Origin of the sequence: Actinacidiphila oryziradicis, assembly GCF_005047355.1 — a bacterium.
Taxonomy (GTDB): domain Bacteria; phylum Actinomycetota; class Actinomycetes; order Streptomycetales; family Streptomycetaceae; genus Actinacidiphila; species Actinacidiphila oryziradicis.
The window spans coordinates 115,344-166,377 of the sequence record NZ_SUMC01000015.1 but is presented as its reverse complement, the minus strand read 5'-3'; the positions used below and the strand labels follow the sequence as shown (position 1 = coordinate 166,377).

The window sequence follows — 51,034 nt, the reverse complement described above, 5'->3', positions numbered from 1 at the left end:
TTCGACCGCAGGGACTTCGACCACGACCGCTTCGACCGCAGGGACTTCGACCACGACCGTTTCGACCGCAGGGACTTCGACGACATCCGCATTGGTCTCATCGTGCTCTGACGTAGCGGTCACGCGGCTACGGGCATCACCCGGCGAGGGTGGTGCCCGCAGCTTTCGTGTTCCATGCCGTAGGGGCCGGGCCGTCGCCGATGATGACCCGGCCCCTACGCCCGTTCTCGCTGTTTCCGTGGGCCGGTGCTACTTCGCATCAGGACGGTGTCGACGATGTAGACGGTCGCGTTTGACGTCTGGACGTTACCGCAGACCACGTTGGAGGAGTCGTTGACCTTGCAGGACTCGCCGGAGTCAGTGGTGGTGAGTTTGCCCTTCTGCGGGGTGTCGAAGGAGCCGCCCTCCAGTTGCTTCGGCGTCACCTTCTCCAGGTCGGTCCGCTACGGCCTGGGACTGGGTCGATGCCGGCCTGGTTGAGGATGTCCCACACAGTGGAGGCGGCTATCTGGTGGCCGAGACAGGTGAGTTCACCTGGGATGCGCCGGTGGCCCCATCCCAGGTTCTCGCCAGCCATGCGCAGGACCAGGGCCTTGACTGCGGCGGCCGTGGGCGGGCGTCGCATTGGCGATGCTGGCTGTGGTCCCACTTGTTCGCCACGAGGGTACGGTGCCAGCCAGCAGCGTGGCCGGGGGCATCGGGAAGACCTGGCCCCAGCGGTGGCGCGGTGTCAGGTGCGAGAGGGCGGCGAACCACAGGCGGTCCGCTGGTTCGTAGACGGGACGTGTCGGCGCAGGACCGCGTTCTCGTGCCGCAGCACCAGCAACTCAGCGTCCTTGGAGACCTCACGCCGCAGCAGCAACGCGGGCAGCGACAGCAAGCGTCGGGCATTGCCCCACTCGGTGGCTCCGGACACGGCGGCCGGTGCCAGAGCCGCCTCCGCCGCAACCGGCCACCGCCGGGCGGACATCCGCAGGCCCATCAGCGGTGCCCGGCTCACGGCCTACTGCGCCGCCGTCCTGCACGGTAAACACCACCCGGCCAAGGGCACCAAGACCCCAGGCCACGCCGGAGATTCCGCGAAGGCCAGCAAAGCCGCCAAACCGACCCACGGCTCCGCGAAGGCTCACCCGAGCCATTCCCCGAAGGCCACCAAGACCCCGAAAGCCACGAAGACCACCGGCGCCCACCCGAGCGGTACCGGGTGACCACCCCGATCCCGGACGGGCGGTGGCCCACTCCCCCGGGCCGCCGCCCGTCCGGTCCCATCCACGCCGAACCGCCGACCGGCCTCGGCCCCGTACAAACTCCGGACCGGCAGAAGCCATCCCCCCAGGGCTTTCTCTCCTCCGGCCTTCCGCACCGATCACCATGACAGCCCGCCCCCTTCCTCACCCGATCCGACCCGCCGCAGCACCTCCCCACACGCTCGCGCCCCAGTCGGCAGACTCCGTCGCCCCTGAAGGTCAGTGGCCGCGCTGTACGGGGACAGCGCGATCGAGTTCCGCCGCTTCCCGGTCGCACGGTGTGACGCGGTGGGCGACCAGGGCTGCGAGGTCGTCGTCACGGGTGCCGTGGACGTAGGCGCGCAGGTCCTGGCGGAGGTGGTCCAGGAACCATCGGGGGGAGGCGGAGGCCCATCGGCGGACGCGCTGGGTGAGGGGGTAGAAGGTCCCGGAACCGTCGCGGGTCTCGCTGACGCCGTCGGTGTAGAGCAGCAGGCGGTCGCCGGTGGTGAAGGGGATGGTGTCGACCTGGTAATGATCGCCGAGGAGGGCGGCCATGTTGATGGGTGGTGACGGTGCGCTGGGTTCCACCTCGCGTACCTCGGCGCCGTGCAGCAGCAGTGGCGCGGGGTGCCCGCAGTTGAGCAGGCGCGCGATGGGCTCCCCGTCGGGGATCTCGACGAGCACGATGGTGACGAAACACTCCAGCGCGTCAACGTCTGGGACGCGCCCGCAGTGGTAGTTCATGCCGGTCTCCAGCTGGCCTGCCAGGGACGGCAGGTCGGGCGCGCCATGCACGTGCACCCGGAACGCGCCGAGGATGACCGAGGCGGCCTCGACGGCCGGAAGTCCCTTGCCGCGCACGTCACCGATGATCAGCCGCACCCCGTGCGGGGTCTGCATCGCCTCGTAGAAGTCGCCGCCGATGCGGGCCTGCGCGGCGGCAGCCTGGTAGAGCACCTCGACGTCGACCTGCCCGAGGTGCCGCGGGAGCGGGCGCAGCAGCACCCTCTGCACGGTCTCCGCCACGGCGCGGACCTCGGCGAGGGTGTGCTCCCGGTGCTGCCGTACCCGGCTGGCGTAGGCGGCGGCCAGGGTGATGACCGTGATCGCCAGCAGGGTGAAATTGCCCGGTGTCCGGCCCAGGTCGTGGTCGGCGGCGGACAGGGCGAAGCCGGTCATCAGGGCCAGCAGCCCGATGCCCAGCGTGCCGGCCACGGAGAACATCGCGGCGGCCAGTGCCGGCGCCGCCCCGAGCAACCGGTAGAACTGCAGGTGGGGCGTGAGGAGGGCCGCCATGGTGGTCAGCACGATCACCAGTAGCGGAGTGAGGAGCGCTGACTCGAACGGCCAACCCGCTTCCCACATCCGCCGGGAGAGCCGCTTTGGGGAGATCACCTGTCTGAGCGACCGAACGGTGGTGCTGCGGGTTGCGATGGGCTCCTTGACCTGCACGCCCATATTTTTGTCCTTAGGTGGAGACGGTTCGTAGACGCCCGTTTGCAGACGGAACTAGCTGGACTATGTCTAACATTTGAATGAGGTCAATGAGATCCAAGTCTTAAGTGATGGTCTTCACATTCGACTGGCCTCCGGATCACGGTGGTCCGCCACTTGGATACCCGAAGGCTGCTGCGCTTACTGCGGTGCCGGCGTCTGCCTCGATCACGTCGAACGCGTCGGTGTCCGCCGGCAACCCATCGGGGTCACTTGCTACGCGGTGATCAACCCCGGTGAGGCAGCACCGATCTCCATCAGGGTCGCCGACGATGCAGGTGAGCATTCCAGGCAATTCATGGACTGTTCCTCGGGATGCGGTTCTACCGGTCCATCCGGTGGTATCTCCAGGTTCCGCATCCGCCAGGTTGGATGCCATGGCCGTGAAGACATAAACCATGCAGATCCGGACACGACCATCAGCCGCACTCGCCATCGCGGACCATCCCTGACGCCAGCGCGGCCAGCTCCCGCTGCTGAGACCGTTCTGCGATACCGGCATCGACTTCACGTCGGCACCCTCGACGGCATCTCCGACATGGCAAGCGAGGCACCACCCGGGCTGGGAGTCGTTCCATCACCGTGCACTGTCCCGGCACGAGAGAAGAGGTGTGTCCGGCCCCGCTGTGGCGGGGCCGGACGGCGCTGTCAACGAATACCGGTACGCCGCTTGACCTGCGGCGACGACTATTCGAGCCCCACACCCGGCCGGGCGACCCGGGAAAACGAACGGACTGTTTCGAGGAGGCTATGCGATCAGTCTTGACAACGTTGTCTGACAGGAACAGGCTATCCGCGATCTCCAGCCGGGTGCGCCCTTCCGCGAGCCCACCGTCCCCTCGTGGAGCTTCCGCATGGTCCAAGGCCTACCGTCCCTACTCACAGCAGCGGTCCCGGCGGTTCTCGCCGCCTTACTGCACCCCTCCCGGCGCCGCCTGCACCAACCCACCGTCGGAGCCGAACCGCTTGAGCGCCAATCCAGGGCCGGCATACGGCAAGCCCGGCCCGAGTTCCGGTAGGCGCACTCGCGGTCGATTGACCGCAGCCGCCAGGGTTTTCAACCCCGACGTTCGACGCTCTCGACCCCTATCGAGCCGAAAGGCACACGTTGTGTCACATTCATCATTTGCTCGCCTTTTGTCCATAAGACCGTGGGTTAGCGCGGCTACAGCACTATTGCTGCCGGTGTGGGTGCTCGCCGCCGCACCCGCGGCGAGCGCCGCGGCGCCGCCCGGCAACTTCAGCTCCTCGTTCGAGTCGCTCGACCCGCAACCTGCAACGAGCACTGCCGAGGTCGACGCGAACGGCAAGCCGGTCCAGGCGAACCTGAGCGGATCGAGCCCCACCGGACTGCCCGGCAGCCTGCTCGACCAGGTCAGCGCGGTGACCGCGAGCGCCGAGAACCCGCCGGGCGAAACCGCTGCGAACCTCAAGGACGGCAATCCGTCGACCAAGTGGCTGGCGTTCAACCCGACCGGCTGGGTGACCTACCAACTGGCCAAGCCCGCGGTGGTGGTGCGGTACTCGCTGACCTCCGCGAATGACGCGCCGAGCCGCGACCCCAAGGACTTCACCGTGCAGGGGTCGAACGACGGCAGCACGTGGACCGACCTCGACAGACGGACGGGAGAGAGCTTCAGCGGGCGGTTCGCCACCAACACCTACAATTTCACCAACACGACCGCCTACGGCTACTACCGGCTGGACATCACCGCGAACTCCGGTGACTCGCTCGTACAGCTCGCCGACTGGAACATCAGCGACGGCTCGAACGTCAGGCCGCCGGCCACCCCGATGGTCAGTGTCCTCGGTCCTGGTCCGGTCAGTGGCTACAACATGAAGCCGGGGGCCGGATTCACCGGAGTGGCTTCGCTGCGGTACTCCGGCGGCGCCGAAGCCGACGGTCGCTCGTACGCGACCAACAAGCTGTTCGACGTCAACATCCCGGTCGGGCCGAAGACCCGGCTGTCCTACAAGATCTTCCCTGAGTTCACCGGCAAGGACGCTCAGTACCCGTCCACCTACGCTGCCGTCGACCTGCACTTCACCGACGGCAGCTACCTGACCGGCCTTTCGCCCGTCGACCAGCACGGCTACCCGCTCACGGCCGCCGGGCAGGGTGCGTCGAAGGTGCTCTACGCCGACCAGTGGAACGCGGTGCAGTCCGAGATCGGGACGGTCGCGAACGGCAAGACGATCGACCGCATCCTGCTCGCCTACGACGATCCCCAGGCAACCGCCTCGACCCGTTTCCAGGGCTGGCTCGACGACATCACTCTGACGGCCACGCCGACGCCGGTCGACGGCTCCAGCCTGACCAACTACGTCGACACCCGGCGCGGGACCAACGCATCGGGCTCGTTCTCGCGCGGCAACAACCTGCCGATCTCGGCAATGCCGAACGGCTTCAACTTCTTCACGCCGGTCACCAACGCCACGTCCAACTCGTGGGAGTACGACTACCAGCAGGGCAACAACGCGGCCAATCTGCCTACGCTGCAGGGACTTGCGATCTCACACGAGCCCAGCCCGTGGATGGGTGATCGTAACCAGATGTCGGTCATGCCGGTGCCGGCCGGCGGATCGCTCACCGGAGCGCCCAGCGGTCGGGCACTCGCCTTCAGCCACAACGACGAGATCGCGCGGCCGGACTTCTACCAGGTCACGCTGCAGAACGGCCTGATCGCGCAGATGTCGCCCACCGACCACGGTGGGATCATGCAGTTCACCTTCCCGTCCGGGCAGGCCACCGGAAGCCTGGTCTTCTACAACGGCACGTTCACCATCGGTACGGACGGCACGCTCACCGGCTGGGTCGACAACGGAAGCGGCCTGTCAGCCGGTCGCAGCCGGATGTTCGTATCCGGCACCTTCGACCGGGCGCCGACGGCGTCCTCCGCCACGTCCGCCACCTTCGACACCTCCGCGAACCGGCAAGTGACGCTGCGCATCGCGACGTCGTTCATCTCGGTTGACCAGGCACACAGGAATCTCGATCTGGAGGTCACCGGTAAGAGCTTCGACCAGATCCACACCGCCGCCACCGCGGCATGGAACGATCGGCTCGGCCGGATCGAGGTGGGGGGCGCGACCGAGACGCAGATGGTGACGTTGTACTCGAACCTGTACCGGCTGAACCTGTACCCGAACTCGCAGTCGGAGAACACCGGCACCGCCGCCGCGCCGCACTGGCAGTACGCGAGCCCGGTGTCGGCGCCGACCGGCACGTCAACCGCCACACAGACCAGCGCGAAGGTCGTCGACGGGCAGATCTACGTCAACAACGGGTTCTGGGACACCTACCGCACCGTGTGGCCCGCGTACTCGCTGTTGTACCCGGACATCGCGGCCAAGATCGCCGACGGGTTCGTCCAGCAGTACCGCGACGGCGGGTGGATCGCCCGCTGGTCGTCACCCGGCTACGCCGACCTGATGACCGGCACCAGCGCGAACGTCGCGCTGGCCGAGGCCTACCTCAACGGCGTCAAGCTGCCCGACCCGCTCGCCGCGTACGACGCGGCGGTCAAGGACGCGACCGTTGCCTCCGGGCGCAGCGAGGTCGGCCGCAAGGGCATCGAGAACTCGCTGTTCCTCGGCTACACGCCGACCTCCACCGGCGAGTCGGTGTCGTGGGCGCTGGAAGGCTTCATCAACGACTACGGCATAGGCAACATGGGCGCGGCCCTGGCCAAGGACCCGGCCACACCGAAGTCGCAGCGCAAGCGGCTCAAGGAGGAGTCGCAGTACTTCCTGCAGCGTGCCCGCAACTACGTCAACCTCTTCGACACGAACACGAAGTTCTTCGAGGGACGCGACGCCAACGGCAAGTCCCTCGCCGGCAACCCGCTGGACTGGGGCGGCGCCTACACCGAGACCGACGGGTGGAACTTCGCGTTCACCGCGCAGCAGGACGGCCAGGGACTGGCCAACCTGTACGGCGGGCAGAAGGCGCTGGAGCAGAAGCTCGACCAGTTCTTCGCCACCCCGGAGAACGCAGACCATCCCGGCGGGTACGGCGGCACGATCCACGAGATGCTCGAGGCGCAAGCGGTGCGCATGGGCCAACTCGGCATGAGCAACCAGCCGTCGCACCACATCCCGTACATGTACGACGATGCCGGCGCGCCGTCCAAGACGCAGGCGACCGTGCGGGAGATCCTGCAGCGTCTCTACGTCGGCGACGAGATCGGCCAGGGCTACCCGGGTGACGAGGACAACGGCGAGATGTCGTCGTGGTACATCCTCAGTTCGCTGGGTATCTACCCGCTGCAGGCCGGCTCGTCCAACTGGGTCATCGGTTCGCCGCAGTTCACTCGGATGACCGTCCACCGGCCAAGCGGCGACATCGTCGTCAACGCGCCGAACAACAGCACCAAGAACGTCTACGTGCAGAGCGTCACGGTCAACGGAAAGTCGCAGCGCGGGGTGTCCATCGACTCGTCCGTGCTCGCCCATGGCGGCACGATCGACTTCCGGATGGGCTCCAACCCGTCGTCCTGGGGCACCGGCAAGAACGACGCGCCGCCGTCACTGACCAAGGGCAACGCGGTGCCCAAGCCGTTGCAGGACACCACAGGCCCCGGTCTCGGCACCGCGACCGCGAGCGGCGGGCAGGACGCGTCGAAGCTGTTCGACGACTCGTCGACCACGCAGATGACCTTCACCACCGGCACGCCGCAGATAAGCTGGGTTTTCCGCGGCGGCAAGCAGACACCGACCTACTACACCCTCACCTCCGGGGCGAGCGCGGGCGACCCAACGGATTGGCAGCTGCAGGGCTCCATCGACGGGATCACCTGGAGCACCGTCGACTCCCGCAGCGGCGAGGTGTTCCCGTCGCGCAACCAGACCCGGCCGTTCAAGATCAGCAAACCGGGCCAGTTCGCGCAGTTCCGCCTGGTCGTGACGAAGACAGTCGGCGCCGCGCAGACGAACCTCGCCGAGATCGAGTTGCTCGCCGGCGGCGACGTCCAGCTCGGTGGCGGCGCCATCACGGTCACCGCCGCGAGCAGCGTGTTGCACGCGACATCCGGCGCCGCGGTGTCGGTGCCGCTGGCCACCGTCACCGGGGGCACCGCGAGCGGCTACCAGGCCACAATCGACTGGGGTGACGGCTCACCGGTCACCGCAGGCCCCCTGACCCTGAGCTCGCGGGGCGTGTACAGCGTCAGCGGCTCGCACACCTACGCCAAGCCGGGTTACTACCAGGCCGGCGTGACAGTGACCGACGGCACGGGCCAGGGCTCGGGAACGGTCGGCGTCGACGTGGGCTACGCGCCGAGTTCCAGCCTCACCGCGGCATTCGACACCGTCTGCATCGGCGACGACGGCGTCCTCGCGGCGAACTGCGACACCAAGTCGTGGGCGTACTCACGTGCCGCTCTCGCGGCGGCCGGCGTGACTCAGGGCCAGCAGCACGAGGTACCCGGAACGGCGCTGCACTTCACGCTGCCGGCGATCCCGGCGGGGCAGCCGGACGACGCGACCGGCAACGGCCAGACGATCGCGCTCAACCTGCCGGCCGACGCGAAGACCATCTCGTTCATCGGCGTCGGCACGCAGGGCGACCAGAGCACCACCGGCACGGCGACGTTCAGCGACGGCAGCACCGCCGGCATCCCGATCCAGATGAGCGACTGGACGCTGGGCGGCAACGCCAACGGCACGCCGTCCTACGGCAACATCGTCGTCGCCAAGGCCTCGTACCGACTGCTCGGCACGAGCCGGGACAGCGCACAGCCGTTCCTGTTCGCCACCACGCCGTACCAGATCCCGGCGGGCAAGACGCTCGTCTCGGTGACCCTGCCGACGCAGACCGGGGACCCGGGCTCGGCGGGCAGGATCCACGTGTTCGCCATCGCCGACGACGGCACGCCGGCGGCTGCGGTGGCGACCACCGCCCCCAAGGACCAGACGGCCACCCCCGGGCAGGTCTTCTCGGCGGACCTCGGTTCGGTGACCGGTGGCGTCACCGGCTCGACGGGCTACCACGCCCGCGTCCAGTGGGGTGACGGCACGGTTCCCGACGACGCCACGGTGGACTCGTCCGGTGCGATAAGCGGACAACACACGTACGTACAGGAGGGCACGTACACGGTGCACGTCACCGCATGGGACACGCTGTCGAGCAGTACCGAGACGTTCACCGTGACCGTGGCGCGGGCCGGGTCGCAGCCGTCGATTTCGGTGTCGACATCCGCCACCGCTGCCGCCGGTGACCCGATCACCATCAACGGCAGCGGGTTCGCCGCCGGCGAGCGGGTGACCGTCAAGCTCGGCACCAGCCCGGCGCGCAGCTTGACGGTGGCGGCCTCGGCGACGGGAGCGGTACATGCGTCGATAGCGGCGTCCCGTCAGGCGCAGCCCGGCCGGTACTCCGTCACCGCCGCCGGCGCGTCCTCGCGGACGCCGGCGACGGCAACCGTCCAGGTGGCGGAGCAGCCGGCAGTGCCGGCGTACCAACCGCAGGTGATGCTGTCGGCCACCTCGGGGCCGCGCGGTACGGCGATTACCGTCAATGCTTCCGGGTTCGCACTGAACGAAGCGGTCACGATCAGATTCGGTGACGGCCTCGCCTCCACCACCGTGCACGCGAATGGTGACGGCGTCATCTCTGGCGCGACCATCAGCGTTCCAGGGACGGCGAAGCCGGGTTCGACCAGCGTCACACTGGCCGGCGTTGATTCGGTGACCCGCGTCCGGCTGCCCTTCAGGGTCACCGGCGCTCCCCTACCGGTACGACGCGGCCGGCACGTCGGCGTTGGCCGGTCCTACGGACGATCACGGTCCAGCAGCACTCACCTCGGCCTGTCTGCACCCACCTCTCCATGATCGAGTTCATGCACGGCATCCGGACCCCGCCGAGCACGACCTCGATCCCCGCGTCCTTCAAGATCGCGTCGAACAGCTCGGGGAACTTGCCGTCCCTGTCCCGGATCATGAAGTGCGCTGGGCAGCCCGCGTGCTCCAGGTCCATGACGAGATTCCTCGCGGCCTGGACCACCCAGGACGCGGACGGGTGAGCAGTCGCGCCAGGAAGCGCACCCGGCGATCGGCGTGCTCGATGACGGCCAACACGTACAGCCTCGCTCGGGTCAGGGGATGGGCGCGGGGGTGCTGCGTCCGATCGGGTGCGTCTGCTCGCCGTGATACCGATCCTGCTCTCCCTCGGGGCAAGCATCACCGGTGCCGGGGGCCGCGCGCTCGGCACGTCCGTATCTGGTCCACCCATCTGATCCCGGGAGATGTCTTGGCCTCCTCACGCCCTTCCTCGCCTCCGTTGCTGTCCTCGTCGTTCACCTCGTCGGCAGTGAAAGCCCTGGTCGTCGCGGCGATAACAACCGGTACGCTGACTGGATTCACCGCCAATGCCGCAGACCGGACGCGGCTCGACACGTCCCAAGCGATCCACGCCTGTTACATACCGAATCTTGTCTCGGTTCGTATCGTGCCCGCCGACGGGCGCTGCTTCCCTTGGGAGGTCTCCGTCACCTGGTACCGGACGGGCCCGCAGGGGCCGGCCGGTCCCGCTGGTCCCAGCGGGCCCACTGGTCCTGCTGGCCCCACCGGAGCCATCGGCCCTGCCGGGCTCACCGGGAATACCGGCCCTGCCGGACCCATCGGACCCACCGGGCTCAACGGGCTCAACGGGCCTGCCGGCCCGATGGGTCCCATGGGCCCCACCGGAGGTCCCGGCGCTGCCGGACCCATAGGCCCACAGGGACCGGCTGGCGTGAACAACGGTGTCCTGGCCGGCTTGGTGACCTTCGTCGACCCCTTGCAACCGGACGGCTTCGCCGGGTCTGCCGGACAGGCCGGGCTCGCCCTCACATCGGACGAGGTCTCGATGCCGATGCCATTGTCCGCGACGGCGGCCTCGCTTCAAGTCCGAGTAGCGTCCGGAGCTTCCGGAGTCACCGTGAGGCTGCTCAAGAACGACCTGGGGACAGCGCTCACCTGCACCACCAGCGCGGCCGGGACCTGCTCCGCGACGGCCACTCCGGCTGTGGCGTTTGCTCCCGGCGACCGAGTCAGCGTTGAGGTGCAGCACACCGGCGGTCTGCTGCGCGGAGTGCGCTGGTCGATCGCCCTGGAGGCGTGACATGGCGCTGACCCGACGACAGATCTGCCGCAGCATCGGGGTCGGGGCCGCACTGCTGTCCGGCTCCACCGTCATCGGCGCGGCTTCCGCAGCGACCCGGCGTGATGGCGATCCACCGGTGTCGGCCGCCCGCAGCCCGCACCCCTACAGCCTCGATTACTGGCGTGGCGTGGTCGGATCGACCCTGGCCACGATGGACAATCCGCACCTGAACCTCAAGGTCGTCAGTGTGCGGGACCTGCGGCATATCGCGAACAAGAGCAGACTGCGGGGAAGCGGCGACGTGTTCACCCTTCTGCTCCGTGATACGGACGGCCACCGTATCGCCGAGGGGATCGTGGCCTTCCATCCCTCGGGGGTCAACCGCTTTGACCTGCACATACGTCCGACTGAACCAGGTTCTGACTACCAAGCGGTCATCAACGGCTGGCTGCCAACCCGCTGAATTGAGTGAGAAAGGAGTCCAAGCATGTCAGAACCGTTCATCGGGGAGATCCGCCTGGTCGGCTTCAATTTCCCGCCTCGCGGCTGGGCATTCTGCGATGGGCAGATCCTGCCCATCGCGCAGAACACCGCCCTATTCTCCCTCCTGGGTACGACCTACGGCGGTAATGGGACCACCACGTTCGCCCTGCCCAACCTCCAAGGCCGCGTCGCGATGGGGACTGGCAATGGCCACGTGCCAGGCGAGTCGGATGGTACTGAAAGGGAGACGCTCACCGTCGCCCAGGTCCCTGCGCACAACCACAGCCTGGCGGCCTCCGATCTGCCACAGTCGACGAACAAGCCATCCGGGGCTTTGCTGACCGCCGGTGGGTACTACGCGTCCGGCATTCCTGATGTCACCATGAGCCCCCAGGCCATCGGCGGGACAGGAGGCGACCAGTCGCACAACAACCTCCAGCCCTACCTGGTGCTCTACTACGCCATTGCGTTGCAGGGCATCTTTCCGGCGAGGGACTGAATGAACTCCGAGGTCCGACGCCGCCCGGTGACGCCCGCTGACGAGACCTTTCTGCAGAGGCTCTTCGCTGAATCGCGCGCCGGGTTGGGGGATGCTGCCGCGCTGACCGAGCGCGAGGCCGCGTTCTTGATCGAGTGGCAGTACACCGCTCGCCGACGCGACTGGATAACCCGGTTCCCGTACGGTTCCGATCTGATCATCACCGTGGACGAGGAGCGTGCCGGTCGCATCTGGCTGGCCCGCGAGCTCAACGCGATCCGGATCGTGGATCTCGTCGTGGCATCGGCTTACCGGCGGCGCGGCGTCGCGACCGCCGTGCTCCGCGATCTGCAGACCGGCTCGGCCAGGCCGCTGGCACTGAGTGTGGCCTGCGACAACATCGCGGCTCTGAGCGTCTACGATCGGTGCGGTTTCGTCGAGTCATCCCGTGACGTGATGGACATCGCCATGCGCTGGGAGCCTTCGCCCGCCGTGCAGCCGTCACAGTTTCACCCCACGCCGGGAACCCCGCTCTGCTGGACGCCTCTGAGTAGGGCCGGGGACTGGCGCTTGACCGTTTCGGCTGCGTCTTACCGAGCTGCACGGCACCTGTTGGACTCCGAATGACAGCAACGGCATGAAAGAGCCCAGCCGCCAAGAGTTGCCGCTGGGGGTCAAGGGGTCGCAGGTTCAAACCCTGTCGTCCCGACCAGCGTTCTCGCAGGTCGGTGGCCATTCCGAGAGATCGGATATGGCCTTCTCGTTTGCTGAGGGCACCCGGCGGTCGCATAGTGGTCGCATCCGGCTGGCCCTCGATCACTGACCGCGCTGCGAGGTTCATCAGGAGGCTCTTGATCATCTGGGTGTCCCGGGCCGCGGTGGGGTGGGCGGTCGTGCCCAGGATGCGGATCCGCCGGGGGGAGTGCTCGATGGCGGCCAGAACGTACTGGCGCTGTCCGGTCAGAGTAACCGTCTCGAGGGACGGGTTCTCCTTGACCAGGCGCAGGATGAGGGTGCGGACGGAGCGGACGGCGGGCGTCCGGGGCGTCCTGGTCGGCAGGTGCGTGCGTGGCGCCGTTTCATGAGGTCGCGGTGCCGGCGCAGGGTGGTGTCCGGTCGGACGAGCAGTCGCAGTTGGCGTAGTACCTCGCGAGGCAGCGGGGTCAGCAGTGCGGCGAGGAAGGCCCGGTCCCCGGGAGTGAACTTCGCCTTGTCCGTGCCGAGCCCCCGTTCAAGGACGATGATCTGGTGACGCAGGGCAAGGATCTCGATGTCCTTGTCCCGAACGCTCACCGGCAGCAGCCGCAGCGCGGCGAAGGCGTTGGTGACGGCGAGGCAGGCAAGACGCAGCAGCACCGGTGACCATCACGCCTGGAGCCGGGCAGCTCCTGGCATGCGGGAGCCGGCCGAGCGATCACACCCACTCAGTGACAGGCAGACGGCTGCGACAGGGCCGGCCAGGCGCGCTGAAAGACGGGGAACGAGGTCGTGGGACGACCCGCTCGCCCGCCGCGCAACGCGTTCTTCTACACTGTTGTAGAAGATCTAAGTCCGTGACCGGGAGGTACGATGCCGCGCGTTCCAGACTCGGCGATCCCGATGTGCGTCGTGTTGCCGGTGTTTCCGGCCCAGGAGTACCTGCCCGCGTATCTGGACGCGGGCACGCAGCAGTCCTTCACCGACTTCGAGATGATCGCGGTCGACGACTCCTCGCCGGACGATGGCGGCCGGATCCTCGACGACTACGCTCGTCGTGACTCCCGGCTGCGGGTGGTGCACCGGGAACGCAACCGCGGCCTGGGCCAGGCCCGCAACGTAGTCGAGCGGGAGGTCTGGCACCACACGATCATCGAGGATGATGCCAGGGTGCCTACCGCCTCGCGGCGACGCATCTTCCACCACATGTCGGAGCAGTTCCGGCGCTACCAGCCGGGCCCGTACCGCCATCCGCTGGGCGCCCGCGGGAGCAAGTTCCGGCTGGTGGAGCGTGACGCCTACCGGCTCTTTCTCGCGCTGCGGCCGGCGGACCTGGCGCGGCTGAGGCTCCGCGCGGGACGACGCCTGATTGGCGGCGGCCGGTGAGTGGGCGCAGGCGGCTTTCTCGCTGCCTGCCGGCCGAGGTGGCCGTGTTCGTGCTCGCGTTCATCGCACGGATTTCCGTTGTGTTGACGAGCAACGGTCTGCGCGGCAATTTCGGCTATGACGCCAGCGTGTACTACTCGGCCGCCGATGCGTTGACGTTCGGCCGCCTGCCGTATCGCAACTTCGTCTTGTTGCACCCGCCCGGGCTGATGCTGGCGCTGACACCGTTCGCCGTGCTCGGACGGATGAGCACCGATCTCACCGGTTTCGTCGCCGGGAATCTCGCGTTCACCGCGCTGGGTGCGGCGAACGCCGTACTTGTCATGCGCGTTGCCCGGGCAATGAACCTCGACCGGCGAGCCGCGATCGTCGGCGGAGTCTTCTACGCGGTCTGGTTGGGATCGGTGCATTCGGAATACTTGAGCCGTCTCGAGCCGCTGGGCAATTTCGCTCTCCTGTGTGGATTGCTCACCTACTTCGGCGGCCGCCGGTCCACGAGCCGCTATCTACCGCTGGTGTGCGGACTGGCGTTCGGAGCGGCGGCGAGCGTCAAGATCTGGTGGGCCATCCCGCTGCTCATCGTGTTGGCCTGGCACGTCCCGGCCGACCGGCGACGCGATCTACCCAAGGTCGCGGCGGGCGCAGCCGTCGCGCTCATCGCCATCGACGGGCCGTTCTTCATGGCCGCACCGAGCCAGATGTGGCACATGGTCGTCACCGAACAGCTCGGCCGTAACCGAAGCAGCGTTACTCCAGGAGCCCGTCTGAGTCAACTGACCGGGGTGCAGGGGGTCGTGTCTCACCTGAGTCATCCTGCCGCCGTGGCGATCTCGGTCCTGCTCATCGTCGTGGTCTTGTGCATAATGGCGCTCGCGTGGCGGATGAGAGCCGCCAGAGTCGTGGTCGTCCTCGGGGCCATGATGGGCACCCTGCTCATGACGGCCCCGTCATGGTTTTTCTTCTACTCCGACTACCTCGCGCCAACGGCGGCGCTGGTCACCGCCACGGCCGTCAGCCGGACGGCGGTGCCAACGACGGCCCGGCCCGGCCCGATCCTGCGAACGCGCGTGATCAGCTGGGTGTCCGTCCTCGCTGCGGCGGCGACTACCTACACGTATCTGACCGGACCCCACCAACCGGTCAGCACTTTTCCCAGCACCCGGCTGGCCAGCGCCGTGCGCCACACCCGGTGCGTGATGTCCGATTCACCGATGGGGTTGATCCTGCTGGACACGCTGAGCAAAGACCTCGGCGACGGCTGCCCCAACTGGATCGACGTCACCGGCCGCACCTACGGCGTGGATGCGGCAACCTATCCCGGCGGAAAGCCCCGCCCCCGCGTCGCCAACCCAACGTGGCAACGCGACCTGCTCAACTACCTACGCAGCGGCGATGCGGTGATGCTCATCCGGACATCGGGGACCGGCGTCAGCCGCCAAACCCTTACCGCGCTACGCCGCGGCGGAATACTAGCCACCGCCGGCGGCCACACCATCTACCGCACCCCACACTGACCCGCCCCGGTCAGCGCAGCGGGTCTGGTGAAACGGTGTCTCCCTCAGGGGCGGGATGCCCGTAGCGCCACCAGATCGCACCGCGCGGGCCGGGCTGGGCCAGGGCGGGCAGGATGGTGGCCAGGATCGGTATCGCCGCGCCGTAGCCGATGTGGTGGTCGAAGCCACCGCCGATCGGTGCGCGTGGGCGTGCGCTGGCGCACCGGCGCCACCGACACCGTCACCCGCAGGCGGCCCCACGCCCCCCGCACACCGCCCGAAGCCGTCCAGCTGATCCGCGAACTCGCGCCGACCACCCACTCCGCAACCCTCGCGCAGATCCTCAACGAGTCCGGCCACCGCACCGCCCACCAGCAACTGTTCACCGCCCACATCGTCAGCAATCTGCGCCACGACAACAAGATTCCTGCCGCGTCCCCACCGCCAGGATCGATCACTGTCAAGGAAGCAACCGCGCGGCTGGGCATCAGCACCGGCACCGTCTACGACTGGACACATCGCCGGAAGCAGCCGGATCAAGCACCGCAAACCCAGCACTCCAGCCAGGAGAGCCGTATGAAACCAACACCCTCGTCATGGACCTCGATGACGCCCGCTCCCGCGTGCGATTCCTCATCCGGGACCGGGACGGGAAGTTCCCCGCCCTGTTCGGCGCCATCCTCGCCGCAGTTCTACAACGGCCACCGCCCGCATCAGGGCATCGCGAACGCCTCGGCGGCGGGGTTCGCTCTGGACCCGGCAGCTCCCATTAGGTCAGGAGCCGGAAGTGTCATGCATTGGACAGTCCCGGACAGGGTGGCGGGGACGGTCAGGCGTCAGGCGCCGAAGACCTGGAACTCCGAGACCTGCCCGGCCGGCCAGCCGGTGTTGGCGGTGAAGGTGAGCCGTACGTAGCGGGTGGTGACGGTGGACGGGAGGGTGAGGGTCGCGGTGTTGCCGGTCGCCGGGTCGAAGGTGTGGCCCGCCGAGGCGAGGAGCTGGGTGAAGGTGCCGCCGTCTGTGCTGCCCTGGACGGAGATGGTCTGGGTACGGGTGGCCCAGGCGGTCGCCGGGGGAAGGTAGAGGACGATCCGTTTGACGCCGGTGGCGGCGCCCAGGTCGACCTGGACCCACTGCGGGAAGGCATTGTTGGCGGACTCCCAGTAGGTGTTGGTGTCGCCGTCGGTCGTGTTGCCCGAGACGTATGTCTGGGTGTGGCTGCTCTCCGAGGTGGAGCGGTGGAGGGCGAGGTTGATGGTGCTGGAAGGGGGGTCGGTGGTGACGGTGACCTGGTTGGAGGGCTGCGACACGTTTCCGGCCGCGTCGAGGGCGGCGACATCGAAGGTGTACGCGGTGGACGCGCCGAGTCCGGTCACGGTGAACGAGGTGGCGCTGGTGGTGCCCACCTGTGTGCTGGTCGAGCCGGAGACCTGCAGGACGCGGTAGCCTGTTACGCCAACGTTGTCGGTCGAGGCGCTCCAGGCCAGTGAGACGGAACTGCTGGTGTGCCCGGTGACGTTCAGGGCACCCGGCGCGGTGGGCGGTATGGTGTCGCCGCCGGTGGGGACGATCGGCTGGGTGGGGCGGGTGGAGGTCAGCGCTATCTGGCCCTTGAGCATGCGGCCGCCGTCGCCGGTCAGGCGGAGGTAGTAGTCGGAGGAGCAAGCGGTGCCGTCTTCGTCGAGGGCGAGGAAGCCGGAGTTGGTGGGCACCCATGCCTGTGTCTCGGCGGTCTTGGCGATCTGGTTGCCCTCGTTGTACTCGTCGAACATCGAGATGTAGATGCCCTGCACCCCGGCCCGGACCATGTTGTAGAACTGCCGCCACATGAAGTCGCCGTGCACGCGCTGCCGGGCGGAGACGTCGCCGGGCAGGACGCAGGGCTGGTAGTCGATGCCGTTGGCGTTGCAGTCGGCCTGATCGCCGACGGTGTAGGTGTTGTAGGCGTTGTCGGCATCGGTCACATTGCCGATGGCGCCGACCATCCACGGCGAAATCATGTTGAAGGCGTGGTAGACGCCGAGATAGCCGGCCCGTGAGCCCCCGGTGCCCGTCCGCCATTCGCGCGGGACGCCGCCGATGACGTAACAGCCCTGTCCCTTGAACCAGTTGATGACGTCGAGGCAGGCGTCGCTGGTGAAGGGGTGGTTGCTGTCGTTGAAGCCGAAGCCCCAGATGCAGACGACCGGCTTGCCGTTCTGCTTCGCGTACGCCGAGGAGGCGGTGTGCGCGGACATCTTGTTCGTCCAGTCCGTCTTGATCTCGGACTGCATGTTCGTCCAGTTGGTGACGTCGTACATGATGTAGAACTTCCGCCCGTACGACTCGGCGGCGCTGCGCACCTTGGTCGCCATGGCGTCGCGGGTGGGGCCCTCGCCGCCGGTGGGGTTGAAGCGCTGCAGGCCGGCGGTGTCGATGCTGTTCTGCTGCATCCACAGGAAGTGCGTGTTCACCGTCTGCTGGTCGTACGAGGAGAACAGCGTGGCGGGCTGGCCGTTGCCGAGGTTGGCGTACGAGGTCTGGTACGTCTTGGTGTAGTCGCGCACGTCGGGCCAACAATTGATGGCGGTGTTGGACGGGGACGGCGACTGGCCCCAGTTCTGGGTCCAGTGCCACCAGCCGTTGATGGGCGCGCCGTCGCCGGTGCAGGCGAACCAGCCCTGGTAGCCGACACTGATCTTGCCGACCACGTCGCCCGGCGGGCTGGCCGCTGACGCGGTTTCGGCGAGTACGGTCTCGGTGGCTCCAACGGTCCCCACCGCGGTGGCCGCGATCGCGGCCTGCAGGAAGACCCTGCGTGTGACACCCATCTGGACTCCTCCGGTCAGCTGTCAACTTCCGTCGACTACGAGCCGAGTGCACTTCGGTGGCCGGCCGCCCCGGCCGAGCCTTTGGGATAGAGACGGTGCCGCCGAGTGCGTGTGCGCTCGGCGGCACCGTCGGGGGTGGATCAGGTGTTCCAGACCTGGAACTCCGATATCTGTCCGGCCGGCCAGCCGGTGTTCGCCGTGATGTTCACCCGGAGATACCGCTGGGTGGTCGCGGGGAATGTGAGGGTGACCGTGTTGTTGGTGGTGGGGTCGAAGGTGTAGGTGGCCGATGCCTTGATGGTGGTGAAGGTCGTGCCGTCGGTGCTGCCCGACAGGGACAGGGTCTGGTTGCGGGCACCCCAGGTGGCGGGGAGCTGGAGGACGACGCGGCCGGCGCTCTGCGCGGAGGCGAGGTCCACCTGTACCCATTGGGGAAGGGCGTTGTTGGCGCTCTCCCAGTAGGTGCCCTGGTTGCCGTCCGTCACGTTCGACGACGCGTACACGTCGGCGTGGCTGGACTCGCTGGTGGCCTTGCCGGCGGCCAGGTTGGTGCTCACCGTGCCGGCGCCGGTGCCGGTCAGCGCGACCGTGGTCGTGCCGTTCGAGGCGTTGCTGGCGATGCTGAGGTTGCCGGTGCGGTTTCCGGACGCGGTGGGCGTGAACTTGACGCTGACCGTGCAGGAGGCGCTCGCCGCGATCGACGTTCCGCAGGTGTTGGTCTGCGAGAAGTCGCCGGTGGTGGTGATACCGGAGACTGTCGCGGCCGCGGTGCCGGTATTGGTCACCGTGACCGTCTGCGCGCTGCTGGTGGTGTTGAGTGCCTGGCTGGGATACGTCAGCGAGGCCGGGCTGGTCGACAGGGTCGCCGCTGTGGAGCCGCCGCCGCCGCTGCTGCTGGGGAACACTTGGAAGTCCGACAGCTGGCCGGCGCTCCAGCCCGTGTTGGCGGTGATGTTCACCCGTACGTACCTTGCTGTGGCGGCGTTGAAGGTGATGGTCACCGTGTTGTTGTTGGTGTTCGGGTCGAAGGTGTATCCGGCCGAGCTCACGATCGTGGAGAAGTTAGAGCCGTCCGTGGATCCCAGCAGCGACAGGGTCTGGGTGCGGGCACCCCATGCCGTCGACGGCGGGAGCTTGAGGACGACCTTGCCGACGCTGTAGCTCTGGCCGAGGTCGGCCTGGGCCCATTGCGGGAAGGAGCCGTTCGCGCTCTCCCAGTATGTCGAGGCGTCCGGGTCGGTGAGGTTCGAGGCGACGTACGCACCGCTGCTGGAACTCGCCGACGCCGGCCGGCCGGCCGCGATGTTGGTGGTGCTGTCGATGCCGCTGCCGGCCAGGGAGACGGTGGTCGGGCTGTTGTTGGCGTTGCTGGTCACGGTCAGGTTGCCGGTGCGCGATCCGCCCGTGGTGGGCTTGAAAGCGACGCTCACCGAGCAGGACGCACCGACGGCGAGGGTGGAGCAGTTGTTGGTCTGGCTGAAGTCGCCGGTCACCGCGACGCCCGAGACGCTCGCCGAGGTGGTGCCGGAGTTGGTGACCGTCACCGTCTGTGCGGAGGCTGAGGAGCCGACCACCGTACCGGCGAAGGACAGGGTCGCCGGGTCGGTGTTCAGCACCGGGCCCGGCGCGGTGCCGGTGCCGGAGAGGCTGACGGTGTTGGTGGTCCCGCCCGCGTTGACGGTCAGGGATCCGGTGCGGGTGCCGGCCGCGGTGGGCGTGAACTTCACGGTGACGGTGCACGAGCCGTTCGCCGCGATCGAGGAGCCGCAGGTGTTGGTCTGGGCGAAATCGCCGCTGGCGGAGATCGAGGAGAGCGGCGCGGCCGAGCCGGTCGGGTTGGAGACCGTCACGGTCTGCGCGGCGCTGGTCGAACCGGTCGCGACCGAGCCGAAGTTCAGCGCGCTCGGGGTGGCGGTCACACCCTCGTCCGGGTAGGGCGGGTAGACCGGAGCGGGCCATGGGCCGCAGTACGGCGTGCCGCTGATGCCGGTGTTGCCGCCGCCGTCGGTCACCGCGAAGTTCCCGCCCTCGCAGCTGTATACCGGGGAGGAGTAGCCGACGCCGGTCGCCGTGACATTGGTGAACGTCGCCGCGCCGCCGGTCTGCTCCTGCAGGGCGAAGGTGCCGGTACCAGCGATGGTCACGTTGTTGAGGTTGACCCCGCTGATGGTGCCCTCGACCCATTGGACCGCTTCGTAGGGACTCTGCTGGATCAGAGCGTTGGTCACGTTGACCGGGCCGGTGATAGCGCCCTGGCTGCCGTCGAACCACAGCGCGCCGACGCCGAACTGCCAGTTCGGGTCGAGGCTGCCGTCCCGGATCATGGTGTTGCCGGAAATCGTGGTGGTGCCGACCGGCGTCGAGGAGAAGCGCTGCCCCACGTGGATGCCGCCGCCCTGGGCCAGGCCGGTGTCCACCACCCGGTTGCCGCTGACGGTGTTGTCGTGGCCGCCGTAGATCGCGATGCCGTTGGCGAGGATCTGCAACTGCACGGTGTTGTTGGAGATCGTGTCGAAGGCGTCGGCGCCGAGGCCGGAGTCCGCCCAGGTGGCGATGCCGTCGTCGCCGGTGTTGCGGAGGTCGCTGTTGGTGACCTTGGAGTTGGTGACGCCGCCGTGGAAGTTGATGCCGTCCGCGGTGGTGTCGCGGATGCGCATGCCGCTGAAGGTCAGACCGTCCATCGGCCCGTCCATCCAGGCACCGACCTTTTCGTGGTCGATCCACAGGTTCGACACGGTCGAGTTGCTCATCGCGCCGCCGATGCCGTTGACCTGGGCGCTGTCGTTGCGTTCCTGGACGTTGCCGAAGATCGCGAAGTTCTGCAGGTGCACGCCTGTGCTCGGCGACGGCGCGGAGTTGCCGTAGAAGCCGGGCGCCGTACCGGTGACGGTGGAGTACCACATTCCGGCACCGGCGATCGTCACGTTGTTGACGCTGATGTGGCCCGGGATGTTGTACGTGCCCGGCGGGATCCACACCGTGCCGCCGGAGCCGGCCGCACTGATCGCGGCGTTGAAGGCGCTGGTCGCGTCGCTCACGCCGGTCGCGTCGGCGCCCTTGCTGGTCACCGACACCGATCCCGAGGGCGCGGTCAGCGCCGCGCCTACCTGCTCGAAGTCCGCGAAGTCGATCGTGTACGAGGACGCGGTGTCCTCGGCGTCGACCTGCAGCTTGAAGGTGGTGCCGGCCGGATAGGAGGTGGAGAACAGACGGTGGGCCTCGTCGAAGAAGTGGTGCGGGTTGCTGCCCGGCGTATTGGTGAACGGGTAGCTGCCGTAGTACCAGCTGTATGCGTTGGTCAGGGTGAAGTTGGGCTGCTTGGTGCCGTTGATGTACAGCGACAGCGGCGCGGTGTAGACCGAGCCGCCCGCGGTGTCGGGGATGCTGTACCGGAAGTCGATGGAGTTGGTCGCCACCGGCGTGGTGAACGTGACGTACTTGCCGGTGCCCTGCAACGTCGTGGCCTTGCGATACGACGCCTCGTCGGCCAACTGGCCCTGGGTGTAGCTCGGGCCGATGCCCGTGCCGTTGGTGGCGGAGTTCTCCGCCTGCACCTCGACGTACGGCAGGCTCGCGCCGCTGCCACCAGTGGCAGCCACCGCCGCCCACGCCGGTTGAACAGCCAGCGCGAAGACGCCGCCGGCAGCCAGCACCACGGTACTGACGATTAAGACGAGAGCTCGCCTCAGATCTCGGATGGACTGGAACACCTATTGCTCCTTTCAGCACGGAATGCCGGACCTGCGCCGTGAGCACCGCCAGCGAAGGGGAACGGGGGGGGTGAAACGAGCACACAAGAGACTGACGCGGTACAAGGCACAGCAAGGCACCTCGCCGACACTGTGAGCGGTGGGTGGCGAGGTGGATCGAGAGCTGAGTGCGGACGGTGAGAGGCGGGTGACGGTGCAAGGGGACCGTAATACCGTTGACATTCGCGCGCAATATCTGAACGGATTTTTGCATAATCCAGATTTTTGCCTGCAAGATCCAAAGTGACGCCGCGAGGCCGCATCCAACACCGGGCTTCCCAGGTGGTGGGGACACCACCTGCCACTGAACCGTGAGCCCCGAGAGCCCCGTGGGCCCGGGTAGGCACGAGGACGCTCGAACTGAGTGGGCAGGGACCAGGCCCCCACAATCGACCGCCGCAGACGGGCCCGGGCTGAGCCCCTCGACGAGGAGGCCAACCGCTCGGCGAACGGCCCGAGCCCCTTGGCTCTGTGGCGCTTGTCCAGATGCTCGGGGTCCCCGACCGGGTGCAGAACGAGACCGTCGGCTTCGACCACCGGATCGGAGGGGACGCCTGACCGCCGGGGCGGCGGGCTGAGCGGGGGCCCGGGCGGCCCCCGGCGGCCCCCGGGAACTGGGCAAGCTGGGCGGCCTGGGCGACTTCTGCGGCCCCGCCGGCCCGGACGCCTGCGGCCTCAGCAGTCCCGGCACTACCCGCACCGGTAACCCCGGCGACCCCGGCATGACAGCCGGGGCAGGCCGGGGAGGGTGCGTTCCGACTGGTCGGGTGCTCCTCAGCAGGTGGATCCGAGTCCCGGCCGCGCCGCGTACGGAGGCGCCCGCAGCGGTCGCAGAGCCGGTCGCTGCCGACCGGCGGCTCACGCGACCGGCTCTGCGACCGGGACCCGCCAGAGCCACCCGCCGAAGGGGGGACGTTCTTGGCCTGCGCGCCGCGGCTTGTCGGGGCCTAGGTGGGCGGGGCGGCGAGCTGGGCTGCGCGGATGGTGAGGTAGCGCCGTTCCGGCAGGCTGGTCGTACGGTTCGCGGCTGCGCGGTAGCTCTCGATCGCGGCCTGAAGGTCGCCGCCCATCTCCAGGAGATGGGCCCTGACGGCGTACAAATGATGGTGCCCCGCCAGGCGTCCGTCGGACTCCAGGACCCTCACAATGTCGAGGCCGGCGGCCGGGCCGTGCACCATCGCGGCAGCGACGGCGCGGTTGAGCGAGACCAGGGGATTGGGCGACATGTGTTCCAGCACTCCGTACAGTGCGAGGATCTGGGGCCAATCGGTCTCCTCGACCGTCGCCGCCTCGTCGTGAACGGCGGCTACTGCCGCTTGAACCTGGTAGGGGCCGACGGGGCCCGTGGGCAGGGCTTCGGTGATAAGCGCGACTCCCTCGGCGATGGCCTTGCCGTCCCACAGGCTGCGGTCCTGTTCGGCCAGCGGGATTAGCTCGCCGCCCGGCCCTGTGCGCGCCGGGCTCCGGGCGTCGGTGAGCAGCATCAGCGCGAGCAGCCCGGTGACCTCGCTGTCGTCGGGGAGCATCTGGTGCACCGCCCTGGCCAGCCGGATCGCTTCCCGTGAGAGCTCGACGCGCAGCAGGTCGGGGCCGCTACTAGTGGTGGAGCCCTCGGTGAAGATCAGGTACAGGACGTGCAACGCCGCGTCGAGTCGAGGTGCCCAGTCGTCGCGGTCCGGCATGCCGAAGGGGATTCCGGAGGCCTTGATGCGCTGCTTGGCCCGGCTGATCCGCTGTGCCATGGTCGTCTCGGGCACCAGGAAGGCGCGGGCGATCTCGGCTGTGGTCAGACCTCCCACCGAGCGCAGGGTCAATGCGATCGCCGCCGCCGGCGACAACGCGGGGTGGCAGCACATGAGCAGCACGATGAGGGTGTCGTCCCGCCCGGCGGGGTCCTCTGTGTCCGCCGGGCGGGACGACTGCCGGTCGGCCGACATCCGCCTGGCTGCGAGATCTTCGCGGCGGCGCCTCGCCTGCTCGCTGCGCACCTGCTCGGTCATGCGGCGGCTCGCGACCTGGATCAGCCATCCTCGCGGATTGTGGGGCATCCCCTCGTTCGGCCATTGGGTCGCCGCGGCCAGCAGCGCCTCCTGGACCGCGTCCTCAGCGGCGTCGAAGTCTCGGAAACGCCGGGTGAGCACGCCGACGACCTGCGGCGCCAGCTCGCGCAGCAGGTCGTTGGCGTTCACGTCCGCGTCAGCCAGTGCTCACATCTCCCCGGGCGGTGCCGACATCACCTGGCGCACCTCGATCGGCATATTCAGCGGAGTCCCGCCGGGGCCGGGGGCGGCCGAGACAGACGCGGCGATCTCCACCGCCCGCTCGGGCTTGTCGCAGTCGACGATCCAGTAGCCCGCCAGGAACTCCTTGGTCTCAGGGTAAGGGCCCCCGGTGACCACGGGCACGCCGCCGGCGTGGGAGCGGACGATCCTGGCCGTCTCCGGCATCGCCAGGCCCTGGGCGTCGACCAGTTCCCCGGCTTCGGCGAGTTTCCTGTTGGTGTCCTTCATGAACGCAATGTGCGCCTTGAGCTCCTCCGCGGTCCAGGTCCCGATCCCTGGGAAGTCCGCTGTCTGCTCGCTGAACTGCATCAGCAGCATGTACTTCACGGCCTGCTCCTCACATTCGCGCGCTCTTGTCAGGCGCTCTCACTGATAGGTAGAAGCACGCGCGACGATTTCGACATCCCCGAGCAAGGACCTGCGAAATTTTTTGGGAGCAGTGTGGTTCAGGCGCAACGCCGACCAGTGGCTACGGCCGCCTGGTCGACAAGGAAGAACAGATCGAAGCCGAGACAGCCAGGCCGACGACCTCGTGCCCGGCTCCGAGGAGTTCGAGGTCGACTGCGCACCCGACGTGTCCGGTCGCGCCGGTTACGAATACACGCATGGTGCACTCCTTCTATGCAATATGGAGTACTGGCCGGATGCGGCACCCCGACGGTGCCCGGCCAGTGATTCCACCGTGCGGCCACAGAGCGCCGCGGGTCCAATGAATGTTTCGTATGCGGTGATACGGGTCGCGTATCACCACAGTTCATGGCCATCACTCGGGGGTTTGTCAGGGAAGACGAGAGCTACGCTGGACGCATGCCCGACTCGCCACTGCCCCAGGCGGACCTCGACCTGCGGTTGGTGCAGTGTTTCACGGTCGTCGCCGAGCACCGGCACTTCGGCCGCGCCAGCGGACCGTACGGAGACGTGCTGGGAGCGGGCCGGCAGCATCGGCGTGGACGTGCCGTCCTCCGCGTCGTGGGTCAGCGCACTGTGGCGGAGCCGGTGGAGCGTCCAGCCCTCCAAGTCGTCGATGTCCTCGGGGCGGGCGAGGGGTTGGCGAGCAGTCGGGTGCTCTCCTCGGAGAGCTCTTCCGCGCGCCGGTAGGCTCGACCGAGGCAGGCCAGGCCCTAGCGGGCGCCGCTGAGGCTCGCTCCGGCGTCCGCGGGCAGCCGGAGGGGCTCCACCCCCGACAGGCAGGCCAGCGCCGCCATCACCAGGAACGCCACCTCGTAGCTCTCCGCGCCGCCGGCCCCGGCGCCGACGACCGCGTGCACCAGCGGCGTGCTCAGCCGAAGCACCAGCGCTCCGACCGCGACGCCCAGCCCGGCGGCGAGTTGCTGGAGGGTCGCCGCCAGGGTGTTGGCTCCCGCAAGCCCGGCCCGCCCCACGTCGGCAAATTGCAGGGAGTTGTACGCGGTGAACCCTGTCGAGCGGAAGACCCCGCTGGCCAGCAGCGTCAACGCGGTGATCCCCAGCGGTGTGGCCGGGGTGAGCAGTGCGCAGCCGATGAAGCTCGCGGCGAGCCCCGCGGTGCTGCCGAGCAGCACCGGGCGGAAGCCGAAGCGCCGCATCAGCGGTGTGGTGAACGGCTTGATGCCGATGTTGCCCACGAACACCGCCATCACCACCAGCCCGGTGCGCAGCGGCGACCAGCCGAAGGCGTCCTGGAAGAGCAGCGGCAGCAGGAACGGCGCCGCGCTGACCACCGTGCGGAACAGCGAGCCGCTGAAGGTCGCCGCCCGGTAGGTGCGGACCCCCAGCACTCCCAGGTCCAGCAGCGGGTGCGGGGTGCGCCGCAGGTGCCGGACGGCGGCCGTCAACAGCCCCAGGCCCAACGCCGTCGCAGCCACCCCCCAGCGGGCCCCGCCGTCCGTGAGGTACTCCATGCCGAGGACCACCGCAGCCAGCCCGGTACCGATCAGCGCGAAGCCCCCCCAGTCCAGGCGCACCGGATCCGCGGCGCGCTCGGCGGCCGGCACCATGCGCCGCGCGAGGCACAACGCGACCACGCCCAGCGGCAGGTTGACCAGGAAGATCCAGTGCCATGACAGATACGTCACCAGCAGGCCGCCGAGCACCGGCGCCAGCACCGGCGCGACCAGTCCCGGCCAAGTGAGATAGGCGATGGCGGTGATCAGGTCGCGTCGGTCGGTGGTGCGCAGCACCACCAGCCGCCCCACCGGGACCATCATCGCCCCGCCCAGCCCCTGGACCACCCGCATCGCCGTCAGCACCGGCAGGTCCGGGCTGAGGGCGCACAGTCCGGAGGCGACGGTGAACACGGCGATCGCCAAGCCGAAGACCGGGCGCGCGCCCCACCGTTCGGTCAGCCAGCCGCTGGCCGGTATGCCCACCGCGAGGGTGACCAGGTAGGCGGTCATCGCGACGTTCATGTCGGCGGGCGCGACGCCCAGCGAACCTGCCATCCGGGGGGCGGCCGTCACCAGGATGGTGCCGTCCAGGTTCTCCATGAAGAACGTCCCTGCCACCAGCAGGGCGATCCCCCGGCCAGGCCAGCGGCTCACCGGCGCCCGGAGGCAGGTCGGTCCCGCAGCGCGTCGATCGCCCACAGGACCAGGGCGATCAGGACCAGGACCGCCCCGAGCGCGGTCACCCCGGTCCACCCCCACATGCTGTGCACGGCGCCGGACGCTCCCGAAGCAGCAGCGCCACCCAGGAAGACGGTGGTCATGTAGACGGTGTTGATGCGGGCGCGGGCATCGGGGCGCAGCCCGTAGATCACCCGCTGGCTGAGCACCTGGTGGCACTGCACAGCCAGGTCCAGCAGTACCCCGGCGACAGCGAGCACCACCACGCTTCCGGCGCCGACGCCGGCCAGGACCATGGCGGCGATCCCCAGCACGAGTGCGGTACCGCTGGCGGCCTTGCCGTGCCCGAGGTCGCCGAGCCGGCCGGAGACCGGCGCGGCGACCGCACCCGCCGCGCCCACCAGCGCGAACGCGCCGATGCCGATCTGGCCCATGTGGTGGCGGCGGATGAGCTCGAAGGCCACCGAGGTCCAGAAGCAGCTGAAGGCTCCGAACAGCAGAGCCTGGCAGATCGCCCGCCGCCGCAGGATGGGCTCCTCCCGGGCCAGGCCGACGATGGACTTCATCAGGTGCCCGTAGCCGTGCGGGTGGTCCGGATGCCGCCGGGGCAGGAGCTTGACCAGCACCGCCGAGATGACCACCATCAGCACGCCGGAGATCAGGTAGATCGCCCGCCAGCCCCAGGCGGCCGCCACCAGGCTGGCCATGGTGCGGGCCAGCAGGATGCCCAGCAGCAGCCCGGTCATCACGGTGCCGACGAACTTACCGCGTTCCTCCTCGGGAGCCAGGTGCGCGGCGAACGGAATGAGGATCTGAGCGACCACCGAGGTCACCCCGACCAGCACCGACACCACCAGGAAGACCCCGAAGCCGGGTGCTACGGCCGCCGCGACCAGCGCGGCGGCCGTAATCAGCAGGGTGCGGGAAGCCAGGGCGCGGTTCTCCAGCAGGTCGCCCAGCGGCATCAGCGCGACGAGGCCGAGCGCGTAGCCGAGCTGCGTCACGGTGACCACCAGCGCCGCCGAGCCCTGGCTGACCTTGAAGGCCGAGGCTATGGGGTCGAGCAGCGGCTGTGCGTAGTAGATGTTCGCCACCGACAGTCCGCAGGCCGCCGCCAGGACCAGCATCACCCTCCGCAGCGCTGGCCGCGCCATGGGCGGCAGTCGGATAGGTGCCGCTGTGTCCGTCTCAGTCACGGGGGATCCTCGTCATAATTGAACGTAACGTTCACTATATCCAGACCCCCTGTGCCGCCGGCGACCGGGCCTTCGAGCGCGGTGGCCGCCCGGCGCACGCTCAGGTGGTCAGCACCGCCTTCATCACCAGCCCGCGGCGCCCGCGGCCATCGCCTCGGCGTGCCGCTCCAGCGGGAAGGCGGTCACAGGGTTCGCCAGGTCGAAACGGGCGGTCAGCGCCGGGCCGTCCGAGGCGGAGCGGTTCGCCCCGCAGGCGCGGCGGTTCTCGCACAGCGTCGGCTCCCTGTGCAGCCGGCACGGCGGGCGGATGCCGCAGGGATGGAGGAGGCCCCACATCATCGTGTCGCCCTGCCGCAACGGTTCTCCGGTCGCGTCTGGCACTGCGGCCGCGCCCAGCTCCCTCGATGACGCCCAGCCCCTCGTGCCCGAGGACGGGCTGGGGTCGGGATCGGCGGATGCCCCCTGCTGCAGGTGGTCATCGGTCCAGCAGATCCCGCCATAGCCGGAGGCGACGATCATCGCGCCGTCCGGTGCCGGCGGAACGGCGAACTCCCGCAGCGCGAGCGGACAGGCACCGACGGCGCCCTGGCCTTCCTCTCGCCCATCCTGGGCCGGCCGGGGGTCGCGGTCACCGGCTCTACACCTCGGCGGAGCCCTCTTCGGCTCCCAGCGGGTGACCGCGGCCAAAGCGGCGGGCGTCCATCCCGTACTGTTCGCCGCGGCCAACAGCTCGGGCGGAGCGCTGGGCAAGATGATCGCACCACAGAATCTCGCCATCGGTGCCGCGGCCACCGCAATGGCGGGCAGCGAGGGCGAGGTGTTCCGGCGTGGGCTCGGCTGGAGCCCGGCGATGCCGCTGGTGATGTGCGTCCTGGTGTATCCGCAGGCGAGCACCACCCTGTCCTGAATGATCCCCTGAACAGCCGCGGCAGAACAAGGCGGTTCTGGATTCCGGCCCATGAGTGTGTTGGATGGAGGGATGAACGACTCACTCGGTACGCCACAGCATGGGGGGGCCGTGCCCGGTCATGCCCGCAGGGGACCTGGTCGGCCGCGCAGCGAGCAGGCGCGCCGTGCCGTGCTGAAGGCGAGTATGGAGTTGCTTCAGCAAGGCGGGCTGCGGGCGATGACGACCGACCAGATTGCCAGCCGGAGTGGGGTGAGCAAGGCGACGATCTACAAGTGGTGGCCGAACAAGTACGCCGTCGCCGCTGAAGCGTTTCTGACGCAGATGTTCGCCGAGTCCCCCGATTCCGACACCGGTTCCGCATACGAGGACTTCCGTATCGCCGTGCGGGGCATGGTGCGATTCTATGCGAGCCCGAGCGGTCGGGTGTTCGCCCAGCTCGTGGCGGAGTCGCAAAGCGATCCGGTGGTCGCTGCTGAGCTGCGGGACCACCTGATCGGATCCAGGCGGGCGCTCGTGCGAGCCATCTGGGCCCGCGGTGTCGACCGAGGCGAGTTGCGGGCGGATGTCGACCCGGAGGTCGCCATCGATCTGTTGTTTGGCCCGGCGATCTACCGCTTGATCGCCGGGCACGCGCCGCTGGACGAGGCGGCGGCGGACGAGATCGTACGCACCGCGATGCGCGGCCTGGCCGGCTGAGACTTGTCCCTTGGGTGATCGTCGGGTTGGATGGCGATGCCGTGGTGCGGGCGGCGATCGACGGTCCGCCGAAGGCCCGTCGGACCCTTGAATCGCGGAGCACTTGACCGTTCCGGCTGCCTCTTACCGAGCTGTACGGCGCGCGTTGGGCTGTCGTCCCGACGGTGCGACCAGCGGGTTTGTCGGTGACGACAAGCCCGCTGGATGCGTTCGGGGCACACGTGATGGCACGGTGACGGCGGATGCCTGCCCCGGTCAGGTCGGAAGGCGCGGCATTGAGCGCCCTCTCTCGCAGGACCGTTGCCGGACCGGTCAGCGTGGTCCAGGGCGCGGCCCAGCGCGGTGACCGCGTTTCGGGCGGCCTGCGGCAGCAGGTGCCCGTAGAGGTTGACCGTGGTGGCCGGCCTCGAGTGCCGCAGCGTCTTGGAGACCACCGCCAGCGGCACCCGCGAACTGCTCATGATGGTGCCGCCGTATGGCGCAGGTCGTGCACCCCGATCCGCGGCAGACCGGCCTCCGCCGCCCGCCGCCGCAGCGCGACCAGCACCCAGCCGCTCGTAGAGAGCTGGGGTTGGCCATGCTGCCGGCCGGTGGCCCACGCCGAGGGCGTCTCCGGCCGGGCCATGCTCGAAGCCTTCATCCGCGGCGAACCGCGGCTGCGGCTTCGGCGGGCCACGGCGCTGCGTACGCGGCGGCACGGGGCATGGCATACCGGGTCGCCAAGTGCCGGTGAGGGCACGCGGCGACCCGGTACGTCGGTCCGGGTATGTCAGTTGTCGTCGGGGCAGAGGTGGAGGGCGAGGACGTTGTCGCCGGTGACGGTGACGTGGACGCGGCCGATGGTGCCGGTGTCACCGCTGTTGGCGAGACGGAAGTCGGTGCCGGCGTTCTCGCCGTTGTGGAAGGCGGCGTCGTCCACGGTGAACGTCGCGGTCTTCCACGTGTCGGTGCCGGTCTTGGCGACCGATGGGGACTGCTTGTAGGCGCCGTTGGTGGAGTCGTACTGCATGCTCCAGCTGCCGGTGCCGTGGTCGTAGTAGTCGATCGTCACCGTCGCCTGGTATTGGCCACCGGGGACGATGGTGTTGTCGACGTCGAAGTACTCGAAGGGTGAACCGTCCGTGGTGGACCGTCCGGAGCGGCCTCCGATGGTGACGGGCGTGGTGTGGCCGTCGCCGTTGTCGCGCAGCCGCATCCCGCATTCGGTGTCGGTGGTGCCCAGCGTGTCGCAGGCGGTCGCGGCGCCGTCGGCTGCCGGTACGGTCACCACGACCGCGCCGCCCGGCAGCGCCTTCCCGTCGGCGGTGCGGAAGCTCACCTTCACCGGGTGGTAGCCCGACGGTGTGCCCTGCGCGACGGCGATCGTGACGGGCACATCGGCGGTCGTGGCATGGGTGAGGTCCAAGGTGCCCGAGGACGGGGTCACGCTCACCCCGGCGATGTCGGAACCGGCCGTCCAGCGGACGGTACCGGCGTGTCCGGCGAGCGAGGAGGCGCCGACGGTGGCCGGAAGGCTGGTGCCGCCGGGGGTCACCTGGGTGCCGGTCGGGGTGAGGTAGCCGATCGCCGGTACCTCATCGGTCCGGTAGGACGGAGGCGCGGCCTTGTCGCTGGTGGCCCAGTGGGTGTCGGGGCTGGTGGACAGGCTGATGTCCAGCGCGCCGCCGCGCGTGGCGAACGAGGCGGGCAGAGCGGTGGACCCGTACGACCGGCCGTTCAGCTGCATCCCGGTGACGTACGGCGCGTTGTCGGCGGCCTGCGGCGCGTTGATGGTGATGGTCCGGCCCGTACCCAGGCTGATCACGGCGCGCTTGACGAGCGGGCTGTTGAGCGCGAGGGTCGGGGTGCCGGGGGTGGCCGGCATCATGCCGAGCGCCGCCCATACGTACTCGGAGGAGAGCGCGCCGTTGTCATCGTTGCCGGGCAGGCCGTCCGGCGCGGTCGTGAAGAGCTGGGTCTCGAAGCGCCGGGCGACCTCCTGGGTCTTCCACGGCTGGCCCACGTAGTCGTACACCCACGGTGCGGCGGTGTCGATCTCGTTGCCCGCCCAGTCGTACGGGGCGTTGCCGCCCGCGTTGAGCTGGCTGAAGAAGTCGTCCAGCCGCGGGATCACCTTGTCCTTGCCGCCCATCGCGGCAACCAGACCCGCGATGTCCTGAGGGACGAGCCAGTTGTACTGCGCCGCGTTGCCTTCGTCGTAGCCGTCCTGGCCGAAGGTTCCGGCCGGCGGGGTCTGGAAGCCGGGGCCGGCCGGGAAAGCGCCGTTGTCGTCGCGCGGCCGCAGGTACCCGGTGCTCGGGTCGAAGATGTTCTGCCAGTTCTGCCCGCGCTTGGCGTATGTGGCCGCGGTCGTGCGGTCGCCGATCGCCCCGGCGAGCTGGGAGATGGCGAAGTCGTCGATCGACCACTCCAGGGTCTCCGAGGCGCCCTGCAACCCGTGGTCGCCTTGCGAGGTGGCGTTGTTGGGGGCGTAGCCGAGCCGGACGTAGTCCTCAACTCCCGGCCGTTCCGTCCAGCCCCAGCCGACCTTCTGCGACTGGGTCGCACCCTTTTCCATGATGGGCAGCGCGTCGGCGACGTTCACTCCCCGGGCGCCGAACGCGACGTACTGGGCGAACAGCGGTACCCCGTTGTCGCCGTTCATCACATTGCCGGTCATGTTCTGCGACGGCCACTTCGGCCACCAGCCGCCCTGTTGCTGCGCGTCACGCAGCAGCGAGTTGGCCATGTCTCCGGCCCGCTGCGGGTACAGCATGGTCTGCAACGGCGCCAGCGACCGGTAGATGTCCCAGTCGGAGAACGTCGCGTACTGGGTGTGCCCGGCGGGCACTCGGTGGATCACGTTGTCGAAGCCGATGTAGCGGCCGTCCACGTCGTTGAAGACGCTCGGCGACTGGAAGGACCGGTACAGCGAGGTGTAGAAGGTGGTCAGCTCGTCGGTGGACGCGCCGCCGACATCGACCTTGCGCAGCAGGGTGCGCCACGCCGCGCGGGTGTCGGCCTGCACGTGCTTGACGTTCCAGCCGGGTATCTCGGCGGCCATGTTCTTCGCCGCACCGGTGGTGCTCACGTACGACATACCGACTTTGGCGGTCACCGTGCTGTCGGTGGAGGTGTCGAAGGTCAGGTAGGCGCCCGAGCCCGGGCCGGTCGCGCTCGACGAGCCGGGCGTGACCGCGGTGCCCTGCCAGGTGCCGTGCGCGGTGAAGGGCCGGTTGAAGGTGATATCGAAGTACATCGTGTACTTGCTGTTGTTGCACAGCCCGTGCGGCGTGGTGGTGCCGGCCAGTTCGTGGTCGTTGACCACCTGCACGTCGGCGGTCAGGTCACCGCCGAGGCTGGTGCCCGACTTGACCAGCACCTGGGCCTGGCTGCCGGACGGATAGCGGAATGAGGCGATCCCGGTCCGGGTGGTGGCGCCCAGGTCGACCTGCACATTCGAGTCGGTGAGCGCTACCGAGTAGGAACCGGGCGCGGAGTGCTCGTCGTTGTGCGAGAAGTGCTCGGTGCGGCCGGCGGGGTTGTCCCCGACCGCGCCGGTCACCGGCAGGATCGGGATGTCACCGAACGATGAGCAGCCACCCGAGAAGTGGTCAAGGCTGAAGCCCTTGATGGCGTCGTCGGTGTACGAGTAACCGGTTGGTCCTGACTGCGTGTCGGGGCTGAACTGCATCATCCCGAATGGCGCCGTCACACCGGGAAACGTGTTCTCCCAGTCGACACCCTTCTTGGTGCCGATCATCGGATTGACGTAGTCAGTCGGATCGGACACCAACTTGACGGGTGCCGGTGGCGCTGGCGCGCCGGCGACCGCCGACGGGACGCCCGTCACGCCCGCCGCCAGTGCCAGCGCCACCGCCGCGATCCCGAGTCCGCTCCATCTACCGCTTCGTCGATCCACCACGAGCCTCTCTGGTTTGTCGCTGCGTCGCTCTCAAGGCCGACTGCGCGACGTAGAACAAGGCGCATGACATCGTTGTCACCGCGTTGGCAGTTTGGACCGGCGGTGAGCACCCGTCAAGAGCGCACACAGATCTTCCACAAGCGCGACCCGAGCCTGCTCGACGGCGACCTTCCGGGCCTGCGGCTCCGGCCGCCGGCCGGGGGTCCTAACAATCGGGCGTTTGCCCGGGACGGCCCCGACGGCTAGGTGTGCCTGCAGCTGTACCGCACCGGCAAGTGCGAGCGCGCCGGCTACGAGTTCCGGCCTCACGCACGTCGAAGCCTGCGGCGTCACTACTGCCCCGCGGGCGCTGTGGCACGGACCGCGCCCGGAGCTAAGGAGATCGTGCCTTCGCGTACGGAGATCGCCACCCGCATCAGGTCGCGGAAGTGCGTCTCGATGAGGTCCCAGCTGATGACGTTCTTCCCCGCCTCCCACCACTTGGCCGCGGAAGGCGATCAGTCGTGTATGAGGTCGAACTCTTCCCAGGTGCCGATCGCCGTACGGTTGGCGATCAGGGCAGAGGAGCCTGCGTTCTCTGCGGTCACGATGTCGTTGTTCGCATGGGCGCGGAAGCTCACGCTGCCGTCCGGGTTGTTGAGCAGGTCGAACTCCTCCGACGGACTGATGGCCGTCCGGTTCGCGATGAGCGACGATGCCCCGGCGTTCTCCGCCGTTACGACGTTGCCGTTGGCGTGGGCACGGAAGCTGACACTTCCGTCCGGGTTGCTGATCAGGTCGAACTGCTCCCAGGTGCCGATGGCCGTACGGTTGGCGATGAGCGGGTCGGCACCCGCGTTCTCGGCTGTTACGTAGTCGCCGTTGGCGTGTGCACGAAGGCTGATCACCGGGTTGGTGGCCGCGGAGAACAGGTTCGGATCCACCGCATTCGCGATCGCCTGCAGGCCCGCCTCGTTCGGGTGCAGATGGTCGCCACTGTCGTAGGCAGGCAGGTAACGGGTCGGGGCGGCCGGGTCGTGCGTCGCCGCGTCCTGATCGGCCACGCCGTCACAGCCGCTGCCCGAGCCGCGCACGAAGGCGTTGAACGCCTCACGCGCCGTCTCGCCCTGCTGGGTCCAGTAGGCCGCACCCTGATAGGGCGTCAGCGTGGAGCAAAGGAACTTCAGGCCGTTCTGATGGGCACTCGAGATGAGCTGCTGCACGCCCGCGATGAGCTGGCTTGAGCTCGGCGGCGGATTGGTCGAGCCCAGGTCGTTGAGCGGATCATCAGAGAAGATGACCCACGTGGCTCCCGGCTGATTGAGCACATCCCGGGCGAAACGGTGTATCGCGCTCTGTCCCGCACCGTCGACCAGCAACCGGTTGCCGCTGATTCCCTGGTTGAGCACGCCGATGGTGCGGCCGGAGTTCGCCAGCCGAACGGCCAGGTCGTTGGGCCAGCGCCGGTTCGAGTCCGTCGAGGACGCGACGCCGTCGGTGATGGAAGCCCCGAGCGCCACCACGGTCCCCTGCGTGGAGGAGTTCTGAACATCGAGGTTGGTCAGGAAGTAGTAGCTGCCGGTGGTCTGCGCGCCGGACAGGCCGGCGCTGCCGCTTACGTCACCCGAGGCGATGTAGTTGGTCGCAGTTCCCTGCTGGTGGTACGTCGATGAACCCGTCGACTGCGGCAGGTAGATGCTGACCGCGACGTCCGAGAGTGCGGGGACGGGGAACGCGACCGCGTCGCTGACGGCCAGTCCGCCGGCCGGGATCGTCGTCGAGGTCTGGCCGCCGAAGGTGACCGTACGGTCGGTCCCGGACGTGACCGAGGCACCGGAAGAGCGCAGCGCGACGTGCACGTCAGCGATCACGAGCGGTTGGGAGCCGAAGACGTTCGACACCTGCACGCGCGTGGAGGTTCCTCCGATGCTGGTGTGCACGATCTGGCGCAGTGTCTGCTGGTTGAAGGACGTGCCGCCGCTTTGCGGGGACGCTGACCAGGTTCCGGTCCACGATCCGCTCGCGGCAGCGCTGCGCGACGACGCAGTGTGCGATCGCAGCGCGAATGCCGGCTGTCGGGAGGACGTCCCGAGTGACACCCCGACTGCCGACACCACACACACGGCGGCGAGCAGTCCACGGTTTCTCGTTCCGGCCCCGAACGCGAGCGCGCGGCGGCGTGGCGCCAGGCGGCGGGTCCGGCTGCGCTCGAGACTGGCCGCCCGATGGATGCACCGCCGGAAGATCGCTCCGATATTGAATTCATCAAGCATGAGTCCGCCAGTAGTTGTCAGAGAGCTACTTGGTTTACGAGGGTCCAGGTGGGCGGCGCGGTTGGATCAGCGGCCAAGCGCGCTCCGGCTGATCACCGACGTCGAGCCGGATCAGGAGGTGGCGATGGCGAAGATGTGCAAGGCGGGGGTGCCGGAGGCCAGCGCTCCGCCGGGTGGCAGAGTGACGGAGGCGAGGGTCTTGCCCGCATTGAGCGCGACGGTTTCGGAGAAGATGCTGCCGGTGCCCGAATAGGTCGTGTTGCCCTGCCGGTTCTGGTAGGCGGAGCTGACGGCCAGGGCTCCTCCGCTCGGTGGCGTTGTGGAGAACCAGTCGGGTGCGGTGAGCGTGTAGCTCTGGGTGCTGCCGTCTGTGTAGGTGATGGTTCCGGTGCCGGAGGCGGGGCCGTAGCTGGCAGAGAGCAGGAACCCGAGGGTGCTTCTGCTGGCTGAGAGGCTGATGGTCTGGCCCTCGGCCACGGTGTTGTCGTTGGTGCCGGCGGTGACGTTCGGGAAGGCGAACTTCACGCCGGAGGACGTGATGGCCGCGCCCGGGCCCGCTCCCGCGTTGGTCAGCGCGGTTTCGGAGAAGCTCGCGCCGCCGCCGTCCCAGTTGCCCGGTGCGGTGTTGTTGTCGGCGGTGATGCCGACGTTGTTGTAGGAGGCCGCCAGGTTCGGGTAGGCGGCGGCCGGGTCGAGGCCGATCTGGACCTTGCCCAGGTGCTTGGCTGACGTCGCCTGTGTTCCGGTGACTTGGGCGAAGGGCAGCGAGGTGGTGGGTGAGGACGGTTTCTCGATCAGGTAGGAGGAGCCGGCGGTCTCCGGGACGCTGAGCGTGGCGCTGGTGGTGGGAGCGACGACCACGGCTCCGGTGGAGCCGTTGACCACTTCGGCCTGCTGGCCGGGCCAAGGGTTGCGTACGGCCATGGTCTGGCTGGTGCCTGCTTGGATCGCGGCCGTGGCGATGGTGCCGCCCTCGATCTGGACGTCGACCTTGGAGCCGCCCTGGATGAAGACGGTGCCGGAGGCGTCCCAGCCGGAGGGCCAGGCCGGGGCGATGCGCAGGGTGCCGTCGTAGTCGGTGGCCAGGGCCTCGTCCACGGCGGTGGCGACGGTCGAGGACTGTTCGAGGTACGGCTCGTCACCGGGGGTGCTGCCGCTGAGCGAGGCGAGGCCGCTGATGTATGCCTGGTAGCCCTCGGTGATGGAGGTCAGGCCGGAGGCGACCTGAGCGGGCATGTCGAGCCGGGCGGCATCGACCGCGTCGAAGCTCCAGTCCGGGGCGTTCTGGTTGGGCCGGGAGGTGTAGGTGCGGCCGGCCAGGGCGGTGAGGGTGCCGGAGTTGTCGGTGACCACGCCATACGGCCAGACCGGCTCCAGGCCGATGTTCTCGCCGTTGTGAAGCGTGGCCGCCGGCTGGAAGGAGTTCGCGATCACATCATTGCCCGCGGCGTCCGCGGCCGGGGTCAGCAGCTGGGTCTTGGTCGCCGCGTCGGTACGAGCGTACGGCTCGATCTGGTTCTCGGCGGTCCGCAGCTGCGCGACCAGCGAGGAGTCGGTGTTCAGCAGCGTCGCGGCGCTGATCGTGGCCGGGAACAGGGCCTGATCGGCGGCCAGATCCGTGGTCGGGTCGCTGACCGCCCACTGGGTCTCGTGCGCGTTCGCCGTCGCGTGCAGGTAGCCGTCGGAGCCGACGCTCTGGTACGCCAGCAGGAATTTGGCGGCCTGCTGCAGCACCGGGTAGTACTTCTGCAGGAAGCCGATGCTGCCGGTGTCCTGATACTGCTGCCAGATGTACAGCGCGATCTCGGCGCCGCTGGTGACGGTCTCGGCGTTGTAGCTTGGGCTGGAGGCCAGGGCGCAGGAGGCGTTCTGCGTGTTGGAGCCGCCGTTGTAGTAGCCGTTGCCGTTGAACCGCATGGTCTCCGGCACGCACGCCCCCGGCTTGCCGCCCATCTGCGCGCCGGTCCACGACTCGATGGCCGGCAGGTCGTTGAGGTACATGCTGAAGATCGGCAGATTCAGGGCGAAGTTCCCTGAGCTGAGGTTCGCGGCGATCTGGCCGCGGAGGTTCCACAGCCAGTACCCGGCCGGGTACCAGTCCTGCTGGTCCTGGTCGTAGGCGAACATGTCGGCGACGCCGGCCTGGCTGCCGGGGTACGTCCCGCGCATCGAGGCGGCTTCGGCGTAGAGGTAGACGGTGCGCAGGTTCTCCATGTACTGCGCGGTGCCGTCGGCGGAGTTCATCTCGACCAGGCCGCTGTTCGCCCAGTAGCCGTTCCACCAGGAGGACTGGGCGGAGAGCAGCGACGAGGTGGAGGCGCTCGTGTCACCGCCGATCAGGTTCGAGGCGGTGGTCGTCGGGTTGCCTCCGGTCCACGAGGGCGCCGCGACGACCACTCGGAACGAGCCGTCGGCATTGGGGTTGAAGGAGACCTGCACCTGCTGGGAGTTGGTCACGGACGCGGTGACGTTCTGCCCGCCCGCGGTGATCGCGGCCATGGCGCCGAAGGTCGCCCCGGACGAGCCGGACTGGGAGTTGTCCACCCAGGTCTGTGCGAGGCTGCCGATCGCGCCGGAGGCGGCGGTCGCCGGGGAACGGCCGCTCCAGAGGTTGAGCGTCGCGGTCTGTCGGGTGGCCGGGTTGGCGCCGGTGATGTTCACGATCAGCTCGTCCTTGCCGGCGGGCACCCATGCCTGCATGGTCATGCCGCCGCCGGACTCCTTGAGCACGCCGTTGTACAGGTCGAGTGTGCCGGTGAAGTTCGAGGCCGACGTCATCGCCGACAGGCCCGGGATCTGCACCTGACCGGGCGAGAGTCGGTAGGGCAGCGTGTCGCTGCGGTTGAGCTGCGCGGTGAACCCGTTCGCGGCCCAGGCGGCGACGCCGAGCGAGCCGTCGCCCAGCGGCAGGGACTGGGAGTTCACGGTATTCGGCCGGCCCAGCACGATGTCGGACCGGGAGACCACGCCGCCGGTGTTCTCCGAGAAGGCCCCGCTCTGCCAGGCGGTGGTGACGGTGGCGGCGGAAGCCTGCGGCGCGTCGCCGAGGGCGCCGGTGACGAACACAGCCGCGGCGGCCAGCGCACTGGCGGTGGCCACGGACGTCGGGCGTCGCCGCGAGCACCGCGCCCGCCTCCCCCGCCGCGAGTACCGCGGCAGGGGCGACGACGCAGTTCACCAGTTATGAGGCCGAGGCCGGAAACCTGGGCGGGGGCGCCAGTGCGGTGTCGCTGACCTCGGCGCCGACCACTCAGTACTCGAGCGCGGCGCTGGAGGCCTCCGGGCACGCCTACGTCCATCTCAGCGGCACCGGGCAGTCCGTGCAGTGGACGAACACCACGGGCCAGCCGATCAGCTTCGTCAACCTGCGCGTCAGCATCCCGGATTCCCCGTCGGGCGGCGGCATCACCGCCACGCTCGACCTGTACGTCAACGGCACTTTCCGACAGGCCCTGAACCTCAACTCCAAGCAGACCTTGGTGTACGAGGGCAACAACAACTACAACACCAGCGACAACCAGAATCCGGCGGACGGCAACCCCCGCGTCTTCTACGACGAGTCGCACGCCTTCGTCACCGGCACCCCCATCGCACCCGGCAGCACGTTCTCGCTCCGAAAGAGCTCGTCCAGCACCGCGGCTTACTACGACGTCGACGTCATCGACGTGGAGAACCCCCCGGCGCCGCTCACCCAGCCCGCCAACTCGGTCTCCATCACCAGCTGCGGCGCGGTGGCCGACAACACCCCGACCAATGGTGCGGCCGACAGCCAGGCGGTGGACAGCCGCGCCGCCATCCAGAACTGCATCAACCAGGCGCAGTCCCAGGCCAAGATCCTCTGGATCCCGCAGGGAACCTTCTACGTGAAGGGCGTCGACGGCCTGCAGGCGCAGGGCATCACGATCGCGGGGGCCGGGATGTGGTACAGCACCATCTACCGTGACGTGCCGCTGCCCAACAGCACCCCGTTGGGGGCGCTCTTCTCGGTGACCTCGTGCACCGTGCAGAACCTCCACATCGACGCCAACGAACAACGTCGCGCTCAACGCGAGCACCGGGAACAACCTGACCGCGACCAACAACTTCGTGCGCGGCACCGGTGACGACGGAATGGCGATCAACTCGGTCAACTACAACACCAGCGGTAGTACGACGACCTATTACAACCCGATGTCAAATGTCACGATGACCCACAACACGGTGATCGCGCCGTGGGGTGGCAAGGACATCGGGATCTACGGCGGCGGCGGCCACCTCGTCAGCGACAACTACCTCAGTGACACCGCGCGGTACATCGGCCTGGGCGCCGGCCGGTTCGGCGTCAACGGCAACGACCTGCTGTCCGCGACAGTGTCGAACAACGTCATCGCCAGGGCCGGCGGCAACGCCTACAGTCAGGGCCAGCCCGCGCTGCACATCGGCAACGGCGGCGACGGCCAGAACGTCGGAACCGTCACCAACGTCACCGTGACGGGCAACACTGTGGCCAACTCCCTCTACGACGCGGTCGGCTTCTCCACATCGACGAACACGCTGCTGCGGAACAACACCATCACCTCTCCCGGGCGCAACGGGATCGTGGTCGCGCCGCCGAACTACCCGGCGCCCAGCGGATCCGCCACGATCACCGGCAACACCCTCACCGGACTGTGCTCCGGCGCCTCCCCGTTCATCAACAACTCCAGCGCATTCACGGCGACGGTGAACAACAACAGCTGGCAGAACCCCACGCCCGGGGGGCCGTACGGCGGCACCGCCGCCGCGGTGCCGGGTACCGTGCAGGCGGAGAACTACGACACCGGGGGCCAGGGCGTCGCCTACAACGTCACCTCGATCAACGGGAACGGTACCGGCTACCGCTCCGACGGCGTCGACCTGGAGACGACCTCGGACACCGGCGGCGGCTACAACCTCGGCTGGACCGGCATCGGGCAGTGGTTCCGCTACACCGTGAACGCGGCCTCGGCCGGTACCTACACAGTGAGCCTCCGGGTCGCGGCACCCTCCGCCGTGACCGGCGCGCTGCACCTGTCCGACGCATCGGGAACGAACCTGAGCGGGACGGTCAACATCCCATCGACCGGCGGCTGGCAGACCTGGACCACGGTCACGGCAAGCGTCACACTCCCGGCCGGCCAGCAGGTCCTGACGCTAAATCAGGACAACGGCGGCTGGAACATCAACTACCTCACGTTCGCCTCGGCCGGGACCGGCATCAACTCGCCGGCCCGGTAGGAAGTGATCAACCAGAACAGCCGCTCGTGCGTGGCCGCCACCAATTCCGCACCTTCGTGGCCCGCAACAGCGGCCTGTTCCTGGACACCCCGAACGCATCGACCGCCAACGGCGTTGTTCGGTGGTTTGCCCTCGTGTAATTGAACGCGCACCCCTGGGGGCCTTCTGCCTGGCGCGGGCCGCCACGGCGTCCACCGCGACGCCCGGCGCCAGGGCCGCCGGAGACGTCGTCGGCAAGGTCAGCATCGGCTAACAGGGCTGGTTCGCCGCCACCGGTGACGGCTCTCCCATCAACGCCTGGTGGCACTGGAGCACGGAGCATCCGGGACGCGCGGGAGAGATGACCACCTGCCCGATCGTTACACGTAGGTGTCATACGCGGCATGCAGGGGCACCCGGTCAGAGAACACGACAGCAAAGGAGCACGCCGTGATCATCAAGAAACTGCACGACATGGGCATCCGCAGCGAACACGCCTACCTCGCCGCCATGGGCAGCATCGGCCTCAGCGTCATCGCCTGGGCCGGGAGCCTCAACGCAGAACCAGGCGCCGGAGTCGAACGCGCCGACCGGTGGGGCATCTTCGTCGGCGAATGGGCACCCACCTTCTTCGGCCTCGGCCTCGCACTCTCCCAGTTCGAACAGGAAGACGGCACCCTGCAGGAAAGCGGCGTCCGGCACCTCCGCGACACCGCAGTCCCCCAAGCCTCATAACCGTTCACAGCCCCGGCAGCCCCGCCTGCGGGCCTCCCGGCCGGCCAGCTTCGCGCCGCACACCGAGCACAGCACGACGACGCGCCCTTGGAGCAGCGGGCCAGGAGAGGCCCGGGGGCTTCTTGGCAGGAACTCGCCCGCTCCCTGCCAAGGATCGATCAATCCGGCCAAAAACGTAAGGCCGCCTGACCAGCACAGAACAGGATTATCGGCGGGGACAGCGTAGGATAAAAATCGGAGGAGAGAATTCTGCGAGATCGGAGGACACCGTGATCGCCTTGGGAATCATTCTGCTCGTCGTCGGGTTCCTGGCCAAGATCGCCATACTGTGGACTATCGGGATCGTCTTGGTCGTGATCGGAGCGATTTTGTGGGTCCTGGGCTCTGTCGGACATGCGATCGGCGGGCGACGGCACTACTGGTAGAGCACCTGACACATGTGGCACGGGGCTCTGCGGCCTCTGGCAGCCGCCCCCGGACGTACCGGCCCAGGACGCACCAAGCTCCGAGTCCGGCCTTCAGGTTGAGAAGAACTCCAGGGATGCGGGCCAAGTCACACCTTCTCGAAGACCATACGAACGACGGTGAAGCGGCCTTCACACATGAATCGGAGCGCCGTCCGCTGCTCCCTGATGATGTCGGACACTGCGCTCTCGCCGATGAGTTCGGCACCTCCGGTCCGGTTGGCCTCCGCCCGTTCCAACCAGCTCTTTACCGTGGATACGCCGTCGTGGGGGTCACTTCGCGCCTCCAGGACATCGAACCAGCCACCGCTGGCTTCGGTCAGTTCGGCCCGGGTCGGAAGGAAGCACTCGGGGACCACCTTCCGCGATGCGTGAAAGCCCTCGCGCACATTCTTGACGCCGCCATAGATGTCCTTGAGACCGAGGCGCTCCTTGCTGCCGCGTGTCCCAGCGGGCTGGGCCAATTGCTGTGGAGGCAGCACCAGGGAGGCGAGCCACCCGCGGTCTGTCCAGGCGATAGCCTGGACAGACAGACGTCCAGCCGGGCGCAGCCAGGAATGGCAGCGCTGGAAGAACTCGCGGTAGCGAGCGATTCGCTTTGCCCGCCACACGGTATTGCCGGCAAAATGTTCGATTGCTTCGATGGCGATGATCGCGTCATAAGGCCCGTCCGGCTCATGGTCGAACCAATTTTCGACCCGGGCCTCGCAACCTGGCCACTGCTGGTCGTGTACCCAAGCGGCCTGTCCGGGACTCATCGTGAGCCCTACCACGTGATCGACGTGGTGCGTTTCCACCAGTCTGCGCATGAGACTGCCCCACCCGCAGCCCACGTCGAGCACACGCCCCGCGCCCACGGCGTGCGCGGCTTCGGCATGGTAGTCGAGCTTCCGCAGCTGAGCCGATTCAAGCGTGTCGCCCTCCTCCCACATTCCATAGGAATAGACCAGCTCTGGGCCAAGCGTCAGCCGGTAGAAGTCACCCAAGAAATCATAGTGGTGAAGGATCGCCTTCGACGAGGTGCCCTTATAAGAAGATCCCTTTTCCGCTCCATGCACCACAGTCACCCACCAGTCCAGTTCGGCGACGAAGGCCAGACGGCCGTGTGTCAGCGGACCACCACCTCAGATAACCGGGTGGCGGGACAGAACATCGGCTACGCGCCGAGGCTCACCCCTCAGCACACCCGATCGGCGGCGGGAACTGATCACGAGAAGTGGATCCGTCCTCTGGCCTGTGCCGGCAAACGGGGCCACCCGGGGCATACGCCAGTGGTGGGTGCCGGTGCACGAAGGCGGCGAGCGGTGGGAGTCCTGAGGGTGAGCGTCCCCGAGGGCGGCGGGCAGAGCCTGCGGGACGTCCTGGACCTGGCGGTCGTGGTGACGCTGATGATCATCGCCAGGTGCCCCGGCCAGCGACTCCTACGCCGGGCTGGTGCGGACCCGGCCGTTGACGGTGGCCGCGGAGATGCAGTGGAAACTCATGCCCTCCCGGAGGTTCGGGGCTCTCCAACGACGCCGTAATGATCGGCGCGGCGCTGGAACCGGCTGACGAGATCATCGGTGACTCCTACGAGTGCGCGCTGGCCGGCCACACGGTGCACCTGGCGATCTTCGACGCGATGGGCAACGACATGGCGGCAGGCCTGACCGCCAGCCTGGCCGTGGCCGCCTGCCGCAACAGCCGTCGCCAAGGAGCCGGCCTGGCCAAGACAGGTGAAGTGATCGACCGGATCCTGACTGCCCATTGCTTGGCACGGAAAACAGACGGCCGGCCGCACCTGACGCCCGCGGACCATCCGACTGATCAAGGCGGTCTGAGCGGTCCGGGAGCCTCGAACGGCTCCGCGGGTGCGTTCACCGGCGCCGGGCCCGGAGCCTGCGGATGTCCGACCAGCGGGACACGCTGCAATTCCGCGGCCGCAGGGGGGAGGATTGGGACGGCAAGCAGGCAAGAGTTCGAGTGGGGAGCCCAGCGCATGAACACAGTCGCCGTCACAGGAGCCACCGGGAAGACCGGCCGGGTCGTGGTCGCGGATCTAGTGCAGCACGGGTACGAGGTGCTGGCCGTGGATATCGCGGTGGGACCAGCCGAGCGGGCGTGGGCGCAAGGGCTCGGCGTGTCGCTGCAGTGCGCCGACCTCACCGACCACGGCCAGGCCGTGGACGTGCTGAGCGACGCCGAAAGCGTCGTCCACCTGGCCAACATCCCGGCTCCCGGTCTCTACCCGGCCGCCCACACCCTGGCCACCAACACGGCGATGAACCACAGCGTCTTCCTCGCCGCCGCGCACAACAAGCTCCGCCGCGTGGTCTGGGCCTCCAGCGAGACCACGCTCGGCCTGCCTTTCGACGTCCCGCCCCGCTACGCCCCCGTGGACGAGGACCACTACCCGTATCCCACCTCCACCTACGCCCTGTCCAAGGTCCTCGGCGAGACCGCTGCCGAGCAGATCTCAGCGTGGTCGGGCATTCCCTTCGTCGCGCTGCGCCTGTCCAACGTCCACCTCGTGGAGGACTACGCCCTCGTGCCCGGCTACTGGTCCGACCCGCAGGCGCGCAAGTGGAACCTGTGGGGGTACGTCGACGCCCGCGACGTCGCCCAGGCGTGCCGGCTGGGACTGACGGCTTCCGTCACGGGGGCGTCCAGCTATGTCATCGCCGCGGCCGACACGATCATGGACCGCCCCTCCGCGGAACTCCTCGCCGAGGTCTTCCCCGATGTGAAGCTCACCCGGGAGATCGGCACCTATGAGACGCTGCTCAGCGTGCGGCGGGCCGGTGAGGTGCTGGGGTACGAACCGCGGCACACCTGGCGCGACAGCGTGAAGATCTGAGGCGGCGCGCCCGCGCCCCAGCGCACCGGCCGGACCACCGCGCCCGGCCGGATCAGCGCGCCGCGGATCTCGCCGTGCCGCGTGAAAACCCGAGTGCGGCCGTGGGGCCTGTCCGCGGACGAGCGGGCCGAGCTGGCCCGGCTGGCGCAAGGCCGAGTGCGAGTGGCAGCTGGAGCGTGAGATCCTGCGCAAGGCGGCCCAGTATTTCGCCCGGGAGGTGAAGTGAGATCCCGCCGCTGGGACTTCATCTCCGAAAACCGCGCCGTTCCGCGCCGAAGCGCATCTGCACGCCGCCGCCCGTATCACCCGCGGAGGGCGCCGTGAGGTGCCCCGAAGTAACCGGAGGCCGCGATGCCGGCGGCGGCGCGACGGGTGCCCGAGCCACGTGGGCAACGCGGCGGCAGCGGCACCCGGCCCTACATCCGTCCCTAGAAGGCCACCCGGAGGCGGTCCGCCGGGCCCTCTCAGCCGAGCGGCTCCCCGGACCCCTCGCCCCGCGCCAGCGACTGGGCCAGCGAGGCGAGGGGGGAGCCGCTTGGGCGGCCCCGAAAGCGGGCAGGAGCCGGAAGTCCGTGAGTGGTCGCAGACGAGCAGCAGCCTGCTGCCGCGCCCGCGGACGTACTGCTCGGCGCGCCACAGCAGGCGTTGAGACACCGGCCACTGGTGTGGCCGCGTTGATTCAGACAAGCTGCGGCGCATGGACTGGATGCCCCTGCTCTCCACACTGACCGGTGCCGTTATCGGCATCACCGCCACCCTGATCGCCGATCGTAACCGGTGGCGGCGCGAGGAGACCCGGCACGCGCTGGAAGTGCGGCGCGAGGTGTACACGGAGTTCGTCTCCGCGCTCAAAGCAGCAGGCGAGGAGATACGGGCCGTCGCATTGGGCGACCACATGTCCGAGTCGGCGCGTGACGCGGCCGTGCGGGAAGCCTTCCGCAGTACCGGCATGTATACCGCGAGCGAACGCCTCTGGCTCGTGGGCCCGCCTCAGGTCGTGGCGGCCGGGAATGAGGCGTTTCACAGCCTGCGCCGGATACGCGACGCCTATGCCCAGGGGGTGGCCGTCGGCTCCGCTGAGGACGCGCCCCTGATCGCACAGCGTCGCACGGCCATGGCCCAGATGCGCGGCCTCATGCGTGAGGATCTGGGCATCGGGCCCCTTGGGATCGAATGACCATCGAACCGGGAAGAGTGCGGTTTCTTTGAGGGACATGTTTCGTGTGGGTTCGCCGGCGGCGGGGGGTGTCAGCGCTACCGCGGAATCCTCCCAACACTGCAGGGCAGCGGCTGTGGCTTTCGCTACCGGAGCACTTGACCATTCCGGCCGCGCCTTGGATCCGGTGCCCACGCCCCACGGGCTGGCACGCCGTCCCAACAGCGGTCTGGCCTCCCGGCCGACCAGCAGGGGCACGGTCTGACCTCAGAAGTCGAACGCTTCCGGCGGCGTGAGTGCTCACCTGCTGGCGGCTACGGCACCGAGTCTGACCGACCCGGTAGCTCCCATTAGGCGTAGTAGTTGCGCTGCCAGCGGTGCTTGGCGAGCACGGCGAGTTGGTCGCCGGTCAGCAGGCGTCCGTCGCTCACGGAGGTGTTGCGCTCCACGTTCCGTACGGTGCGCATGCCAGGGATGACGGTAGAGACGGCCGGTGCGCTGAGCACGTACCGCAGTGCGGTTTCCGCCATCTCGTCGGGGGCGATGCCCAGATCGGCGATGATCGCGTTGACGTGCTGCTCGACCTGCGCGGGACGGTCGTCGCGGAAGTACCGGCTGCGGAAGTCGCCTTCGGGGAAGGTGGTGTCCGTGGTGATCCGCCCCGTCAGGCCTCCTTCGTCGAGAGCCACCCGGACGATCACGCCGACCCCGTGTTCCTGGCAAGCGGGCAACAGGGCGTCGGCCGGGGCCTGGTCGAAGATGTTGTAGATCACCTGCACGGTGTCCACCACGCCGCTGCGGACCAGGGCGAGGGCGTTGTCGGGCTGGTGGTCGTTGATGGAGACGCCGAACAGGCGGATCTTTCCCTCCTGCTTCAACTCGGCGATCGTCTCCAGCCAGTCACCGCGGCCGACCCACTCGTCGCTCCAGACGTGGAACTGCAGCACGTCGAAGTGGTCCAGGCCGCTGGTGCGCAGGCTGGTCTCCAGGCTGTCGCGGATGTGTGCGCCAGGAAAGGTCACCGCGGGGTCCAGGCCGTCGGGGGCCCAGGCACCGCCCTTCGGCGGCACCTTGGTGGCTACGTACACCTCGTCGCCGGTCCGCTCGCGGACCACCCGGCCCACGATCCGCTCGCTCTCGCCGTAGCCGCGTGCGGTGTCGATGAAGTTCACACCCAGGTCGACAGCCCGGTGCAGTGCGCGTACGGACTCGTCCTCCGTGGCGCCCACCCAACCGGACTCGCCGATACCCCAGGCCCCGTAGCCGATCTCGGACACCGACAGTCCGCTGCGTCCCAGCTCGCGGTATCGCACATCGTCCTCCACATCATGGTCCTCGTCCCGGCGGAGCGAATCGCCCCGCCGGGACGACCATAGGTGATTGCGGAGCGTAATGGTCAAGTGAGTAGTGGGACGAGTCCGACGGCGAAGGCGACGCAGAAGAGGGCGAACAGGCCGAGCCGGGTGGAGGGGGCGAAGCGTGCGGCTGAAGGCCGCCGTTGTCCTCAACGGATGCTGGAAGTGATCTTCGCCGGCAAGACTTCGGCTAACCGGCCGCATTCCCATCGCGTCGGCGCAAGAGCGCGGACGCTGTTGCTCGTCGAATGACGGTCATGTCGACGTCGGCTTCGATGGATGCCTCGTCGGGAACGTTGTCGCGGAGTTCGCCGATGCCGAACAGCGCTCGCGGGAATGTGGGGTAGACCGTCATACCAAGCAATCGGGCGGCGAGTGTTGCTCCTTCCGCAGCATCCAGGCCGTACTGGTCGGAGAGGTACGCCGCGAGTCGATCGGTGGTCGCGCCGAAGAAGACCTCGTGGAGCTGGGCGGCGGCTTCCGGCAGGCGTTCTGCCTCGGTGATGCCCATCCGGCAGGTCTGCAGGACTGGAGCCCAGCCGAGCATCTGCAGGAATCGCCCGCAGAACAGCGCTGTCGCCTCGGCGGGGTCGCCTGCGTAATGGTCCGGGGTCCGCATTCGACCGCGGAAGAGATCATGCACTCGGTCGATGACCGCGAGGAAGAGCGCATCCTTCGTCGGGAAGTGGGCGTACAGCGACCGCTTGGAGGTCTCCGCGCGGACGGCGAGGGCGTCCATCGAGGTGCGCTCGAACCCCGACTCGAGGAAGGCGTTCTTTGCCACCTCGAGGATGTGTTCGCGGAGCGTGTCGCCGCGTCTGGCCATGGAATTGCCCTCTCGCGAAGTAAACGGTACAGTATAGTCTACTTACTGGCTGAACAGGAGTACCCACCCATGATGGTTGTCACCGCCCCGACCGGTCACATCGGCAGCCATGTGCTGTCAGACCTGCTGCAGCACGATGAGGCCGTCCGTGTCATCGTCCGCGACCCGAATCGACTCCCGGCGGAAGTGCGGGACCGGGTGGAGGTCGTCGCCGGCTCCCACAGGGACCGCGATGTGGTCGATCGCGCATTCGAAGGCGCGGATTCCGTGTTCTGGCTCGTTCCGGCGGACCGGACAGTGCAGAGTGTCTACGACGCCTACGTCAGTTTCAGCATCCCCGCCGCCGACGCGATCGTGCGCCACGGTGTCTCGCGCGTCGTGGCCGTCTCAGCGCTCGGACGTGGCCAGCAGCGGTACGCAGGTCACGTGTCGGCGTCGCTGGCGATGGAAGACTTGCTCCGCAGCACCGGCGTGCATCTCCGCGCGCTCACGATGCCCTCGTTCATGGACAACATGCTGTACCAGGTGCAGTCGATCAAGAACGACGGTGTGATCCGCGGCACGATTCCCGGCGATCTCAAGGCGCCGTTGGTGGACACCCGTGACATCGCCGCCGTCGCGTCACGGCTCCTGCTCGACCACACGTGGACCGGGCAGGACAGCCTCGGTGTCCTCGGGCCGGAGGACCTCTCGCTCAACGACATGGCCGCCATCCTCACCGACGTGCTCGGCACGCCGATCCGCTTCGAGGAAGGCAGCCGCGAGCAGGCCAAGCAGGGCTTCGTCAGCTTCGGCTACTCGGATGCGATGGCCCAAAGCATGATCGACATGGACATCGCCAAGGAACACGGTCTGGACAACGGGCTCGAGCTCACCCCGGAGAACACGACCCCCATCAGCTTCCGACAGTGGGCGGAAGAGGTACTCAAGCCTGCACTGGACGCCCGGTAGAAGCCAGATCGGACCCATGGGGGCGGTCTCGAGCCGACCCCACTGGCATCCGGGCCCGATCGGATCCGCGTACGGAAGGGCACGAACGACACTGCCCGACGGCTGGTGGTACCGGTCCGACTGGAAATGAGGAGCACCATGAGTGGCGACGAGCGCCGCACGGCATTGATCGTCGGGGCATCCCGGGCGATCGGGCTCGCGATGGCGGCCGAGTTCCTGAAGCGTGGTTGGGATGTGATCGCGACGGTTCGCGGAACGCAGCGGACCCCTCTGCACGATCTCACCGACACGGCAGGGGATCGACTCACGATCGAAACCCTCGACATGACCGTGCCGCAGCAGATCGCAGCGCTCCGGGACCGATTGGCTGAGCGGAGCCTCGATCTGCTGTTCGTCAACGGTGCCATCACCAAAGGTGATCTGCCGGTAAACGAGGTACCGACGGACATGTTCGTGGAGGTCATGGTCACCAACGCGCTCAGCCCCATACGCGTCATCGAGGCGCTGAAAGACTTGGTACCGGAATCTGGGACGATCGGCGTCATGTCCTCGAGCCAGGGCAGCATCTCCCTCAACACCAATGGCGGGCAGGAGCTCTACCGGGCCAGCAAGTCTGCGCTCAATCAGCTCATGCGCAGCTTCGCCGCGCGTCACAGCAACGACACCCGAACCCTGCTGCTGATCAATCCGGGCTGGGTGCAAACCGAACTCGGCGGCCCTCGCGCGCTCCTCACCATTGATCAAAGCGTCCCCGGCGTCGTCGACACAATCACCGCCCACCAGGGTGAACCGGGCTTGCACTTCCTCGACTACCGCAACCAAGTTGTGCCTTGGTAGAGCAATGAAATGTCAGAGGGGGCGCAGCGCTACCGGCGCTGAAGTTTTCTCAGCGGTGATCATTTCCAGTGGTCGTTGACGCCAGCGTTCCTTCAGCTCGGCAGCCGCGCGTTCTCCGAGTGAACGGGCTGCCGGATCAGGGTGTTGGTCATCCTGATGTCCACGTGGCACGAGCGCTGCGCCGACCTCGACATCAGGCGATCAGCGGGCGGGCGTCGCCCGCGCCGCGGGCGGGGCGCAGCGGCAGGTTGAGGGCGTGCGCCTGCGCGAGCGCCTCGCGGGTGTCCGCGCCCGGGGCGAGGGCGTAGGTGAAGCGGTGGCGCCCGAGGTCGGCGTGGACGTCGGGGGCTCCGGGCGCGCGCAGCAGGGTGAGTCGCACGGTGGTGGTGGTTCCTCCCTCCGGGCGGGTCCGGCGGGAGGCATCGGCGGGGGTCCATCACCGGCAAGGGCGGTGTCGGTGAGCGCAGAAGGGGGCCGCCGGACATCCGGCGGCCCCCTGGTCGTACGGCTGTGCCGTACCCGGTCTCACTCCTCCGCGGCCACCGCCGCGGGGGGCGCATTGCCCACCCCGGCCGAGCCGGTTGCCGCACCGCCCGCGACACCCTCCACCAGATAGCGCTGCAGGACGACGAAGACCACCAGGATCGGCGCGGCCACGATCACCGTGGCGGCGGCGATCAGCGGCCACTGGCTGGTGTGCTCGCCGAAGAAGCCGTACAGCCCTCGGGTCACCGGCCACAGGCTGGAGTCGTTGAGCATGACCAGCGGCAGAATCAGATTGTTCCAGGACGCCACGAAACCGAAGATGGCGAAGGTGGCCAGGGCCGGCTTCATCTGCGGAATGATGATCCGGAAGATGAAGCGGAAGTAGCCGCAGCCGTCCATTGCCGCCGCCTCGTCCAACTCCCGTGGGATCGTCTTGATGTAGCCCACGAAGAAGAAGAACCCGGCACCGCTCAGCGAGGTCAGGATCAGA

At 68.3% G+C, this 51,034-nt stretch carries 40 protein-coding genes and 3 pseudogenes (1 of these 43 running past the window's edge); 21 read left to right on the top strand and 22 right to left on the bottom strand.

Annotation, left to right across the window (positions count from 1 at the left end; genetic code table 11):
• Window positions 1-215 precede the first annotated feature (215 nt).
• Together FCI23_RS18130 and FCI23_RS59770 are read right to left on the bottom strand one after the other, a co-directional pair.
• Window positions 216-431 (bottom strand): annotated as a pseudogene (locus FCI23_RS18130) (fasciclin domain-containing protein); the annotation flags it as partial.
• A pseudogene (locus FCI23_RS59770) lies at window positions 428-820 on the bottom strand (integrase core domain-containing protein); the annotation flags it as partial. The pseudogenes FCI23_RS18130 and FCI23_RS59770, both read right to left, overlap by 4 nt.
• Window positions 821-836: 16 nt before the next feature.
• Here FCI23_RS59770 and FCI23_RS18120 point away from each other — a divergent pair.
• On the top strand, window positions 837-1,208 hold the full coding sequence (locus tag FCI23_RS18120; protein ID WP_169316843.1) for a hypothetical protein: 372 nt from the start codon (window positions 837-839) through the stop codon (window positions 1,206-1,208).
• A 258-nt stretch (window positions 1,209-1,466) separates the two neighbouring features.
• On the opposite strand, the gene FCI23_RS18115 is transcribed toward FCI23_RS18120, so the two are convergent.
• Window positions 1,467-2,687, bottom strand: coding sequence for a PP2C family protein-serine/threonine phosphatase (locus tag FCI23_RS18115; RefSeq protein WP_246143802.1), 1,221 nt, complete (start codon window positions 2,685-2,687; stop codon window positions 1,467-1,469).
• Between the two features lie 1,221 nt (window positions 2,688-3,908).
• Between FCI23_RS18115 and FCI23_RS18110 the strand changes: the two genes are divergently transcribed.
• The 6 genes from FCI23_RS18110 to FCI23_RS18085 all read left to right on the top strand — a co-directional run bounded on the left by FCI23_RS18110 (window position 3,909) and on the right by FCI23_RS18085 (window position 12,394).
• On the top strand, window positions 3,909-9,554 hold the full coding sequence (locus FCI23_RS18110; protein ID WP_246143801.1) for a GH92 family glycosyl hydrolase: 5,646 nt from the start codon (window positions 3,909-3,911) through the stop codon (window positions 9,552-9,554).
• Window positions 9,551-9,745, top strand: coding sequence for a hypothetical protein (locus FCI23_RS56455; protein WP_169316842.1), 195 nt, complete (start codon window positions 9,551-9,553; stop codon window positions 9,743-9,745). The genes FCI23_RS18110 and FCI23_RS56455 overlap by 4 nt, the downstream gene beginning before the upstream one ends.
• Window positions 9,746-10,455: 710 nt before the next feature.
• Window positions 10,456-10,824: a hypothetical protein gene (locus tag FCI23_RS59760; protein WP_246143806.1), complete on the top strand. Its 369-nt coding sequence runs from the start codon at window positions 10,456-10,458 to the stop codon at window positions 10,822-10,824.
• A 1-nt stretch (window position 10,825) separates the two neighbouring features.
• Entirely contained in the window at window positions 10,826-11,269 is a 444-nt protein-coding gene (locus FCI23_RS18095) for a DUF6916 family protein (RefSeq protein ID WP_136724913.1), read from the top strand.
• 24 nt (window positions 11,270-11,293) lie between these two features.
• The gene (locus FCI23_RS18090; RefSeq protein WP_136724912.1) at window positions 11,294-11,788 is read left to right on the top strand and encodes a phage tail protein; all 495 of its coding nucleotides are present in this window, start codon (window positions 11,294-11,296) and stop codon (window positions 11,786-11,788) included.
• Window positions 11,789-11,815: 27 nt separating this feature from the next.
• A complete protein-coding gene (locus tag FCI23_RS18085) occupies window positions 11,816-12,394 on the top strand; it encodes a GNAT family N-acetyltransferase (protein ID WP_169316841.1) in 579 nt (192 codons plus the stop codon).
• Window positions 12,395-12,727: 333 nt separating this feature from the next.
• Here the strand turns inward: FCI23_RS18085 and FCI23_RS59755 are convergent, their stop codons facing one another.
• Window positions 12,728-13,123, bottom strand: coding sequence for a hypothetical protein (locus FCI23_RS59755; protein ID WP_322973855.1), 396 nt, complete (start codon window positions 13,121-13,123; stop codon window positions 12,728-12,730).
• 213 nt (window positions 13,124-13,336) lie between these two features.
• Here FCI23_RS59755 and FCI23_RS63075 point away from each other — a divergent pair, with 213 nt between their 5' ends.
• The 3 genes from FCI23_RS63075 (at window position 13,337) to FCI23_RS56450 (ending at window position 16,257) form a co-directional block, all read left to right on the top strand.
• Entirely contained in the window at window positions 13,337-13,849 is a 513-nt protein-coding gene (locus FCI23_RS63075; RefSeq protein WP_322973854.1) for a glycosyltransferase family 2 protein, read from the top strand.
• 50 nt (window positions 13,850-13,899) lie between these two features.
• Window positions 13,900-15,363: a hypothetical protein gene (locus FCI23_RS18070; RefSeq protein ID WP_136724910.1), complete on the top strand. Its 1,464-nt coding sequence runs from the start codon at window positions 13,900-13,902 to the stop codon at window positions 15,361-15,363.
• 177 nt (window positions 15,364-15,540) lie between these two features.
• Window positions 15,541-16,257, top strand: coding sequence for a hypothetical protein (locus FCI23_RS56450; protein ID WP_169316828.1), 717 nt, complete (start codon window positions 15,541-15,543; stop codon window positions 16,255-16,257).
• On the opposite strand, the gene FCI23_RS18065 is transcribed toward FCI23_RS56450, so the two are convergent.
• From FCI23_RS18065 to FCI23_RS18045, 5 genes and pseudogenes are all read right to left on the bottom strand, one after another.
• Window positions 16,179-18,152, bottom strand: coding sequence for a discoidin domain-containing protein (locus tag FCI23_RS18065; protein WP_136724909.1), 1,974 nt, complete (start codon window positions 18,150-18,152; stop codon window positions 16,179-16,181). The two genes, FCI23_RS56450 and FCI23_RS18065, sit on opposite strands and share 79 nt — an antisense overlap.
• A gap of 140 nt (window positions 18,153-18,292) precedes the next feature.
• Window positions 18,293-21,808 (bottom strand): choice-of-anchor D domain-containing protein, encoded by a 3,516-nt coding sequence (locus FCI23_RS18060; RefSeq protein WP_246143800.1) that lies wholly within the window; start codon window positions 21,806-21,808, stop codon window positions 18,293-18,295.
• A 1,040-nt stretch (window positions 21,809-22,848) separates the two neighbouring features.
• A complete protein-coding gene (locus tag FCI23_RS18055; RefSeq protein WP_246143799.1) occupies window positions 22,849-24,090 on the bottom strand; it encodes an RNA polymerase sigma factor in 1,242 nt (413 codons plus the stop codon).
• A gap of 18 nt (window positions 24,091-24,108) precedes the next feature.
• A complete protein-coding gene (locus tag FCI23_RS18050) occupies window positions 24,109-24,501 on the bottom strand; it encodes a YciI family protein (protein WP_246143804.1) in 393 nt (130 codons plus the stop codon).
• Between the two features lie 169 nt (window positions 24,502-24,670).
• Window positions 24,671-24,790: pseudogene (locus FCI23_RS18045) on the bottom strand (3-beta hydroxysteroid dehydrogenase); the annotation flags it as partial.
• A 200-nt stretch (window positions 24,791-24,990) separates the two neighbouring features.
• On the opposite strand from FCI23_RS18045, the gene FCI23_RS59745 reads away from it, so the two are divergent.
• Window positions 24,991-25,281: a hypothetical protein gene (locus FCI23_RS59745; RefSeq protein WP_246143798.1), complete on the top strand. Its 291-nt coding sequence runs from the start codon at window positions 24,991-24,993 to the stop codon at window positions 25,279-25,281.
• A 23-nt stretch (window positions 25,282-25,304) separates the two neighbouring features.
• Here FCI23_RS59745 and FCI23_RS18030 read toward each other — a convergent pair whose 3' ends face one another.
• The 3 genes from FCI23_RS18030 to FCI23_RS18020 all read right to left on the bottom strand — a co-directional run bounded on the left by FCI23_RS18030 (window position 25,305) and on the right by FCI23_RS18020 (window position 28,441).
• Entirely contained in the window at window positions 25,305-26,702 is a 1,398-nt protein-coding gene (locus FCI23_RS18030) for an MFS transporter (RefSeq protein ID WP_211265382.1), read from the bottom strand.
• Window positions 26,699-27,922, bottom strand: a complete 1,224-nt coding sequence (locus FCI23_RS18025) for an MFS transporter (RefSeq protein ID WP_211265381.1) — start codon at window positions 27,920-27,922, stop codon at window positions 26,699-26,701. The genes FCI23_RS18030 and FCI23_RS18025 overlap by 4 nt, the downstream gene beginning before the upstream one ends.
• 123 nt (window positions 27,923-28,045) lie before the next feature.
• Window positions 28,046-28,441 carry an MDR/zinc-dependent alcohol dehydrogenase-like family protein gene (locus FCI23_RS18020; protein WP_136724905.1) on the bottom strand — a complete coding sequence of 132 codons (396 nt, stop codon included), beginning with the start codon at window positions 28,439-28,441 and terminating at the stop codon, window positions 28,046-28,048.
• Window positions 28,442-28,595: 154 nt separating this feature from the next.
• Between FCI23_RS18020 and FCI23_RS63780 the strand changes: the two genes are divergently transcribed.
• Both FCI23_RS63780 and FCI23_RS18010 read left to right on the top strand, forming a co-directional pair.
• Window positions 28,596-28,829 carry an L-lactate permease gene (locus FCI23_RS63780; protein ID WP_211265380.1) on the top strand — a complete coding sequence of 78 codons (234 nt, stop codon included), beginning with the start codon at window positions 28,596-28,598 and terminating at the stop codon, window positions 28,827-28,829.
• 186 nt (window positions 28,830-29,015) lie between these two features.
• Window positions 29,016-29,528, top strand: a complete 513-nt coding sequence (locus tag FCI23_RS18010) for a TetR/AcrR family transcriptional regulator (RefSeq protein WP_211265379.1) — start codon at window positions 29,016-29,018, stop codon at window positions 29,526-29,528.
• Between the two features lie 457 nt (window positions 29,529-29,985).
• Here FCI23_RS18010 and FCI23_RS56445 read toward each other — a convergent pair whose 3' ends face one another.
• The 5 genes from FCI23_RS56445 to FCI23_RS17990 form a co-directional block, all read right to left on the bottom strand.
• Window positions 29,986-30,153 carry a hypothetical protein gene (locus FCI23_RS56445; protein ID WP_169316840.1) on the bottom strand — a complete coding sequence of 56 codons (168 nt, stop codon included), beginning with the start codon at window positions 30,151-30,153 and terminating at the stop codon, window positions 29,986-29,988.
• A gap of 144 nt (window positions 30,154-30,297) precedes the next feature.
• Window positions 30,298-33,300 (bottom strand): GH92 family glycosyl hydrolase, encoded by a 3,003-nt coding sequence (locus tag FCI23_RS18005; RefSeq protein ID WP_246143797.1) that lies wholly within the window; start codon window positions 33,298-33,300, stop codon window positions 30,298-30,300.
• A gap of 464 nt (window positions 33,301-33,764) precedes the next feature.
• Window positions 33,765-33,887, bottom strand: coding sequence for a Tn3 family transposase (locus FCI23_RS63775; protein WP_136724937.1), 123 nt, complete (start codon window positions 33,885-33,887; stop codon window positions 33,765-33,767).
• A 42-nt stretch (window positions 33,888-33,929) separates the two neighbouring features.
• The gene (locus FCI23_RS17995; protein WP_211265378.1) at window positions 33,930-35,318 is read right to left on the bottom strand and encodes a GDSL-type esterase/lipase family protein; all 1,389 of its coding nucleotides are present in this window, start codon (window positions 35,316-35,318) and stop codon (window positions 33,930-33,932) included.
• 477 nt (window positions 35,319-35,795) lie between these two features.
• Complete coding sequence (locus tag FCI23_RS17990; protein WP_211265377.1) at window positions 35,796-38,783, bottom strand: glycosyl hydrolase family 95 catalytic domain-containing protein; 2,988 nt, start codon at window positions 38,781-38,783, stop codon at window positions 35,796-35,798.
• Between the two features lie 125 nt (window positions 38,784-38,908).
• Here FCI23_RS17990 and FCI23_RS59740 point away from each other — a divergent pair, with 125 nt between their 5' ends.
• The 4 genes from FCI23_RS59740 to FCI23_RS56440 all read left to right on the top strand — a co-directional run bounded on the left by FCI23_RS59740 (window position 38,909) and on the right by FCI23_RS56440 (window position 42,058).
• On the top strand, window positions 38,909-39,787 hold the full coding sequence (locus FCI23_RS59740) for a glycosyl hydrolase family 28-related protein (protein ID WP_246143796.1): 879 nt from the start codon (window positions 38,909-38,911) through the stop codon (window positions 39,785-39,787).
• Window positions 39,771-40,919, top strand: coding sequence for a carbohydrate-binding protein (locus tag FCI23_RS59735; protein WP_246143795.1), 1,149 nt, complete (start codon window positions 39,771-39,773; stop codon window positions 40,917-40,919). The genes FCI23_RS59740 and FCI23_RS59735 overlap by 17 nt, the downstream gene beginning before the upstream one ends.
• Before the next feature lie 429 nt (window positions 40,920-41,348).
• Window positions 41,349-41,633: a hypothetical protein gene (locus FCI23_RS17980; RefSeq protein WP_211265376.1), complete on the top strand. Its 285-nt coding sequence runs from the start codon at window positions 41,349-41,351 to the stop codon at window positions 41,631-41,633.
• A gap of 269 nt (window positions 41,634-41,902) precedes the next feature.
• Window positions 41,903-42,058 carry a DUF6131 family protein gene (locus FCI23_RS56440; protein ID WP_246143794.1) on the top strand — a complete coding sequence of 52 codons (156 nt, stop codon included), beginning with the start codon at window positions 41,903-41,905 and terminating at the stop codon, window positions 42,056-42,058.
• Between the two features lie 128 nt (window positions 42,059-42,186).
• On the opposite strand, the gene FCI23_RS17975 is transcribed toward FCI23_RS56440, so the two are convergent.
• The gene (locus FCI23_RS17975) at window positions 42,187-43,164 is read right to left on the bottom strand and encodes an SAM-dependent methyltransferase (protein ID WP_136724902.1); all 978 of its coding nucleotides are present in this window, start codon (window positions 43,162-43,164) and stop codon (window positions 42,187-42,189) included.
• 911 nt (window positions 43,165-44,075) lie between these two features.
• Between FCI23_RS17975 and FCI23_RS17970 the strand changes: the two genes are divergently transcribed.
• Together FCI23_RS17970 and FCI23_RS17965 are read left to right on the top strand one after the other, a co-directional pair.
• Window positions 44,076-44,933: an NAD-dependent epimerase/dehydratase family protein gene (locus FCI23_RS17970; protein ID WP_136724901.1), complete on the top strand. Its 858-nt coding sequence runs from the start codon at window positions 44,076-44,078 to the stop codon at window positions 44,931-44,933.
• 697 nt (window positions 44,934-45,630) lie between these two features.
• Window positions 45,631-46,110, top strand: a complete 480-nt coding sequence (locus FCI23_RS17965) for a hypothetical protein (protein ID WP_246143793.1) — start codon at window positions 45,631-45,633, stop codon at window positions 46,108-46,110.
• A 329-nt stretch (window positions 46,111-46,439) separates the two neighbouring features.
• Here FCI23_RS17965 and FCI23_RS17960 read toward each other — a convergent pair whose 3' ends face one another.
• Window positions 46,440-47,402: an aldo/keto reductase gene (locus tag FCI23_RS17960; RefSeq protein WP_136724934.1), complete on the bottom strand. Its 963-nt coding sequence runs from the start codon at window positions 47,400-47,402 to the stop codon at window positions 46,440-46,442.
• 232 nt (window positions 47,403-47,634) lie between these two features.
• Window positions 47,635-48,228, bottom strand: coding sequence for a TetR/AcrR family transcriptional regulator (locus FCI23_RS17955; protein ID WP_246143792.1), 594 nt, complete (start codon window positions 48,226-48,228; stop codon window positions 47,635-47,637).
• A 111-nt stretch (window positions 48,229-48,339) separates the two neighbouring features.
• Here FCI23_RS17955 and FCI23_RS17950 point away from each other — a divergent pair, with 111 nt between their 5' ends.
• Window positions 48,340-49,221, top strand: a complete 882-nt coding sequence (locus FCI23_RS17950; protein ID WP_136724933.1) for an NmrA family NAD(P)-binding protein — start codon at window positions 48,340-48,342, stop codon at window positions 49,219-49,221.
• A gap of 138 nt (window positions 49,222-49,359) precedes the next feature.
• The gene (locus FCI23_RS17945; protein ID WP_246143791.1) at window positions 49,360-50,058 is read left to right on the top strand and encodes an SDR family NAD(P)-dependent oxidoreductase; all 699 of its coding nucleotides are present in this window, start codon (window positions 49,360-49,362) and stop codon (window positions 50,056-50,058) included.
• A 193-nt stretch (window positions 50,059-50,251) separates the two neighbouring features.
• Here the strand turns inward: FCI23_RS17945 and FCI23_RS17940 are convergent, their stop codons facing one another.
• Both FCI23_RS17940 and FCI23_RS17935 read right to left on the bottom strand, forming a co-directional pair.
• Window positions 50,252-50,437 carry a hypothetical protein gene (locus tag FCI23_RS17940; RefSeq protein ID WP_136724898.1) on the bottom strand — a complete coding sequence of 62 codons (186 nt, stop codon included), beginning with the start codon at window positions 50,435-50,437 and terminating at the stop codon, window positions 50,252-50,254.
• 146 nt (window positions 50,438-50,583) lie between these two features.
• A protein-coding gene (locus FCI23_RS17935) for a carbohydrate ABC transporter permease (protein ID WP_211265375.1) crosses the window boundary here: on the bottom strand, window positions 50,584-51,034 show its 3' end. The gene runs 491 nt beyond the window's last position; 451 of the gene's 942 nt are visible here — the last part of the coding sequence; its start codon lies off the right edge, out of view — the gene reads right to left on this strand; the stop codon is at window positions 50,584-50,586.

Excerpts from the sequence above, each read along its gene's own strand:
- FCI23_RS18115 (WP_246143802.1), bottom strand. The coding sequence starts at position 2,687 with ATGGGCGTGCAGGTCAAGGAGCCCATCGCAACCCGCAGCACCACCGTT.
- FCI23_RS17970 (WP_136724901.1), top strand. The coding sequence starts at position 44,076 with ATGAACACAGTCGCCGTCACAGGAGCCACCGGGAAGACCGGCCGGGTC.
- FCI23_RS17965 (WP_246143793.1), top strand. The coding sequence starts at position 45,631 with ATGGACTGGATGCCCCTGCTCTCCACACTGACCGGTGCCGTTATCGGC.
- FCI23_RS59745 (WP_246143798.1), top strand. The coding sequence starts at position 24,991 with ATGCCCGACTCGCCACTGCCCCAGGCGGACCTCGACCTGCGGTTGGTG.
- FCI23_RS18090 (WP_136724912.1), top strand. The coding sequence starts at position 11,294 with ATGTCAGAACCGTTCATCGGGGAGATCCGCCTGGTCGGCTTCAATTTC.
- FCI23_RS63075 (WP_322973854.1), top strand. The coding sequence starts at position 13,337 with ATGCCGCGCGTTCCAGACTCGGCGATCCCGATGTGCGTCGTGTTGCCG.
- FCI23_RS17950 (WP_136724933.1), top strand. The coding sequence starts at position 48,340 with ATGATGGTTGTCACCGCCCCGACCGGTCACATCGGCAGCCATGTGCTG.
- FCI23_RS18050 (WP_246143804.1), bottom strand. The coding sequence starts at position 24,501 with ATGCTGCTGATGCAGTTCAGCGAGCAGACAGCGGACTTCCCAGGGATC.
- FCI23_RS18095 (WP_136724913.1), top strand. The coding sequence starts at position 10,826 with ATGGCGCTGACCCGACGACAGATCTGCCGCAGCATCGGGGTCGGGGCC.
- FCI23_RS56445 (WP_169316840.1), bottom strand. The coding sequence starts at position 30,153 with ATGGCCCGGCCGGAGACGCCCTCGGCGTGGGCCACCGGCCGGCAGCAT.
- FCI23_RS17945 (WP_246143791.1), top strand. The coding sequence starts at position 49,360 with ATGAGTGGCGACGAGCGCCGCACGGCATTGATCGTCGGGGCATCCCGG.
- FCI23_RS56455 (WP_169316842.1), top strand. The coding sequence starts at position 9,551 with ATGATCGAGTTCATGCACGGCATCCGGACCCCGCCGAGCACGACCTCG.
- FCI23_RS18065 (WP_136724909.1), bottom strand. The coding sequence starts at position 18,152 with ATGGGTGTCACACGCAGGGTCTTCCTGCAGGCCGCGATCGCGGCCACC.
- FCI23_RS18010 (WP_211265379.1), top strand. The coding sequence starts at position 29,016 with ATGGAGTTGCTTCAGCAAGGCGGGCTGCGGGCGATGACGACCGACCAG.
- FCI23_RS18020 (WP_136724905.1), bottom strand. The coding sequence starts at position 28,441 with ATGATCGTCGCCTCCGGCTATGGCGGGATCTGCTGGACCGATGACCAC.